The 55,416-nt window shown below is 66.7% G+C and carries 56 protein-coding genes and 1 riboswitch (2 of these 57 cut by a window edge); of the genes, 40 read left to right on the plus strand and 16 right to left on the minus strand.

The genetic code is table 11. From position 1 onward, the window contains the following. Nucleotides 1-66, minus strand: the 5' end (the start) of a protein-coding gene (locus AC5RVB_RS02550; RefSeq protein WP_227903165.1) for a GTP pyrophosphokinase. Its footprint begins 1,050 nt before the window's first position; 66 of the gene's 1,116 nt are visible here — the first part of the coding sequence; the start codon lies at nt 64-66; its stop codon lies beyond the left edge, outside the window. Nucleotides 67-181: 115 nt separating this feature from the next. Here AC5RVB_RS02550 and AC5RVB_RS02555 point away from each other — a divergent pair, with 115 nt between their 5' ends. The 4 genes from AC5RVB_RS02555 to AC5RVB_RS02570 all read left to right on the plus strand — a co-directional run bounded on the left by AC5RVB_RS02555 (nt 182) and on the right by AC5RVB_RS02570 (nt 3,460). After that, nucleotides 182-940 (plus strand): alpha/beta hydrolase family protein, encoded by a 759-nt coding sequence (locus AC5RVB_RS02555; RefSeq protein WP_494141868.1) that lies wholly within the window; start codon nt 182-184, stop codon nt 938-940. 34 nt (nt 941-974) lie between these two features. Next, entirely contained in the window at nt 975-1,889 is a 915-nt protein-coding gene (locus AC5RVB_RS02560) for a carbohydrate kinase family protein (protein WP_227903167.1), read from the plus strand. 89 nt (nt 1,890-1,978) lie between these two features. Next, nucleotides 1,979-2,530, plus strand: coding sequence for a YbhB/YbcL family Raf kinase inhibitor-like protein (locus AC5RVB_RS02565; RefSeq protein ID WP_494141869.1), 552 nt, complete (start codon nt 1,979-1,981; stop codon nt 2,528-2,530). Between the two features lie 78 nt (nt 2,531-2,608). Beyond that, nucleotides 2,609-3,460, plus strand: a complete 852-nt coding sequence (locus tag AC5RVB_RS02570) for an HAD-IIB family hydrolase (protein ID WP_494141870.1) — start codon at nt 2,609-2,611, stop codon at nt 3,458-3,460. Here the strand turns inward: AC5RVB_RS02570 and AC5RVB_RS02575 are convergent. From AC5RVB_RS02575 to AC5RVB_RS02585, 3 genes are read right to left on the minus strand one after another with little or no spacing between them, the layout of a single operon-like run. Further along, nucleotides 3,381-4,166, minus strand: a complete 786-nt coding sequence (locus AC5RVB_RS02575) for a phosphatase PAP2 family protein (RefSeq protein WP_494141871.1) — start codon at nt 4,164-4,166, stop codon at nt 3,381-3,383. The two genes, AC5RVB_RS02570 and AC5RVB_RS02575, sit on opposite strands and share 80 nt — an antisense overlap. After that, nucleotides 4,163-5,455 carry an alpha/beta hydrolase gene (locus AC5RVB_RS02580; RefSeq protein WP_494141872.1) on the minus strand — a complete coding sequence of 431 codons (1,293 nt, stop codon included), beginning with the start codon at nt 5,453-5,455 and terminating at the stop codon, nt 4,163-4,165. The genes AC5RVB_RS02575 and AC5RVB_RS02580 overlap by 4 nt, the downstream gene beginning before the upstream one ends. A 2-nt stretch (nt 5,456-5,457) precedes the next feature. Then, entirely contained in the window at nt 5,458-8,013 is a 2,556-nt protein-coding gene (locus AC5RVB_RS02585; RefSeq protein WP_494141873.1) for a bifunctional lysylphosphatidylglycerol flippase/synthetase MprF, read from the minus strand. 120 nt (nt 8,014-8,133) lie between these two features. Here AC5RVB_RS02585 and AC5RVB_RS02590 point away from each other — a divergent pair, with 120 nt between their 5' ends. Together AC5RVB_RS02590 and AC5RVB_RS02595 are read left to right on the plus strand one after the other, a co-directional pair. Further along, a complete protein-coding gene (locus tag AC5RVB_RS02590) occupies nt 8,134-8,931 on the plus strand; it encodes a glycerophosphodiester phosphodiesterase family protein (protein WP_494141874.1) in 798 nt (265 codons plus the stop codon). A gap of 45 nt (nt 8,932-8,976) precedes the next feature. Next, nucleotides 8,977-10,086, plus strand: a complete 1,110-nt coding sequence (locus AC5RVB_RS02595; protein WP_494141875.1) for a glycerate kinase — start codon at nt 8,977-8,979, stop codon at nt 10,084-10,086. A 36-nt stretch (nt 10,087-10,122) separates the two neighbouring features. Here the strand turns inward: AC5RVB_RS02595 and AC5RVB_RS02600 are convergent, their stop codons facing one another. Beyond that, nucleotides 10,123-11,436: a uracil-xanthine permease family protein gene (locus AC5RVB_RS02600; RefSeq protein WP_494141876.1), complete on the minus strand. Its 1,314-nt coding sequence runs from the start codon at nt 11,434-11,436 to the stop codon at nt 10,123-10,125. A 138-nt stretch (nt 11,437-11,574) separates the two neighbouring features. On the opposite strand from AC5RVB_RS02600, the gene AC5RVB_RS02605 reads away from it, so the two are divergent. Together AC5RVB_RS02605 and AC5RVB_RS02610 are read left to right on the plus strand one after the other, a co-directional pair. Then, complete coding sequence (locus AC5RVB_RS02605) at nt 11,575-12,447, plus strand: SDR family NAD(P)-dependent oxidoreductase (protein WP_227903176.1); 873 nt, start codon at nt 11,575-11,577, stop codon at nt 12,445-12,447. Then, the gene (locus tag AC5RVB_RS02610) at nt 12,444-13,877 is read left to right on the plus strand and encodes an aldehyde dehydrogenase family protein (protein ID WP_494141877.1); all 1,434 of its coding nucleotides are present in this window, start codon (nt 12,444-12,446) and stop codon (nt 13,875-13,877) included. Before AC5RVB_RS02605 ends, AC5RVB_RS02610 begins: the two co-directional genes overlap by 4 nt. 79 nt (nt 13,878-13,956) lie before the next feature. Here AC5RVB_RS02610 and pgm read toward each other — a convergent pair whose 3' ends face one another. Next, entirely contained in the window at nt 13,957-15,588 is a 1,632-nt protein-coding gene (gene pgm, locus AC5RVB_RS02615) for a phosphoglucomutase (alpha-D-glucose-1,6-bisphosphate-dependent) (RefSeq protein ID WP_227903178.1), read from the minus strand. Nucleotides 15,589-15,709: 121 nt separating this feature from the next. On the opposite strand from pgm, the gene AC5RVB_RS02620 reads away from it, so the two are divergent. After that, nucleotides 15,710-16,069, plus strand: a complete 360-nt coding sequence (locus AC5RVB_RS02620; protein ID WP_494141878.1) for a hypothetical protein — start codon at nt 15,710-15,712, stop codon at nt 16,067-16,069. 82 nt (nt 16,070-16,151) lie between these two features. On the opposite strand, the gene AC5RVB_RS02625 is transcribed toward AC5RVB_RS02620, so the two are convergent. The 3 genes from AC5RVB_RS02625 to AC5RVB_RS02635 form a co-directional block, all read right to left on the minus strand. Beyond that, nucleotides 16,152-16,364: a hypothetical protein gene (locus AC5RVB_RS02625; protein ID WP_494141879.1), complete on the minus strand. Its 213-nt coding sequence runs from the start codon at nt 16,362-16,364 to the stop codon at nt 16,152-16,154. Nucleotides 16,365-16,415: 51 nt separating this feature from the next. After that, nucleotides 16,416-17,621, minus strand: a complete 1,206-nt coding sequence (locus tag AC5RVB_RS02630) for a cobalamin-independent methionine synthase II family protein (protein ID WP_494141880.1) — start codon at nt 17,619-17,621, stop codon at nt 16,416-16,418. Nucleotides 17,622-17,637: 16 nt separating this feature from the next. Beyond that, nucleotides 17,638-17,762, minus strand: a riboswitch (SAM riboswitch). Nucleotides 17,763-17,885: 123 nt separating this feature from the next. Continuing rightward, on the minus strand, nt 17,886-19,289 hold the full coding sequence (locus tag AC5RVB_RS02635) for a peptide MFS transporter (RefSeq protein ID WP_494141881.1): 1,404 nt from the start codon (nt 19,287-19,289) through the stop codon (nt 17,886-17,888). Between the two features lie 296 nt (nt 19,290-19,585). Between AC5RVB_RS02635 and AC5RVB_RS02640 the strand changes: the two genes are divergently transcribed. Continuing rightward, complete coding sequence (locus AC5RVB_RS02640) at nt 19,586-20,569, plus strand: MsnO8 family LLM class oxidoreductase (protein WP_494141882.1); 984 nt, start codon at nt 19,586-19,588, stop codon at nt 20,567-20,569. Between the two features lie 74 nt (nt 20,570-20,643). Here AC5RVB_RS02640 and AC5RVB_RS02645 read toward each other — a convergent pair whose 3' ends face one another. Then, complete coding sequence (locus AC5RVB_RS02645; protein WP_494141883.1) at nt 20,644-22,026, minus strand: amidase; 1,383 nt, start codon at nt 22,024-22,026, stop codon at nt 20,644-20,646. Between the two features lie 159 nt (nt 22,027-22,185). On the opposite strand from AC5RVB_RS02645, the gene AC5RVB_RS02650 reads away from it, so the two are divergent. Genes AC5RVB_RS02650 through AC5RVB_RS02665 form a run of 4 tightly spaced genes read left to right on the plus strand, consistent with a single transcriptional unit; the run spans nt 22,186 to nt 24,874 of the window. Continuing rightward, nucleotides 22,186-22,512, plus strand: coding sequence for a rhodanese-like domain-containing protein (locus tag AC5RVB_RS02650; RefSeq protein ID WP_227903185.1), 327 nt, complete (start codon nt 22,186-22,188; stop codon nt 22,510-22,512). Next, nucleotides 22,509-23,489 (plus strand): prephenate dehydratase, encoded by a 981-nt coding sequence (gene pheA / locus AC5RVB_RS02655; RefSeq protein WP_290243339.1) that lies wholly within the window; start codon nt 22,509-22,511, stop codon nt 23,487-23,489. Before AC5RVB_RS02650 ends, pheA begins: the two co-directional genes overlap by 4 nt. A gap of 48 nt (nt 23,490-23,537) precedes the next feature. Continuing rightward, entirely contained in the window at nt 23,538-24,512 is a 975-nt protein-coding gene (locus tag AC5RVB_RS02660; RefSeq protein WP_494141884.1) for a DNA topoisomerase IB, read from the plus strand. A gap of 35 nt (nt 24,513-24,547) precedes the next feature. Beyond that, nucleotides 24,548-24,874 (plus strand): hypothetical protein, encoded by a 327-nt coding sequence (locus AC5RVB_RS02665; RefSeq protein WP_227903188.1) that lies wholly within the window; start codon nt 24,548-24,550, stop codon nt 24,872-24,874. A 54-nt stretch (nt 24,875-24,928) separates the two neighbouring features. On the opposite strand, the gene AC5RVB_RS02670 is transcribed toward AC5RVB_RS02665, so the two are convergent. Further along, complete coding sequence (locus AC5RVB_RS02670; RefSeq protein WP_227929666.1) at nt 24,929-26,002, minus strand: diacylglycerol/lipid kinase family protein; 1,074 nt, start codon at nt 26,000-26,002, stop codon at nt 24,929-24,931. A 67-nt stretch (nt 26,003-26,069) separates the two neighbouring features. On the opposite strand from AC5RVB_RS02670, the gene serS reads away from it, so the two are divergent. Both serS and AC5RVB_RS02680 read left to right on the plus strand, forming a co-directional pair. After that, nucleotides 26,070-27,344, plus strand: coding sequence for a serine--tRNA ligase (gene serS, locus AC5RVB_RS02675; RefSeq protein WP_227903190.1), 1,275 nt, complete (start codon nt 26,070-26,072; stop codon nt 27,342-27,344). A 126-nt stretch (nt 27,345-27,470) separates the two neighbouring features. Beyond that, nucleotides 27,471-28,310: an HAD family hydrolase gene (locus AC5RVB_RS02680; protein ID WP_227903191.1), complete on the plus strand. Its 840-nt coding sequence runs from the start codon at nt 27,471-27,473 to the stop codon at nt 28,308-28,310. Nucleotides 28,311-28,383: 73 nt separating this feature from the next. Here AC5RVB_RS02680 and AC5RVB_RS02685 read toward each other — a convergent pair whose 3' ends face one another. Continuing rightward, complete coding sequence (locus AC5RVB_RS02685) at nt 28,384-29,019, minus strand: hypothetical protein (RefSeq protein WP_227903192.1); 636 nt, start codon at nt 29,017-29,019, stop codon at nt 28,384-28,386. A 141-nt stretch (nt 29,020-29,160) separates the two neighbouring features. Here AC5RVB_RS02685 and AC5RVB_RS02690 point away from each other — a divergent pair, with 141 nt between their 5' ends. After that, nucleotides 29,161-29,373, plus strand: a complete 213-nt coding sequence (locus AC5RVB_RS02690; RefSeq protein WP_227903193.1) for a hypothetical protein — start codon at nt 29,161-29,163, stop codon at nt 29,371-29,373. A gap of 86 nt (nt 29,374-29,459) precedes the next feature. Here the strand turns inward: AC5RVB_RS02690 and AC5RVB_RS02695 are convergent, their stop codons facing one another. Continuing rightward, nucleotides 29,460-30,005 carry an inorganic diphosphatase gene (locus tag AC5RVB_RS02695; protein WP_227903194.1) on the minus strand — a complete coding sequence of 182 codons (546 nt, stop codon included), beginning with the start codon at nt 30,003-30,005 and terminating at the stop codon, nt 29,460-29,462. A 217-nt stretch (nt 30,006-30,222) separates the two neighbouring features. Here AC5RVB_RS02695 and dacB point away from each other — a divergent pair, with 217 nt between their 5' ends. The 22 genes from dacB to dhaM all read left to right on the plus strand — a co-directional run bounded on the left by dacB (nt 30,223) and on the right by dhaM (nt 52,283). After that, a complete protein-coding gene (gene dacB / locus AC5RVB_RS02700) occupies nt 30,223-31,644 on the plus strand; it encodes a D-alanyl-D-alanine carboxypeptidase/D-alanyl-D-alanine endopeptidase (protein ID WP_494141885.1) in 1,422 nt (473 codons plus the stop codon). A 67-nt stretch (nt 31,645-31,711) separates the two neighbouring features. Further along, nucleotides 31,712-32,884 carry a zinc-dependent metalloprotease gene (locus AC5RVB_RS02705; RefSeq protein WP_227903196.1) on the plus strand — a complete coding sequence of 391 codons (1,173 nt, stop codon included), beginning with the start codon at nt 31,712-31,714 and terminating at the stop codon, nt 32,882-32,884. A 9-nt stretch (nt 32,885-32,893) separates the two neighbouring features. After that, nucleotides 32,894-34,015 carry a tRNA lysidine(34) synthetase TilS gene (gene tilS, locus AC5RVB_RS02710; RefSeq protein WP_494141886.1) on the plus strand — a complete coding sequence of 374 codons (1,122 nt, stop codon included), beginning with the start codon at nt 32,894-32,896 and terminating at the stop codon, nt 34,013-34,015. Between the two features lie 38 nt (nt 34,016-34,053). Beyond that, nucleotides 34,054-34,605 (plus strand): hypoxanthine phosphoribosyltransferase, encoded by a 552-nt coding sequence (gene hpt / locus AC5RVB_RS02715; RefSeq protein ID WP_227903198.1) that lies wholly within the window; start codon nt 34,054-34,056, stop codon nt 34,603-34,605. Nucleotides 34,606-34,782: 177 nt separating this feature from the next. Then, a complete protein-coding gene (gene ftsH / locus AC5RVB_RS02720) occupies nt 34,783-36,873 on the plus strand; it encodes an ATP-dependent zinc metalloprotease FtsH (protein ID WP_494141887.1) in 2,091 nt (696 codons plus the stop codon). 77 nt (nt 36,874-36,950) lie between these two features. Next, the gene (gene folE, locus AC5RVB_RS02725) at nt 36,951-37,571 is read left to right on the plus strand and encodes a GTP cyclohydrolase I FolE (protein WP_227903200.1); all 621 of its coding nucleotides are present in this window, start codon (nt 36,951-36,953) and stop codon (nt 37,569-37,571) included. A gap of 8 nt (nt 37,572-37,579) precedes the next feature. Beyond that, nucleotides 37,580-38,485: a dihydropteroate synthase gene (gene folP / locus AC5RVB_RS02730; RefSeq protein ID WP_227903201.1), complete on the plus strand. Its 906-nt coding sequence runs from the start codon at nt 37,580-37,582 to the stop codon at nt 38,483-38,485. A gap of 2 nt (nt 38,486-38,487) precedes the next feature. Continuing rightward, entirely contained in the window at nt 38,488-38,892 is a 405-nt protein-coding gene (gene folB, locus AC5RVB_RS02735) for a dihydroneopterin aldolase (RefSeq protein ID WP_227903202.1), read from the plus strand. Continuing rightward, nucleotides 38,889-39,380: a 2-amino-4-hydroxy-6-hydroxymethyldihydropteridine diphosphokinase gene (gene folK / locus AC5RVB_RS02740; RefSeq protein ID WP_227903203.1), complete on the plus strand. Its 492-nt coding sequence runs from the start codon at nt 38,889-38,891 to the stop codon at nt 39,378-39,380. The genes folB and folK overlap by 4 nt, the downstream gene beginning before the upstream one ends. 4 nt (nt 39,381-39,384) lie before the next feature. Then, on the plus strand, nt 39,385-39,879 hold the full coding sequence (locus AC5RVB_RS02745) for a DUF3180 domain-containing protein (RefSeq protein WP_494141888.1): 495 nt from the start codon (nt 39,385-39,387) through the stop codon (nt 39,877-39,879). Continuing rightward, nucleotides 39,872-40,384, plus strand: coding sequence for a PH domain-containing protein (locus AC5RVB_RS02750; protein ID WP_227903205.1), 513 nt, complete (start codon nt 39,872-39,874; stop codon nt 40,382-40,384). Before AC5RVB_RS02745 ends, AC5RVB_RS02750 begins: the two co-directional genes overlap by 8 nt. Next, a complete protein-coding gene (locus AC5RVB_RS02755; RefSeq protein ID WP_494141889.1) occupies nt 40,381-42,030 on the plus strand; it encodes a PH domain-containing protein in 1,650 nt (549 codons plus the stop codon). Before AC5RVB_RS02750 ends, AC5RVB_RS02755 begins: the two co-directional genes overlap by 4 nt. Next, nucleotides 42,017-42,973: a Rossmann-like and DUF2520 domain-containing protein gene (locus AC5RVB_RS02760; protein WP_290243312.1), complete on the plus strand. Its 957-nt coding sequence runs from the start codon at nt 42,017-42,019 to the stop codon at nt 42,971-42,973. The genes AC5RVB_RS02755 and AC5RVB_RS02760 overlap by 14 nt, the downstream gene beginning before the upstream one ends. Further along, nucleotides 42,970-43,863: a pantoate--beta-alanine ligase gene (gene panC / locus AC5RVB_RS02765; RefSeq protein ID WP_494141890.1), complete on the plus strand. Its 894-nt coding sequence runs from the start codon at nt 42,970-42,972 to the stop codon at nt 43,861-43,863. Before AC5RVB_RS02760 ends, panC begins: the two co-directional genes overlap by 4 nt. A gap of 132 nt (nt 43,864-43,995) precedes the next feature. Beyond that, nucleotides 43,996-45,450 carry a lysine--tRNA ligase gene (lysS, locus tag AC5RVB_RS02770; RefSeq protein ID WP_494141899.1) on the plus strand — a complete coding sequence of 485 codons (1,455 nt, stop codon included), beginning with the start codon at nt 43,996-43,998 and terminating at the stop codon, nt 45,448-45,450. Between the two features lie 274 nt (nt 45,451-45,724). Next, entirely contained in the window at nt 45,725-46,051 is a 327-nt protein-coding gene (locus tag AC5RVB_RS02775) for a histone-like nucleoid-structuring protein Lsr2 (RefSeq protein ID WP_227903210.1), read from the plus strand. A gap of 94 nt (nt 46,052-46,145) precedes the next feature. Further along, entirely contained in the window at nt 46,146-48,653 is a 2,508-nt protein-coding gene (locus tag AC5RVB_RS02780) for an ATP-dependent Clp protease ATP-binding subunit (RefSeq protein ID WP_227903211.1), read from the plus strand. Nucleotides 48,654-48,812: 159 nt separating this feature from the next. Continuing rightward, entirely contained in the window at nt 48,813-49,328 is a 516-nt protein-coding gene (locus AC5RVB_RS02785; RefSeq protein ID WP_227903212.1) for an amino-acid N-acetyltransferase, read from the plus strand. A 224-nt stretch (nt 49,329-49,552) separates the two neighbouring features. After that, nucleotides 49,553-49,729: a CsbD family protein gene (locus AC5RVB_RS02790; protein ID WP_227903213.1), complete on the plus strand. Its 177-nt coding sequence runs from the start codon at nt 49,553-49,555 to the stop codon at nt 49,727-49,729. Between the two features lie 183 nt (nt 49,730-49,912). Next, nucleotides 49,913-50,914: a dihydroxyacetone kinase subunit DhaK gene (gene dhaK / locus AC5RVB_RS02795; RefSeq protein ID WP_494141891.1), complete on the plus strand. Its 1,002-nt coding sequence runs from the start codon at nt 49,913-49,915 to the stop codon at nt 50,912-50,914. Nucleotides 50,915-50,916: 2 nt separating this feature from the next. Beyond that, a complete protein-coding gene (dhaL, locus tag AC5RVB_RS02800) occupies nt 50,917-51,558 on the plus strand; it encodes a dihydroxyacetone kinase subunit DhaL (RefSeq protein ID WP_227903215.1) in 642 nt (213 codons plus the stop codon). Beyond that, nucleotides 51,555-52,283, plus strand: a complete 729-nt coding sequence (gene dhaM, locus AC5RVB_RS02805; RefSeq protein WP_290243303.1) for a dihydroxyacetone kinase phosphoryl donor subunit DhaM — start codon at nt 51,555-51,557, stop codon at nt 52,281-52,283. Before dhaL ends, dhaM begins: the two co-directional genes overlap by 4 nt. On the opposite strand, the gene AC5RVB_RS02810 is transcribed toward dhaM, so the two are convergent. After that, nucleotides 52,280-53,218, minus strand: coding sequence for an HhH-GPD family protein (locus AC5RVB_RS02810; protein ID WP_494141892.1), 939 nt, complete (start codon nt 53,216-53,218; stop codon nt 52,280-52,282). The two genes, dhaM and AC5RVB_RS02810, sit on opposite strands and share 4 nt — an antisense overlap. Nucleotides 53,219-53,305: 87 nt before the next feature. Between AC5RVB_RS02810 and AC5RVB_RS02815 the strand changes: the two genes are divergently transcribed. Next, nucleotides 53,306-53,998 carry a hypothetical protein gene (locus tag AC5RVB_RS02815; protein WP_227903218.1) on the plus strand — a complete coding sequence of 231 codons (693 nt, stop codon included), beginning with the start codon at nt 53,306-53,308 and terminating at the stop codon, nt 53,996-53,998. Nucleotides 53,999-54,003: 5 nt separating this feature from the next. Here AC5RVB_RS02815 and disA read toward each other — a convergent pair whose 3' ends face one another. Together disA and radA are read right to left on the minus strand one after the other, a co-directional pair. Further along, on the minus strand, nt 54,004-55,080 hold the full coding sequence (gene disA, locus AC5RVB_RS02820; RefSeq protein ID WP_227903219.1) for a DNA integrity scanning diadenylate cyclase DisA: 1,077 nt from the start codon (nt 55,078-55,080) through the stop codon (nt 54,004-54,006). A gap of 168 nt (nt 55,081-55,248) precedes the next feature. Next, nucleotides 55,249-55,416, minus strand: the end of a protein-coding gene (gene radA / locus AC5RVB_RS02825) for a DNA repair protein RadA (RefSeq protein WP_227929679.1). It continues 1,200 nt past the right edge of the window; the window shows 168 of its 1,368 coding nt (coding positions 1,201-1,368); its start codon lies beyond the right edge, outside the window; it ends in the stop codon at nt 55,249-55,251.

The raw sequence follows: 55,416 nt of genomic DNA on the forward strand, positions 1-55,416 counted from the left end.
ATATTCGTCAGTACTTGCCTGGACCACCGGCCGCAGCCGCTCATCCAATGTGTCCCACGCGCTCAAAACGAAATCCCTTTCCCCTGCCTGCCACCAGCCTATGGCACGGCCCTGACCAAACCGCCGGGGATACCTGGCGGTAGGCTCCCTATCAGATTAAGCCCCCGCCGGAAGGATCCCCATGTCAGCACCGCCCCGTCGGATTGCCTACGGCCCCGGCCCGGAGCAGTACGCCGAGCTGACGTTGCCGTCCGGCGGCTCACCCTCCCGGGGCACCGTGGTCATCATCCACGGCGGATACTGGCGGGCGCCGTACACCGCCGAGCTGGGCAGGCCGCTGGCCCGGGACCTGGCTGACCGCGGTTTTGCCTGCTGGAACCTGGAATACCGGCGGGCGGGAAACGGCGGCGGATGGCCGGTTACCTTCTCCGATATCCGTGCAGGCATCGACGCGCTGGCTGACGCGGCCGGCAGCTTCGACATTGACCTGTCCACGATCACCCTCCTGGGCCATTCCGCCGGCGGCCATCTGGCCGTACTCGCGGCCGCGCGGGCGGGCTCCCGCGTTGCCGTCAGCGGCGTCGTCAGCCAGTCCGGTGTGCTGAACCTGGCCGAAGCACATGAGCTGGGCCTGAGCGAGGGTGCCGTGCAGAACTTCCTTGGCTGCAGCCCGGAGGAGGATCCGCAGCGCTACCGCGAGGCCGACCCGATGTTTGCGCTGTCCCTGCGCGTACCGGCATGGGTGCTGCACGGGGAGGATGACACCACGGTGCCGTTCACCCAGTCCGCCGGCTGGGCCGAGGCCGCCGCGGCGGCCGGCGGCCGGGTCCACCTGCGCCGCATTCCCGGCGACCATTTCGCCATGATCACACCCGGCACACCGGCCTGGGACGCCGTCGTCCGCGCGGTCGGCGAGGCTGCCGGAATCACCGGCACATAAGGCAACCCGGGAGCTGCTCTGTTAGGTTGAAAGTGTGCTTACAGTCATAGGTGAAGCCCTTGTTGATGAGGTGGTCAGCGATACCGCGCCGCGCCGCTCCCACCCCGGCGGCAGTCCGCTGAACGTTGCCGTGGGCGTGGCCCGGCTGGGGCGCCCGGTGCAGTTTGTGGGCCGCTTCGGTTCCGACGCCAACGGCGCCCTGATTGCCGAACACCTGCGGGCGAATTCGGTCCTGACCGCATTCGCTGCAGATGATCTGCCCACCAGCGTGGCCACCGCCGTCCTGGACCCGGCCGGCGGTGCCCGCTACACCTTTGACCTTGAGTGGCAGCTGCCGGACCTGGCCGCGAACCTGCCGGCGCTGCTGGACGGGACCACCATGCTGCATACCGGGTCCATCGCCGCCATGCTCGCGCCCGGAGCCGGGCACGTCTTCCGTGCCGTGGAACGTGCCCGCGCCTCGGCAACCATCAGCTACGACCCGAACTGCCGGCCGTCCATCATCACTGACGTGTCCTATGCCCGGGAACAGGCCGAGAAGTTCGTGGCGCTGGCCGACGTCGTCAAGGCCTCCGACGAAGACCTGCAGTGGCTCTACCCGGACGAATCCCCGGAAAGCTCGGCTCGGCGCTGGCTTGCGGCGGGACCGTCCCTGGTGGTGGTAACCCGGGGGTCGCGCGGCCCGTGGGCGGTAGCCGCTGCGGGTGACTGCGCCGTCGCGGCACCGACCGTAACAGTCACGGACACCGTGGGGGCAGGCGACTCCTTTATGTCCGCCCTGCTGGTGGGGCTGATGGACCGCGAACTGGACGGCGGCGCCCGGCGCAGCAACCTGGCCCGCATCGGCCTCCGTGACCTGGAAGAGCTGCTTTTCTTCGCTGCGCGTGCCGCCGCCATCACAGTCTCCCGCGCCGGAGCCAACCCGCCGTACCGCAGCGAACTTTCCTAGACCGCGCCGACGCGCCATCGCGCCGAGGCGTCCCCAGGCCCTGCCCTGCAGCGGCCGTCCGTATCCGCCCCGAAGAACCAGGAGAAACAGTGGAAAACAGAGACCCATACGCGAACCTGCCACAGGTGCCGGAGTTCACCGTCGACAGTGAGGAAGTGACCGACGGCGGCACACTTGCGCCGGCACAGTACAGCGGCAGGATGGGGGTTCCCGGGGGCAAGGACGCCTCACCGCAGCTCACCTGGTCCGGGTTCCCGGAGGGGACCCGCAGCTTCGCGGTGACCATGTACGATCCGGATGCGCCGACAGCCAGCGGTTTCTGGCACTGGGCCGCCTTTAACATTCCCGCCTCGGTCACGGGACTTGCAGCGGACGCGGCCAACTCGGCACTGATGCCCGAAGGCACCGTGCAACTGGTCAACGACGCCGGTTTTGCCGGCTTTGTCGGTGCCGCCCCGCCACCCGGCCACGGCCGGCACCGCTACTTTGTAGTGGTCCACGCCGTGGACACCGAAAAGCTGGACGTTGCCCCTGATGCCAGTCCGGCCGCCCTGGGCTTTGCCCTGTTCACGCACACCCTGGGCCGCGGCAGGATTGTTGCCGGGGCCGAGATCCCGGCGGCCGAAGCCCCGGAGGCCTGAGCCCCGGAAAGCCGTCGCGGCACGGCAGCACCCGGCCCGGACCGTGCCCGGGCCGGGTCCGCCAGTAAGCTGGATGGCATGCAGGAACGGACGGGGCCGGTACGGCTGGTAGCGAGCGACATGGACGGCACCATTGTGGGTGCGGACAACAGCATCAGCGACCGCACCGTGCGGGCCTTTCGCGCCTGCCTGGCTGCGGGCATCGACGTGGTGTTCGTGACCGGACGCCCGCCGCGCTGGCTGGATCCGCTCCGTGAACGGATAGGCCATGAGGGAACCGTGATCTGCTCCAACGGCGCCATTACCTATGACCTGGCACAGGACCGGGTGCTCTCCACCTCGCTGCTGCCCCTTGAGCAGATGTTCTCCGCAGCGGAAGTGATCCGCGGGCTTTTCCCGGCGGTGCGTTTCGCCGCTGAAACAGTGGACGGAATCCACCTGGAACCCGGATTCGCCGACACCGGCTCGGCCGAGATCCTCGGTTCCATAGTGCCCCGCCCGCTGCAGGATTCCCTGGCCGGCCAGACCGGAGTGGCCAAGTTCCTGGCCCGTACCCATGACGTTTCCCCCGACGAGTTTCTGCACCGGGTAGCTCCCGCAGTGGCGGACCTGGTCACCACCACCCACTCCGCGCCCTCAGCGCCGCTGCTGGAAATGTCCCGGCCCGGGCTGAACAAGGCCGTCACCCTGGCCGGGTATGCGGCCGCCAGGGGTATTGCGGCGGCGGAGTCCGTGGCATTCGGGGATATGCCCAATGACATCCAGATGCTCAACTGGGCCGGCCGCGGATACGCCATGGCCTCCGGACATCCGGCCGCCCGTGCCGCCGCGGACTACACCGCACCCGCGTTCAGGGACGACGGGGTTGCGGTGGTTCTTGAACGGCTGCTCGACGCCCGGCCAGCAGCCTCAGAAGCTGGTGCGCGGTAATCACCACTGCCAGCCACGCAGCACCCAGGGTCCAGGCCACCAGGACATCCGTCAGCCAGTGATGGCCCAGATAGACGCGGCTCAGGCCGACGGCGAGGGTGAAGGCAGCGGCTGCCGTGACGGCCGCAACCTTGGCCGCGCGGCTCCGCGCATACAGGATCACCAGATAGGCAAGAATCCCGGCAATAACTATTGAGTTCAGGGTATGCCCGCTCGGAAATGACGCCGAGGACTCATACGGCGGCACCGCGTCGGCCAGGTCCGGGCGGGTCCGCCCGATCAGTGCCTTGCCGGCAACGGTCATCAGCAGGGACCCCGCTGCAGCTGCGGCGGTAAGGACCAGCGGCGTCCAGGACCGCCAGAGCCGGCACATCACCAGGACGGCGAGTCCTGCCAGGACCGGCATCCCCACGGTGCCGGCCAGGTTGGTGAAGCCGGTGACGGCCGCATCCACCCCGGGGGAACGCAGCTGCAAAGCCAGTTCCAGCGCCGGTTTATCCAGCCCCGCCACGCCGTCCGCATCGGTCACCGATTCGTAGACCTCGGCCGAGGCGAGGGTCAGTGCCAGGGCGGGAAGCAAACCCACGGCCAGCACCAGCAGAAGTGCCACATGGGGAGAGGAGGCACTGCTGATCCAATGCAGCAGCCGGCCCACCCGGTCCAGGACCCCGGTACCGTCGGAACGCTGTGCAGGCTCGGGTGTCATGGCTCCAGTATGCCAAGCCGGGTACACACCCAGTCCAGATTCTGCTGCAATCCGGCCTTCCACACCTGCCACGAATGCCCGCCCGGCAGCTGCTGGAGCTGGACGTCGGCACCGGCGGCCCTGGCGGCGTCGTACACCGTCCGGCCCTCGGGCGCGTAGACCTTATCGTCGCGGCCGACGACGATAATCCCCGCGGTATCCGGGTACCGGGCGGCCTTAAACCGGTCCACGGCGTTCTGCTCCCGGAACGAGTCTTCATTCCCGTCGAAATAGATATCGAGCAGGTCCTCATGCCCGCTGGCGACGGTGGGCTCATTCTCTCCGGCGATATCCAGGAACGTGGGGTAAACCTGCGGATAGTTGGCCGCGAGCTGGACGGCGCAGGTTCCACCGAAGGAATAACCGCCCACTGCCCACTGCTGCGGCCCTGCCGTGCCGGCCCCCAGCTCCTGCTGCACCCAGGCTGGCAGGTCCTTGGCGAGATAGGTGGCCGAGTTGCTGACTGTGGTGTCCATGCACAGCGGCCAGTTGCTGTTCCCGGCGTTGCTGAGGTCCGGCATCACCACCACGGGTGCCAGTCCCTGGTGCCGGGCGGCAAACGAGTTCATCATCTCCGTCAGCCCGCCGCTGATCAGCCAGTCCGCCGGGGCGCCGGGCTGTCCGTGGATCAGCACAAGGACCGGCAGGTTCACCGCCCCGGGATCCGCGAGGTACGCGGGCGGCAGGTAGATCAGGGCCGGGTTGGAGGCATACCCGGACACCGGCCCGGGGATCTGCTGGCGGTAGACCTTGCCCTGCGACGGCATGTCCGGCGGGGGCGTCCAGTTCTGCTCCGATGCTGCCGGCAGGTCGCTCCGGGGAGCGGATGGAAGGGGCAGCGGGTCATCTTCCGGGGACGGCGGACTGAACAGCGAGGCGAGCGTTGGGTATTGGGCGTAGGCAATGTTCACTGTGCAGGCCAGTGCGAGCACCACCACCAGTGCCGCGACCACGCCGGCTGCCCGCCGGTGCACCCGGGTGCCGGAGGTGGTCACCTGGGGCAGGGCGAGCTGCACTCCGAGGATCGCCAGGGCGCAGAAAAGGTAGAGCAACCGGGGCAGGGACGCGTTCCACCAGTGGAACACCATTTCAGCCAGCAGGTAGAGCAGCCCGGTCAGCAGGCATGAGACCACAACAGAGACCAGGAACCGGCTCCAGCCCAGTTTCCGGCTGGCGAAGCCGAGCCAGGCCAGTGCCAGCACCCCGGCAATCAGGACAGCCGCGGGCAGCACTCCGGCGATCAGGGACATAGTCAGGTCCGGTCCACAATCCGCCGGGCGAGGACCAGCCCCTGACCGAGGGAAAGGTCCGGGACGTAGGCCCTGGTCACGGCGTTGGCGATGGCAGGCAGCGCGGCCGGATCGGGGTAGGTCATGTACAGCGGCACATACTCCGGGGCGAACTTGGCTTTGAACGCCAGCAGGGAGCGGAACCCGTAGACCGGTTCCAGGGTGGCGCCCAACCGGTCCAGCAGCCGGTCCATCACCGGCGAGCCTGCATCGTCTCCGCCGTTCCCGCCGTCGTCGCCGTGTCTGGCGTCGGAACGGGCCAGCGGTGCGCCCGAAAGGCTCAGGAAAGCGCACCCTTCCTCCTGCAGGGACAGGGCAGCGGAGGCGATAAGGAAGTCCATGCCCAGCCGGAAGCCGGTGCCCCGCCTGCGCATAAAGTCCAGGGTCCAGCCGATCACCCGTCCGTCCCGGTACACCGGCAGCCAGGAGGTCACCGCGTGCACAGTGCCGTCGGCGTCGACGGCCAGCAGGCAGCGCACTTCCGGGTCTTCGAGCTGCTCCAGCCCGCCCAGGGTGAATCCCATTTCCGGCATCCGCTTATCCGCCACCCACTCCTCGGAGATGGCCCGGATCTGGTCCGTGAGTGCCAGCGGCGCGGTGGGGAAACTGATCCAGCGGGCCTGGATGCCCTGTTTGCGGGCAGCATTGAATGCGGTGCGGATGTCCTGGAATTTTTTGCCCTTGAAAGCCAGCGACCCCAGCGGCAGCACGGTCTCCTCGGCCACCTGAAGAGAGAAAAAACCCAGCTCCGCACAAATGCTGCGCACCCGTTCATCCACGGAGTAAAAACAGGCGGTGGTCCCGTTGGCGGTGCAGAAGGCGGCAAATCCCGCCACGGTCCGGGGCATTTCGGCAGCCGGTCCCACGGGTTCGCCCACCGTAAGGGCAACCCCGCTGTCCGCCCGGTAGGCAACATATGAGTTGCCGCTGGGGGAAAACCAATAGGTGTTCCCGGCCCAGAGCGTCATCCATGCCATGGTGCTTCCGCCGTGGGCCTTCAACAGTTCCCGTGCCCGTTCCTCATCGGCGATGGCCGGAGTGCGGGGCGGGATCAAAAAGGAGCGCAGCAGCAGGACACAGGCCAAAAGCCAGAACACCAGGCCCACCCCTTCATAGGCGAGGACCGCGGGCAGGCTCACCGGAACCAGGACGGGGCCACGGCTGGTCACCTCCAAAATGGGCAGGAACCTGTCCGGCAGGTCAGCCACAGCCAGCGCCGGAGTTGCCTGCGGGGAGAACCCGTCGCGGTCCAGCAGGGCCACGCCCAGATAGACCGCTGCCAGGATGAGCGCGGCCGCAGCAACCGTGAGGGCCAGCCGCCGGTAGGTTCCAACGGGTGCGCGCACGGGGAACAGCCCGCGTGTGATGAGCAGCAGGGCAAACACCGCCAGGGGAACCACCATGGGCAGAACCAGTTTGACGGAGCTGCCCGCCCCGGGAGGCAGCAGCCGGGCCTGGTCACCGGTGAGTACCACTCCAATCCGGACGGCGGCGAGCAGGGTCATGGTCCCCTGCAGCAGCACGGCGGCCAGCCAGGCGAAACGCCTTCCGCGGCGCAGGCCGTCGGAGAACGTTGCCAGCAGGACCTGGGGCAGGACGGCGAGGAAGAATGCGGCCGGCCCGGCACGGAGCTGGAGGCGGGCCACGGCGCATTCACGGGCGGAGGCGCCGCCGTTGCACAGTTCGGCCAGCTCTGCGGGAGTGGTCACGTCAGCGCTGGTGAAGAGGTAGCGCAGCACAGCAAGGGGGCCCACGGCGGCGTCGCTGAGTGCGGCAATAACCGGTCCCGCCGCTGAGGCCAGCACCACCAGCGCCACCAGGACACGCGCCTCGCGGCGGCTGGTCACCAGGCGGTGGGGGAGGCGCGGGCGCCGTCCGTCCAGGAGGGGCCCGGCAAAGGCGCCCGCCGCGGCGGCGCCCAGCAGCATCAGGTCGGATAAGCTCCCGGCGTACAGGGCAAGCAGGACCAGGAGGGTGAACAGGGTAAGCCGCAGCCGCCGGCGCCACAGGGTGGACATCCGGGCGCTGGCCGCCGCTGCCACCGCAGCAAGGAACGCCATCGGACCCACATAGGATTCGCTGACCAGGGCACGTGACCAGTCGCCGATCGAGGCACTGGTGAGGAAGGCGAAACCTATGGCCAGCAATGCCCCGGCCACCTGGCCGGTAAAGCCCGCCAGCAGGAACCTGCCGGAACCCAGCAGCCGCTCACAGGGGAGACCGAGAAGGAGCACCGCCAGCGTCCCGCCCACATATCCACCGGGGCCGCTGGCCCAAAAGCTGCAAAGGAGCAGGGCTGCGGGGTTGGTGCCCAGGCTGTCTGCGGAGACCGCCACCTGGTTCAGCAGCTCCCCCTCCGGCCCGGTGGTGAGAGAGGAAGTGAGCGCGCCCAGCAGCCAGAAAACGGCAATATAGGTCAGCGTGGCAGGCGACTTCCGGGCGCTGCCCCGCAGGAACGCGACCGGCCGGAAAAGGGAGCGTCCAAAGCGGTACAGCGCATTGGGGGGTGGGTCGGGCACGGTTACCTCCACGATCCTGCGGGATGCTGCCGGTCGGGGTCCTGCCATTCTAGGCGCGCAGTATCGTGAACCGCCCGCTCCGGAACGCAGACCGGCGCGATGGTTGGGTAAAGTACGAGCGTGACGCCAACATATCCGTACTTCCTGGCTCCTGGGGACGCCCCTTCCCATTCGCCGCTGCCCATCGCATTGGCGCACCGGGGGTTCTCGCCCGACGGATACGAAAACACGCTCTCCGCCTTTCGTGCCGCCGTGGACCTTGGGATGACCCACCTGGAAACGGATGTACGCACCAGCAGCGACGGCGTGCTGATGGCCTTCCATGATGAAACCGTGGACCGGATCTCCGGGGGAACAGCAGGGAAGATCGGCGGGCTCACCCGCGCCCAGCTGAAGGACGTGCTGGTGGGAGGAAAGGAGCAGATCCCCACCTTCGAGGAGCTGCTCACCCAATGGCCCGAAATCCGCCTCAATGTGGATGTGAAGGACGCAGCCGGCGCTGCCCTCCTGGCTCAGCTGGTCAATAAGCACCAGGCCCATGACCGGGTGCTGGTGGCGTCCTTCTCCGATATCCGGCGGCTGCGCACACTCCGGCGCCTGGACCGGCCCGCCGCGAGTTCAGCCGGCAGCACCCTGACGGCGGCACTGCGCCTGCTGGCACCCCTGCGGGTGGCGCGGATACTTTCCCGCCTGGGCAGGTTCCAGTGCGTCCAGGTGCCGGTAAGTTTCGGCCGATTCCCGGTGGTCACGCCGGCCTTTGTCCGCAGCTGCCACCGTGCCGGGCTGCAGGTGCACGTCTGGACAGTCAATGACGCAGACACCATGAACCGGCTGCTGGACCTGGGCGTGGACGGCATTGTCTCGGACCGCGCCGACATCCTGAAGGATGTCCTCAAGGGCCGGGGGCAGTGGCGCTGAAGCGTTACGCTGCCGGATGTCGGCGGCAGCTGACAGGATGAAGGCATGCGTGTAGTTATTGCTCCGGATAAATTCAAGGGATCACTTTCCGCGGCGGAGGCCGCAGCTGCCATGGCGGAGGGGGTCCTGGCCGTGTACCCGGATGCCGAAGTGGTTTCCGTTCCGGTAGCTGACGGAGGTGAAGGCACCCTCGATGCCGCCCTCGCAGCCGGCGCCGAAGCCCGCACAGCCCGCGTCCGCGGGCCGTTGGGCCGGGACGTCACGGCAGTGTGGGCCCTGAACGGGGACACCGCCCTGATAGAAACTGCACGGGCTTCGGGACTGACCCTGCTGGAGCCTTCCCCCGACACGGCCCTGGCGGCCACCAGCTACGGCAGCGGCCAGCTGATCGCTGAGGCACTGGACGCCGGAGCCAAAACCATCATCCTGGGCATAGGCGGTTCAGCCATGACGGACGGCGGGTCAGGCGCACTGGCTGCCCTGGGCCTGCGGATCCTGGACGACGGCGGCGCCCCCGTGCCGCCCGGCGGTGCCGGGCTGCTGCAGGCCGCGGCTGTGGACGCAGCAGAACTGGATCCCCGGTTGGCCGGGGTCCGGCTGCGGATTGCCGCCGATGTCCGCAACCCGCTGCTGGGATACGAAGGCACGGCAGCGATCTTCAGCGAACAAAAAGGCGCTGATCCGGCGGCCCGGGACCGGCTCGAAGAAGCCATGGGCATCTGGACGCGCCTGCTGAAGGAAGCCACCGGCGTCGACGTCGATGTTCCCGGGGCGGGCGCGGCAGGCGGTTTCCCGTCCGGTTTCCTGGCATACACCGGCGCCACCCTGCACCCGGGCTTTGAACTGCTGTCCTCATTCACCGGACTGCAGGCGGCACTGACCCGCTGCGATTTGGTGCTCACCGGGGAAGGGTCGCTGGACGAGCAGTCCCGCTACGGAAAGGCCCCGCTGGAAGTGGCGCTGCTTGCCCGGGACGCCGGCATCCCGGTAGTTGCCGTGGCAGGGCAAATCACCCTCACCCCGGACCAGCTCGAGGCCTACGGGATTGTTGCCGCCGTCAGCCTGCTGGACGTGGTGCAGCGGCCGCAGGATGCCATGGCCCAGGCGGAGAAGTACGTTGCCTGGGCCACCCGTCAGGTCCTCGAAGGAGCCTGACGACGGCGGGGACGGCCCAGCCGCCAGCCGGCCGAGTCAGCCCAGCCGGCTCGGAGTGGCCCCGGCGTCCTCACTCGGCTCGTCCGGGTCGGTGCCCCGCCAGCGCGCGATGGCCTGCATGCCGTGGTAGGCGATCAGGGCTGCTCCGGTGCCCAGGGCAATACCGCCGAAGGTCAGGTCGCCGATCACCCAGGTGAAGTCGGCGATTGCAACAATCAGGCCCAGCCCGGCGGCGGAAAGGTTGATCGGGTTGGAGAAGTTCACCCGGTTATCCACCCAGATCCGCACGCCCAGAATGCCGATCATGCCGTAGAGGACGACGCCGGCACCGCCCAGAACACCGGGCGGAACGGTGGCGATCAGCGCACCGAACTTCGGGAACAGGCTCAGCAGGATGGCGACGATACCCGCGACCCAGTACGCCGCCGTGGAGTACACCCGGGATGCGGCCATCACGCCGATGTTCTCGGCATAGGTGGTGGTGGCCGAACCGCCGCCGGAACCGGCCAGCATGGTGGCCAGTCCGTCCGCCATCAGGGCACGGCCGGCGTACGGGTCCAGGTCACGGCCTGTCATGGCCGCCACGGACTTCACGTGGCCGATATTCTCCGCCACGAGCACCAGCACCACCGGTACGAAAAGCCCGATCACATTGAAGTGGAAGGTGGGGGATTGGAATTCGGGCAGCCCGAACCAGGGGGCGGCGCTGATGGCGGCGAAGTCCACTTCGCCCCGCAGCATTGCCACCCCGTAGCCGGCCAGCACGCCGATGAGGATGGAAAGCCTGCCGATGAAGCCGCGGAACAGGACGGTGGCCAGGAGGATCACCGCTACCGTCACCGCTGCGGTCACGGGGCCCTGCTCAAAGTTAGTCCGGGCGGAGCCGGCCAGGTTCAGGCCAATCAGCGCCACAATGGTGCCGGTGACCACGGGCGGCATCAGGACCTGGATCCAGCGGGTGCCGGCCAGCTGCGCGGCGAGGCCGATCAGGAACAGGGCAAAGCCGGCCATGATGATGCCGCCCAGCGCGCCGCCCGGCCCGTGCTGGTTGGTCGCAGCCATGATCGGGGCGATGAAGGCGAAGGAAGAGCCCAGGTAACTGGGAACTTTGCCGGCGGTGATGATCAGGAACAGGATGGTGCCGATACCGGAGAACAGCAGGGTGGTGGCTGGCGGGAAACCGGTCAGCAGCGGAACCAGGAATGTGGCGCCGAACATGGCAACCACATGCTGGGAGCCGATGCCAATGGTCCGTGGCCAGCTTAGGCGTTCCTCGGGAGCTACGTAGGAACCCGGTTTGATGGTTTTGCCGTCTCCGTGGAGTGTCCAGGCTGTACCGAATCTGGTCATGGTGGTGCCTTCCGAAGACAGGGGGTTTTAATCAAGATTCTAACTCTCCCCGATTGCGGGGATGTTACGTTGCATAAGCGTGCAGTGCGCGCAGCGGTACAGGCCTTTCACAATAGACCGATCGGACAATGGAGCAGCATGAGCATTTCAGTTTCAGGACGCGTAGTTCTCATTACTGGCGCAGCAATGGGCATGGGCCGGCTGTACGCCGAACGTGCCGTCCGCGAAGGCGCCGGGGCAGTGGTGCTGTGGGACCTCAATGCCGACGCCTTGGAGAAGACCGCCGCAGAGCTGCGGGAAATGGGCGCGTCCGCCATCTACCCCTACGCGGTGGATGTGAGCTCGCTGCCGGACATTGAAACCACGGCGGAACAGGTGATCCATGAGGCAGGAGTGCCGGACATCCTGATCAACAACGCGGGAATCGTGCGCGGAAAGTACTTCTGGGAGCACGCCCCGGAAGCGGACATTGACGCCGTGATGCAGGTGAACACCCTGGCTCCCATGCAGGTCACCCGTGCTTTCCTGCCGGGCATGATCGAACGCCGCACCCCGGCACGCATCCTCAACGTGGCCTCTGCCTCGGGGACCCTCTCCGTCCCGAAAATGAGTGTGTACACGGCCTCCAAGTGGGCCGTGATCGGGTGGAGCGACTCAATGCGCCTGGAACTGAACGAATCCGGCAACGGGCACGTGGCAGTCACCACGCTGATCCCGAGTTACATCAAGACCGGAATGTTCGAAGGTGCACGGGGTCCCCTGATGACGCCGTTGATGGAACCGCAGTACGTGGTGGACAAGGCCTGGGCAGCACTGCTGGCGGGCAAGGCGCGGATCCAGCTGCCCTGGACCGTTGCGCTGGGCAGTGCCCTGCGCAATGTGCTGCCGCAGCCGGCCTGGGACGTAGTGGCCGGACGTGTTTTCAAGGTCTACCAGTCCATGGACCACTTCACCGGGCGGAAACCGGCAGCCGGTAGCGCCGGCGAACGGAAGGAAACGAGCAGGGCATGAGTGAACTCGTATCCGCTTTCACTGACCCATCCGCCGCGGGGTCCCCGGCGGACGGTACACCTGCCGCCGTGCCGCCGGTCCTGGACCGGCTGCGGAAAACCCACGCGTCCGGGCGCACCCGGCCGCTCGAGTGGCGGCGGGAGCAGCTCGAGGGGCTCGTGCGCCTGTTGCGTGAACGTGAGCAGGAGTTCGCTGCCGCCCTGTCCTCGGACCTGGGCAAAAACCCGCTGGAAAGCTACGTGACGGAACTGTCACTGGTCCGCGCCGAGGCAGAGCACGCGCTGAAGCACCTTGAGCAATGGACCTGCAGCCGCCGGGTTCCGGTGCCGCTCGGCCTGGCCCCCGCGTCGGCACGGACCCAGCCGCAGCCGCTGGGCGTGGTACTGATCATCGGGCCGTGGAACTATCCCGTGCAGCTGGTGCTGGCACCCCTGGTGGGCGCACTGGCTGCCGGCAACGCTGCCGTGCTCAAGCCCAGCGAACTGGCCCCGGCAACGTCCGCCATGCTGGCTGACCTGGTGCCGCACTACCTGGATTCCGACGCCGTTGCGGTGGTCCAGGGCGGCCCCGATGTGAGCACCGCTCTGCTGAAGGAACGCTTTGACTCCATCTTCTTCACCGGCGGGGAACGTGTGGGGCGCATTGTCCTGCAGGCCGCGGCCGAGCACCTGACACCGGTCACCCTGGAGCTGGGCGGCAAATCCCCTGCCGTGGTGCTGGACGGGAACTGGGCCGCCGTCGCCCGCAGGCTGGTCTTCGGCAAGCTCCTCAATGCCGGACAGACCTGCGTGGCGCCGGACTATGTGCTGGTTACGGAAGAGGGCGCGCCGGTGCTGCAGAAACACCTGGTGAAGGCCGTGGCCGAACTGTTCGGCAAGGATCCCGCCAAGAGCCGCGACTACGGCCGGATAGTCAATGAACAGCACTGGGAACGGCTGGTCGGACTCCTGGACAGCGGTACGGTGCTGACCGGCGGGCGGAGCGATCGGGACACCCGGTACCTGGAACCGACCATCCTTACGGACGTGGATCCGGAGTCACCGGTGATGCAGGAGGAAATCTTCGGGCCAATCCTGCCGGTGCTGACGGTGAAAAACCTGGCCGAAGCCATGGAATTCATCAATGCCCGTCCGGTGCCGCTCTCGGCCTACCTGTACACCGAATCGGCGGCCGCCCGCACCGAATTCGAGGAAGGCGTGCGGGCAGGCAGCATCAACCACAACGCCAGCACCGTGCAGCTGGCCGTACCCGGACTGCCCTTCGGTGGCGCCGGGGCCAGCGGTACCGGCGCGTACCACGGCAAGTACTCCTTCGACACGTTCAGCCAGCTGCGCCCGGTCTTCACCAAGGGCACCCTCCTGGACACGCTGCGCTTCGCGTACCCGCCCTACACGGGGCTGAAGAAACGGATCCTGCGCCGGCTGCTCTAAGCCCGGGGCGTTAAGCAGGGAAGGGGTGCACCCGCAGGTGCACCCCTTCCCTGTTTACGCACGCACGGCGCGGGAACAGCTAGGAAATCACGCCGTCCACAATGGCCTTGGCCTCGGCCTGCACCTGGTGCAGGTGTTCCTCGCCCTTAAAGGATTCGGCGTAGATCTTGTAGACATCTTCGGTACCGGAGGGACGCGCGGCAAACCAGGCGTTCTCAGTGGTCACCTTCAACCCGCCGATGGGTGCACCGTTGCCGGGGGCCTCGGTCAGCCGGGCAGTGATGTCCTCGCCCGCCAGGGTGGTGGCGGTGACGTCCGACGGCGAGAGTTTGGCCAGCGCCGCCTTCTGTTCCCGTGTGGCGGGGGCATCGACGCGTGCGTACTCCGGATCCCCGAACCTGCTCGTCAGCTCGCGGTAGCGCTGGGACGGGGTCTTGCCGGTGACGGCCGTCATTTCCGAGGCCAGCAGGGCCAAAAGGATGCCGTCCTTGTCCGTGCTCCAGGGGCTGCCGTCCAGGCGGAGGAAGGACGCGCCGGCGGATTCCTCGCCGCCGAAGGCCGTCTCACCGGAGAGCAGGCCGGGCACAAACCACTTGAAGCCCACCGGTACCTCCATCAGGACCCGGCCCAGGTCAGCCGTGACGCGGTCGATCATGGAGGAGGACACCAGGGTTTTACCCACCATGGCATCGCTGCTCCAGCCGGAGCGGTTGCGGTACAGGTAATCAATGGCCGTGGCGAGGTAGTGGTTGGGGTTCATCAGCCCGCCGTCGGGGGTCACAATCCCGTGCCTGTCGGCGTCGGCGTCGTTGCCGGTGGCAATGTCGTACTGGTCCGCACGGGCAATCAGGGACGCCATGGCGTAGGGGGAGGAGCAGTCCATGCGGATCTTCTCGTCCCAGTCCAGGGTCATAAACGCCCACTGCGGATCCACATTGGGATTAACCACGCTCAGGTTCAGCTGGTGCGCTTCGGCAATGGCGCCCCAGTAATCCACTGACGCACCGCCCAGGGGGTCGGCACCGATATGCAGCCCGGCACTGCGGATGGCATCCAGGTTCAGCACCGAGGGGAGGTCCTGGACGTAGTTCTGCAGGAAGTCGTAGGTCCCTACGGAGTCGGCCAGACGGGCCTCGCCCAGCGGAATGCGCTTCACGCCCTCCAGACCGGCCTCAAGCAGCTGGTTGGCACGGTCCGCCACCCAGTTGGTGATGTCCGATCCGGCAGGACCGCCCGTGGGCGGGTTGTACTTGAAACCGCCGTCTGCAGGCGGATTGTGGGACGGCGTGACCACAATGCCGTCCGCCTGGTCGGTCCGCGAAGCGTTGTACTTCAGGATGGCGTGGCTGACGGCCGGGGTGGGAGTGAAGCCGTTCCGTGCATCAATAAGCACGTTCACGCCGTTGGCGGCGAGGACTTCCAGGGCGGTGTTCTGTGCCGGCTCGGAGAGGGCATGGGTGTCCTTGCCCATAAACAGCGGCCCGGTGATGCCTGCCGAGGTGCGGTACTCCACAATCGCCTGCGTGATGGCAGCAATGTGCCGTTCATTAAAAGCACCGTTCAGGGAGGAACCCCGGTGGCCGGAGGTACCAAACGCCACCCGCTGGGCGATGTTCGATGGGTCCGGCGCGACGTCGTAATAGGCGTCCAACAGCGCGGTGAGGTCTACAAGGTCGGAAGGTTCGGCACGGTTGCCTGCACGATTAGACATACCCCTAAGCATGCCAAAGAAACACCGGGGGCGGCAGACGGGCTGCTACGCGTGTATCGCCCGCCGCCGCCGTATGCTCTTATCCACACAGCGGCGGGACCGGTGGGGAAGGCGGACAGGCATGAGCATGCAGGGCAGTGCAGCCCCCGGACGCGTCCGCGCCCGTGCCGTGCGCCGCGGCACCGTCGCGGGCGCAGTTTTCCTCAACGCGGCGTACGTCTGTGCAATGCCGGTGTTCTGGTTCTGCTGGACCCAGCGGAACGCATTTGCCCTGCCGGGCTGGGCCTCGGACACCGCCGGGATTGCCGGCGGCGTCCTGCCCGTCCTGGGTTTTGCGGCAGGATGGGCCGCCGCCGCCGTCCTGGTTGCCCGCGGTCGGCGGCAGGAGGGCTGGACGGTGTTCAATACCGTCTGCGCGCTGGGTCTCCTGTCCGCTGCCGCCGGAATGCTGACCCTGACCAGCGCCGGTCTGGACAGCTAGGGCGCGCATTTGGACAGGCTTTAAGCAACGGACTGCGGTACGCGGAGCGCTGCCCCGCGTACCGCAGTCGGACGAACCGGTGCTAGCGGTCCTTGTGTTTCGCCGTGAAATTCGCGTTATCGGCGTTCAGGCCCTGGGCCAGGTTCGAATGGACCTCGGTGCGCGGATCGGACCGGTCCTGGCTGCCGCTGCCGTCCGGCACCTCTTCGCCCAGGTTCTGCATGAGGTTGTCGGCGGCGTTCTCGATTGGATTGGTCGGCTCGGGTCCGGGATCCTTCGCGTTCGTATCAGCCATGATGCCCTCCTCTGACTTCGACTATCAGCAACCTTACAATTGCTACTTTAGTTACCAGAGACGGCTGCTGGCCAGCCGTGCACCTTCCCCGAGCGCCTCAAGCTTGGCCTGGGCAATCTGCGGATGAACCCGCCCGCCCAGGCCGCAGTCCGTGGAAGCAATAACGTTCTCCCGGCCCACCAGCCGCGCAAAGCGCTCAATCCGGTCCGCCACCAGCTCCGGGTGTTCCACCACGTTGGTGGCGTGGGAAACGACGCCGGGGATGATCACCTTGCCCGCCGGCAGCTTGGTGTCTTCCCAGACCCGCCATTCATGTTCGTGCCGCACATTGCCCGCCTCGAAGCTGTAACCCCCGGCATTGATCGTCAGCAGCGTGTCCACCAGGTGCCGGAACTCAATGTCCGTGGTGTGCGGTCCGTGCCAGGAACCCCAGCACAGGTGGAAGCGGATCCGGTCCTCCGGCAGGCCCCGCAGCGCATAGTTCAGCGCCTCCACCCGGATCTGGGTGAAGCGCAGGTAGTCCTGGACGGAGGGCTCCGGGTTGATCTGGTCCCAGTTCTCCGCAATGGACGGATCATCAATCTGGACAATCAGCCCGGCGTCGATAATCGCCTTGTACTCTTCCCGCATGGCATCCGCACACGCGTAGATGAACTCCTCCTCCGTGGCGTAGTACTCGTTGGCAATCCGGGAACAGGAACCGGGGGAGAGGGAGGCCAGGAATCCTTCCGTCAGACCTGCCGCGGCCAGGCCGGCCTTCAGATTCGCGATGTCCCCTGCCACGGCGTCGTGCCCGGTGTACTTCACCGGACCCGTGACCTTCGGGAAGATCTTCTGCGCCCCGGTGGTGATCCCCGATGACGGGTCGGTGTAGGCCGCAGCGAAGCGCTGCCGGTCGCGGCGGTCCCCGAAGCTTGTCAGGACAACGTTGCCCGGCGAGGAGCGGACGGGTTCCATCTCCCAGATGCCCGTCTCGGCCACGCTGAGACCGCTGAGCCTGGCGAAGGAATAGGACCACCAGGCGCCGTAATCCACGGCCGAGGACATGGCATGCCCGTACTCGCCGTCGTTGGGGATGTCGATGCCTGCCTGCTGCTGGCGGCGCACCAGATCCGCCACGGCGGCCTGCAGGAGTTCCGCGTAGCCCCCGGTATCCGCGGGATTCGCTTCCCGGGCGGCATTGGCGGCCAGCAGCTCCGGCGTGCGCGGCAGGGAACCGGCATGGGTGGTCAGAATACGGTCAGTGCTTTTACGCATGGGAATCCTCTGGGATTTCGTGCTCTTGCCCGCACCGGATGCCTGTAAAGGCGGAGCGGGCCGCTTCGTCATCCGAACCACCCGTGAAGCATGGGGTTGGTGCACGGCCAAGTCGGAGCTTGGCGGCCGTGTCTCCTGAAGCTGGTGCCATCCTAACCATGCCGTGCCGCCGGCACCAAGCACATGACAAAAAGCAAAAGGACGGCGGCTCCGGGAAGTCCCGGTGCCGCCGTCCATGAGGAGGCGCTGGTGCTGCAGTGCTTGCTAGCGCACGCCGCTCATCAGCTTCTTGATGGCCGGGGTCGCCGCTGCCAGGGCGATGCCCAGGACAATGGCGGTTCCGCCGCTGAACAGGAAGTAGCTGACCTCGGTCTCGGGGTTGTAGAACTGTGCCAGCCAGCCCGCGAGGGTGGTGCCCAGGGAAACCGAGAGGAAGAACAGGGCAACCATCTGGGTCCGGAAGACCTCCGGGGCCAGTTTGGTGGCCACGGACAGGCCGATCGGGGAGATGAAGAGTTCCGCGAAGGTGAACAGCAGCAGGATGCCGACCAGTGCCAGCAGCGGGGTGCTGTTGGCGCCGCCGCCGGAGAACGGGATGAAGGCGAGGAATGCCAGGCCCATGACGGCAAGGCCCAGGGCGAACTTCAGCGGCGAGGACGGCTGCCGGTCGCCCAGCTTGGTCCAGACCGCAGCGAAGACGGCTGCGAAGATGATGATGAAGATCGGGTTGATCGACTGCACCCAGCTCGGCGGCATGGTCCAGCCGAAGATGGTCCGGTTCAGGGACGTGTCGGCGTACAGCGCCACCACGGTGAACTGCTGCTGGAACAGGGCCCAGAAGGCGGCGCTGGCGATAAACAGCGGCATAAAGGAGTACACCCGGCGCCGTTCCAGCTTGTTGACCTTTTTGCTGCCCAGGATGATGACGAAGTAGGCAACCGCGGCCAGGATGGCCACAACGGCCATCACCACGGCCAGGTTGCCGGCGCTCAGGATGCCGAACACCACGGCCAGGACAATCACGACGACGGCGGCCGCCGCGTAGATCCCTACCTTGAGGTACTGCTGCCGAGGCAGCGGATTGGCCACTTCGTGGGCGGTCTCGGGCAGGTACTTGCGGGTCAGGCCGTACTGGACCAGGCCGATGGCCATGCCGATGGCGGCGAGGCCAAAGCCGTAGTGGAAGCCGAGTTCCACCTGGGCCAGGCCGGTCAGGAGGGGGCCCACCAGGGCGCCCAGGTTGATGCCCATGTAGAAGATGGAGAACCCGGCGTCACGCCGTTCATCCTTTTCTGCGTACAGGGTGCCCACCAGGGAGGTGGCATTGGCTTTGACGCCGCCGGAACCGAGGGCAATCATGATCAGGCCCGCTGCCAGCCCGGGTGTGCCCGGCAGGACGGCCAGGGCAATGTGGCCGAGCATAACGACGGCGGCAGAGTAGAAGAGCACGCGCTCGGACCCGAGGACGCGGTCCGCCAGCCAGGCAGCAAGAATGGTGGAGAGGTAGACACCGCCGCCGTAGGCGCCGACCAGAGAGGTTGCAACAGCAATATCGATGCCGAGGCCGCCGTCAGTGACCGAGTAGTACATGTAGTACAGCAGGATGCCCTGCATGCCGTAGAACGAGAATCGTTCCCACAGCTCGACACTGAAGAGATTGGCCAACATCCGGGGATGGCCGAAGAAGGTTTTACGCGCTTCTTGGACGCCTGGGTTACTGGGGGTATGGCTCACCCGTTAATGGTCCCACTCCCGAAGCGGGTGAGCGCCCCCCAATCCCGGGGAATCCGCCCGGGGCCGGGGAGGTTCTCTGCGAAGGTGTGCGAAAGCTCACCCGTTTTCGGCTCGATTTTGGCGAGATTACGTGCTTACCTCCCCCCGTTACGCCCGGATTTGGTGTCCGGACACTGATTTGCCTACAAGCGTGCCGGAATTCCCCGGCCGGGCCCGGGGTTGGCACCGGTATGGCTTCCCTGAATATCCCCGTCTCCATCCTTGACCGGGCCAACTCCCGGGAGGGAGACACCGAGGCCGAAGCACTGCAGGCGGTGGCAGAACGGGCCGAGTCGGCCGAGAAACTGGGGTTCCGCCGCTTCTGGGTGGCTGAACACCATGCCGTGGCCGGTATTGCCGGCTCGGCGCCTGCCGTCCTGATGGCAGCCCTGGCTGCCCGCACGCGAAGCATCCGCATCGGATCCGGTGGCATGATGCTGCCCAACCACCAACCGCTGGTGGTGGCGGAACAGGCCGCAACCCTCAATGCCCTCTATTCGGGCCGCATTGACCTGGGTGTGGGACGCTCGGTCGGTTTCACGTCGGCCGTTCGCCGGGCGCTGCATGCGGGGAAAGCCGAAGCCGAACAGTTCGAGGAACATCTGGCCGAATTGCTGGCCTACCTGGACGGGACAGCCGCAATTACCGCCAGGCCGCAGGACCATGGCCAGACGCCCGTATTTGTGCTGGCCACCGGTACCGGCGCCGATATAGCGGCACGGGCCGGGCTCGGGCTGGTTTTGGGCGGGCCGGCACTGTTCCGCAGCTCCCCGGAATCCGCGCTGAAACGGTACCGGAAAGGGTTCCGGCCTTCCCGCCGGTTCCCGCGGCCCTACGTGCTGGCAGCGGTGAACGTGGCGGTTGCCGCCACCGGGAGTGCCGCAACCCGCCTGCTGCTGCCCGAAGCCAATGCCCTGGCGGATTCCCGGACCCGGGGTGTGTTTCCAGCGCTGGCCGCAACCGACGGGACCGTGACGGGCCCGGAACGCCGGCAGGAACTGGTCCGCGGTTTCCTGGCGGATGCAATCTGCGGCACCCCGCCCGAGGTGCGCCACCGCCTGGCGGAGCTGCTGGACGCAACCGGCGCCGACGAGGTGCTGGCCACCGGCGGAGCCTACGACATTAGCGGCCAGCGCGAATCCGACCGGCTGCTCGCGGAGCTGGCCGCATCCTGAGCCGGCAGCACGCCGTGCCGGGAAGCGGGGTCGCGTCGTCGGATGCCTTTCGGACCGGCCCGACGTCCGCGGGCCTAATGCCCGAGCTGGGCGGCGACGGCCAGCAGATCGGCTTCCGCCCCCGGCCGGCCGATCAGCTGGATGCCCATCGGCAGCCCGTCCTGCGTGTCCAGGGCCGGAATGGAGATGGCGGGAAGCCCGCAGACATTAACCATCGAGGTGAAGGGCGAGTACCTGCACTGACGCGCGTAGTCCTCGTCTGCACCGGCGTCGGTGTACCAGCCGACCGGCCGCGGCGTCATGCCCAGGGCAGGGGTCAGGATCATGTCATAGGCGCTGTACTGGCGGATGGTGTCGGTTTCGAAGGTGCGCAGGACGTCGATGGCGGACACCAGGTCCGCGGCACTGCGGGAAAGCGCCCGTCGGCGCATGGTGGCGGCCAGCTCCGTCAATTCAGCCTCGCGGCCGGGAGCCAGCCGGGCCGTGGCCAGCGACGCCGTCCAAACCACTTCGAACGCATCCGGATACCGCTCGTCGTAATGCAGGTCCGTTTCCACCAGATCGTGACCGGCCGCAGTCAGTGCCGCCACACCGGCGTCGAGCGCCTGCAGCGCTTCGTCATCCAGGCTGATGTCCAGCCGGGATTCGAACGGTGAACGGGTGCTAACGCCAATCCGGAAGCTGCCCTCGGCACGCAGGGCAGCGGCGAGAAAAGGGTTCGCGGACGGGGCGGCACTCGTGGCGCGGTGGTTGGGTTCGCCGACCATGGCATCCAGGAGCAGGCCTGCGTCCGCAGCCGTACGGGCGATTGGGCCGGCCACGACAAACTGGCCCAGGTCCTGCTGGCCCGAACCCGACGGGATCCTTCCGCGGTTCGGCTTCAGGCCCACGAGGCCGGTGGCGGCTGCCGGAATACGCACCGATCCGCCGCCGTCGGTTCCGGGCGCGAAGGGAATCAGCCCGGCGGCCACCGCCGCGGCACTGCCGCCCGATGAGCCGCCGGGGCTGAGCCGGAGGTCCCGCGGGTTGCGGGCAGGGGGCCCCACCCGGTTCTCGCTGTAGCTGCTCAACCCGAACTCGGGAACCTGGGTTTTGCCCAGGCTGATGGCGCCTGCACGACGCAGGACCGCGGGCAGCGGCGCGTCTGCCTCGGCGACCCACGGGGTAAGGGCGGCGCTGCCCATGGTGGTGCGCACCCCCGCGACGTCGGTCAGGTCCTTATGCGCCAGCGGCATGCCGTGCAGCATCGGCAGTGTGCCGCCGCGGGCGCGCAACGTGTCAGCGGCCCGGGCCTCGGTGAGGGCAAGCTCCGGGGTTGGGGTCAGGAAGGCGCCCAGCGCCGGATTCAGCTCCTCAATGCGCCTCAGGAAGTGCGAAGTTACCTCCTCGGCACCGAGCTCCCCGGAGGCCAGGGCGTTCCGCAGGTCGACGGCGGTCAGGTCGTGGGGAGCGGGCATTGCAAACCTCCGGTGCGTGCTGATCTGGTCTTTGTTCTCTCGGACCGCGTCCCACTATAGGCTGGAGAAAACCGCCCGCTGCGGGCAGCCGTGGTTTATCCGGCTTTCACAGCGGCGACGGCCGGTACCGGTCCGGGAGAATCGAGAGTTAGGACAGCAATGAGCGAAATGCAGAGCGTATCCGTAGACAGCATCCCCGAGGGCGCGAAGATCCTTGACGTCCGCGAAGACTACGAATGGGAAGCCGGGCACGTTGACGGTGCCCTCCACATTCCGCTGGACCGGCTGCCCGACAGCCTCGAGGACCTTGACCCGGACCAGGACCTGGCCGTCATCTGCCGCACCGGCGGCCGCAGCGCCCGCGCGACCGCGTGGCTGGACGCGCACGGCTACTCCGCCGTCAACGTCAACGGCGGCATGGGGGCCTGGCTCGAAGCCGGCAAGCCCATGGTTTCGGACAACGGGCAGGAACCGACCGTTAAATGACGCACGCTGCTGACACTGCGGCCGCCCCGCACCATTCGGGTCCGCAGGGGGAAACGGTGGTCTACACCTACCTGGGACCGGAGGGGACGTTCACCGAAGCGGCGCTGCTGCGGATTCCCGGTGCATCGGATGCGGTGCGGATCCCCGCACCCAGCGTGAACTCCGCGCTGGAAATGGTGCGCTCCGGCCAGGCCAATGCGGCCGTGGTGCCCATCGAGAATTCCGTGGAAGGCGGCGTCAGCGCCACCCTCGACGCCCTGTCCGCCGGAACCTCGCTGCGGATCCTGCATGAGATCCTCGTGCCGATCACCTTTGTGCTGGCCGTGCGTCCCGGTATCGGCCTGGCGGATATCCGCACCGTGTCCACGCATACCCATGCCTGGGCACAGTGCCGGGAATGGGCGGCAGCGAATATTCCGTCTGCGGAATATCTTCCTGCTTCCTCCACGGCGGCTGCCGCGGTGGAGCTGGCCCGGGAGGAGCCGGCTTTTGACGCGGCCATCTGCGCCCCGCTGGTGGCCGAGCGGCTTGGGTTGGAGGTGCTGCGTGAGGATATCGGTGATGTCCGCGATGCGGTGACGCGATTCGTGATGATCAGCCTGCCCGGTCTGCTTCCGGAACCGACTGGGGCGGATAAAACCACCCTGGTAATACCGCTGCCTGAAGACCATCCGGGTGCGCTGATGGACATCCTGGAACAGTTCTCCACCCGCGGGGTCAACCTGAGCCGGATTGAGTCCCGGCCCACGGGGATGTTCCTGGGTGACTACTTCTTCAGCATCGATGCGGACGGCCACGTGGCAGACGCCCGAATGGCCGATGCCCTGAAGGGCCTGCACCGGATCAGCCCCGGCCTGCGGTTCCTGGGTTCCTACCCCCGGGCGGACCGGCGCGAGCCTGAAGTGTCGCGGCACACCAGTGACGAAGCGTTCCGGGACGCCGACATTTGGCTCCAATCCCTGCTGAACGGATACTAAAGCCAAACAAGCGCGGCGCTCCAGCCGCCTCAGGGAGGGGGATGCGCCATGGCCAGGCTGCGTCGAAGCAACTGCGAACATCCCGGGTACTCCCGCAGGCGGTGGGGCAAGGGGTTCAGCTACCGGGATCTCCGCGGCGAAACCATCACGGACCGGCAGGTTCTTGCGCGGATCCGGAACCTCGCCATTCCGCCGGCCTGGACGGACGTCTGGATCAGTCCCTATCCCAACGGGCACATTCAGGCCACCGGGACGGATGGTGCCGGCCGCAAGCAGTACATTTACCACCCGCACTGGCGCGAGATGAAGGACCGGGAAAAGTTTGACCGTGCCCTGGCCTTTGCCCAGTCACTGCCGCCCGCCCGCCGGCTGATCACCAAGCATCTGAGGGCCGGAGGCAGCGGGGCGGAACGGGCCCTGGCGGCAGCGCTGCGCATTGTCGATGCGGGAGCGCTGCGCGTGGGCGGCGCCAGGTACGCCGAGGCCAACGGCTCCTACGGCACCACCACCCTGCGTATTGAGCACGTCCGCCTGGACGGGGATCAGGTGCGGTTCGATTTCCCGGGCAAGAGCGGCCAGGAATGGCATACCTCCATCCGGGACGCCGACCTGGCGGCAGCGCTGGAACCGATGCTGCGGCGCCCGGACGCGGACACGGCGCTGGCCTATATCGGAGCGGACGGTGCATGGCACAGCGTGGATGCCGCCCAGCTGAACGCGTTCCTCAAGGAAGTGACCGGCGGGGATTTCACTGCCAAGGATTTCCGCACCTGGCAGGCTACCGTCGTGGCTGCCATGTCCCTGGCCCGGCTGGCACCGGACGCCGGCACCAAGCGCGCCCGGCAGCAGGCGGTGGCCGCCACTGCCCGCGACGTTGCCGACCATCTGGGCAATACCCCGGCCATCGCCCGGAAGTCGTATATCGACCCACGCGTGGTGGACCGGTTTTTCGACGGTGAGGTGATCCCGGTTGCCGGGTTCTCAGCGTCGGAGACAGCCGTCCGCCTGATGCTCGAGGAGTAGCCGGGTTTCCGTCTCCGGTGGCAGTAAGTATGCTGATGGAAGGCGCGCGCAGTATTGGCGCACTGGACAACCACCCCAAGAAGGAAGGTGCCGGCATGAGCGAGTACCCCAAAGAAGAAGAACAGCTCAAGGACCCGAAGCCCAGCGGTGTATCCACGAATGACGACAACTACCGCGGCGACGTGGGAGACCAGGGGAACGACATCCGGTTCGCCGAGGAGGAAGCGCTGATCCGCGAGCAGTCCTCCAAGTCCTCCCTGCCCGATGACGAGGGCAAGTACACCGACGCTGACGGTGCCCGGACGGACAGGGACCGCGAAGGCGGCTACACCGACTCCGAGGGCACCCAGGACGGCAAGTAGGTCCTTCCCTCAAACGGCGCTGCACCCGAGGGTGCAGCGCCGTTTTGTATTTTCCTACCGTCTCGCGGGTTGTACCGGCGACGGCGGTACCCGCACCGGCAGGGCACCTGGATCCACCTGGAACGTGACCGAGGTGGCGGTGCCGGTAAGGTCGCCGTCCAGCTGTGTCTGTGTGGGTTCACCCACCGTGACCGTCACCTTGCGGGCCCGGTGATGACGGATGACCGGCAGGTCCTTGGGATAACGGGTCATCACCTTCCCTGCCACCCAGGCCCAGCCCAGCACGCTTCGCGGACTCATGATGATGATGTCCAGCAGCCCGTCATCCACCACTGCGTCCGGAATGAAATCAATCCCGGCGGGGAGCCTGCCGGTGTTCGCCACCAGGACGCTGTGTACCTTCAGGGATTCGGCCGGAGCGTCATCAATGCTGACGGCCATCCGGGTCCGCCGCCCGGGCAGCAGCCGGACGCCGGCCTCGCTGTACGCCAGCCAGCCCACGCGTTTTTTCAACTCGTCCCGGGTGGCGGCAATGACCTCGGCGTCCAGGCCGATTCCACCCATGACCAGGAAGGCATTACGGGAGGATTCGCCGGTGGTTACATCTGCCAGCCGGATGGTGGCCATGTCGATCCGGCGCACGTCCCCGTGCAGGGCATTGCGGATATTCCCGCTGAGGTCCGCCACGGAGATGTCCAGGTTCCGGGCGAGGAGGTTGCCGGTGCCCAGGGGGATCAGGCCCAGCGACGCCCCCGAGTGCGCCACGGCCCGGGCAACTTCCCGCACCGTCCCGTCGCCGCCGGCAGCCAGCACCACATCGGCGCCGGACTGCAGCGCCTGTACGGCCTGCAGGTAACCGGGCGAGTCAACGGTGGTTTCCAGAATGAGGGGCGGGTCCCAGCCGGCCAGGTCGCACGCTGACTCCAGCAGGGACCGGGCCTCGGGAGCCAGCGTCTTTACCGGATTAATGACCATGGCAACTCGCTGGTGCGCAGGACCCCGCGGGGCAAAGATCGCCGTGTCCCTTGCTGTCCGGCGCCTGATCCTGACGCCCACAATTATCCAGGTTGCCGCCGAGGCCAGCAGGGCGGCGGCAAGGACCAGGAGCAGGGTGATTTCTATGGGCATGGTGCTTCCCAGAATAGCCGCCGCCCGCGGAACCAATGCCCGGACGTGTTTTCGGTACTCTTGAGACGTGATCGATGTAAATGAGCTCCGCGAAAACCCTGAAAAATTCCGAGCCTCGCAGCGCGCCCGGCTGGCCGACGAGAGCATTGTGGACGCGATCATCTCCGCTGACGCCGCCCGCCGCGATGCCCGGACCCGTTACGAGACCCTCCGTGCCGAGCAGAATGCCTTCGGCAAGCGGGTGGCACAGGCCAAGGGCGAGGAAAAGCAGGCCCTGCTGGCCGAGGTCAAGGAACTGGCCGCCGCGGTCAAGGCCGCCGGCGCCGAAGCCGACGCCATCCAGGCTGAATCCGACGCACTGCTGCGCCGGATCCCCAACCTGGTCTCCGACGGCGTCCCCGTGGGCGGTGAGGATGACTTTGAGGTCGTGAAGACCGTCGGAACCCCCCGCGACTTCGAAGCCGAGGGATTCACCCCCCGCGATCACCTGGAACTGGGTGAGATGCTCGGCGCCATTGACATGGAGCGTGGTGCCAAGGTTTCCGGTTCGCGCTTCTACTTCCTGCGCGGCGTCGGCGCCCGGCTGGAACTGGCCCTGCTGAACATGGCCATGGATCAGGCCGTGAAGGCCGGCTTTGTTCCCATGATCACCCCCACCCTGGTCCGTCCGGAGACGATGCAGGGCACCGGCTTCGATGTGGCCCACGACGCCGAGATCTACCGCCTGGCCGAGGACGACCTCTACCTGGTGGGCACCTCCGAGGTACCGCTGGCCGGTTACCACGCCGATGAGATCCTCGAGCTCGACGGCGGCCCGGTCCGCTACGCCGGCTGGTCCTCCTGCTACCGCCGCGAAGCCGGATCCCACGGCAAGGACACCCGAGGCATCATCCGCGTCCACCAGTTCAACAAAGTGGAAATGTTCGTCTACACCCGCCCCGAGGACGCCGCTGAGGAACACCGGCGCCTGCTGGCATGGGAAGAGGAAATGCTGGCCAAGGTTGAACTGCCCTACCGGGTCATTGATACCGCTGCGGGTGACCTGGGCATGTCCGCGGCACGGAAGTTCGACTGTGAAGCCTGGGTTCCCACCCAGAACGCCTACCGCGAACTGACGTCCACTTCCAACTGCACCACCTTCCAGGCCCGCCGGCTGAACATCCGCGAACGCCAGGGCGAAGGCAAGGGCACCCGTGCCGTGGCCACCCTGAACGGCACCCTCGCCACCACCCGCTGGATTGTCGCCATCCTGGAACACCACCAGAACCCCGACGGCTCCGTCAACGTGCCGGCTGCCCTGCAGCCGTACCTGGGCGGCCTGGAAGTGCTTCCGGTTCTCTAGTCCGGCCGCACCCGCAGCAGGGGGATCCCGGGACGCCCGGGGTCCCTCTCCTGCGTTGTGTCGTCCGCGCCTTTGTGCGTGACGGTGCTCCTACCCCGTTGCCAACCGATCTGTTTAGATAAAACGATGACAACTTTGAGTACAGCTGGCATCGAAGACCAGCAGACGACGGATAAAAGACACTTAGTAGCCCTGGACGTGGACGGCACCCTGGTGGACCACGACGGGCATATGTCCCCGGGGGTCCGCGAAGCTGCCCGGGCGGCAGCCGACGCCGGACATCATCTGGTCATTGCCACCGGCCGTTCCTATGGGGCGGCCCTGCCCATCCTCCAGCTGCTGGGGCTGACCGAGGGGTACTGTGTGTGCTCCAACGGCGCGGTCACGCTCCGGCTGGACCCGTCACTGGCGGACGGTTACGAAGTGATGGACCGGGTGGTTTTCGATCCCAAGCCGGCTCTGGCAGCCCTGCGGCAGAAGCTGCCCACCGCCAAGTTTGCCCTTGAGGACAGCTCCGGCCGGTTCCTTTCCACTGAACGTTTCCAGGATGCCAGCTTCGGTGCCGAGGCCCATGCGGTGGGATTCGATGAACTGCTCGACGCCGAGGCGGTGCGGGTGGTGGTTTTCAGCACCGACAGCACGGCAGAGGAGTTCGGCTCAGCAGTAAAGTCCATCGGCCTGCACGGGGTCACCTACTCCGTGGGCTGGACGGCGTGGCTGGACATCGCAGCCGCCGGAGTGACCAAGGCCAGCGCGCTGGAGCAGGTCCGGGGACACCTGAATGTTGATCCCGCGCTTACCGTGGCGCTGGGAGACGGCCGGAATGACATTGAAATGCTGTCCTGGGCAGGACGCGGCGTGGCCATGGGCCAGGCACCTGATGAAGTGCTCGCCGTGGTCTCCGAGGTGACCGGAACGGTGTACGAGGACGGCGCTGCGAGCGTACTGGGCAGCCTGCTCCACTGACCGCCTGGGCGGCCGGCCCAAGGCAACGCGTCGGTGCCCCGAGGCTGTGCCCGAAGACGGTGCCCGAGACGGCTCAGACGCCGTAGGGCAGGGCTGCCGGAGGCAGGGACGCCGGGCCGTACACCAGACCCAGCAGTCTGGCGGCGGCCGGCCGGGTGGCCCATTCCTCGGTCCAATGCGAGCGGACTACCGCCTTACTGACCGCCTGGGCAGTGATTCCCAGTTCCTGGGCAACGAATTTCTGCTGCCCGCGGGCACCGGGAGTCATCAGGTCCAGCACCTTCCATTCGGCACCGGTGCGCGCGGCCACAATCAGTCCGAGCAGCCGCAGGACCGCCTCCGCCTCGCTCGCCAGCTCTGCGTCCGGGCCCTCGACCGCCAGCGGAATCCGGTCACCGCTGCGCTGGGCTCGTTCCACGGCCCTGCGCGAATAGACCAGCCCGAAGCCCCTCGCGTCACGGATATCAGCGGGCAACGGCACCGCCAGCTCGCCTACCCCGATACCCACGTGCCAGCGGCGTTCCCGCACGGCAGTGAGGGCAGCGTCAACAGCCGTGGCCGCGTCGGTCAGCACCCCCTGGGCTTCATCGCCCACGGTGCGTTGGAACGGAACCGCTGCCGGCAAGTGCCGCAGCGTGCGGATCAGGTCCGGGACCAGGTCCCCGACGTCGCGCGAGTCCCGCTGGTTGATGGTGAGCACAAAATGCATGGCATCAGCATGTCAGACCACGCCGCCAAACAACCGAATCCGGTTGCGGCGCGCCTGCCGGCGGGGTCCTGCGGCCAAGCGAACCACCGGCACCATCTGTTCCCGGGCGGGACATCCTGCCCGGGGTAGTAGGGTCGGCGCATGACAACCACACCGCCGTCCGAACCCGGGCGAACCTCGCGGGTACCCCTGCTCTTTGCCGGCGGGGTGATCCTGCTTGGCCTCTGGGCGGCATGGCTCACCTCCAGCTGGGTGGTCCTGGCCGCCGCAGTGGCAGTGGCGCTTGTACCCTCGCGGACCTACGCCTCCGATGTACGTGCCTGGGCACGCCGGCAGGACCGGCGGCGCGGATAACGGGTGAAGGCGTTAAACGCCGACGGCGGCCGCCCCCGGGAAGGGGACAGCCGCCGTCGTACCGGCAGGGCCGGTGCGCCGAAACGCTAGTTGTTGATCGGGTCAGCGTCGACGTCGCGGCCCTGGGCCTCGTCTTCTTCGCTGGCTTCGCCAAGCGCCTCGAAACGGGCGAGGGAGGCGGTGACCTCGGCTTCGGCGGCTTCACGGCCGGCCCAGTCGGCAGCTTCCACCCACTTGCCCGGCTCCAGGTCCTTGTACTTGGTGAAGAAGTGCTTGATCTCATCGAGCAGGAAGTCGGAAACGTCCGAGATGTCCTGGATGTGGTCAAAGCGCGGGTCCACCGGAACGCAGAGGACCTTGGCATCTCCGCCGCCGTCATCCACCATGTTGAACACGCCGATGGGGCGGGATTCCACCAGCACGCCGGGCATCAGGTCGAAGTCCTGCAGCATCACCAGGGCGTCCAGCGGATCGCCGTCCTCGCCCAGGGTGTTCTCGAAGAACCCGTAGTGGGTGGGGTAGGCCATGGACGTGAACAGAACCCGGTCCAGGCGCAGACGGTGGGTTTCGTGGTCAATTTCGTACTTGACCCGGGATCCCTTGGGGATCTCGATGGTTACGTCGAGCTTCATTGCGACTCCTCACTGGCGTGGCCCGCGGAGGAACCACTGGAAAGACTTTGATAACTGATCATGCACCGGCGCGCCCCGCGGAAGCTTCCGCGCTGACGGAAGGTCGGGACGGGCGCCGGCGTCGGTCTAGTCTTAAAGATATATGTCCCGCGCACGGAACTGTGCACGGATGAGGAAAGGCCGGGATAACCGGCGGAGCGAAGGAGTCGGTGAGGGCATGTCTCGGATGTTCTCCGGCACGCTTCTGGCGCTTGCCTTCGCGGTGCTGCTGGTCCCGCTGGCCTTCTACGCGCTCCCGCCAATCACCCAGTCGCTGGCCGGCGGAGGTGCGCAGCGCGCCGAAGTGGTGCCCGAGCACCTGCAACCCCCTGAGGTCCTGACCGGCAGCGGACCGGTCACCGCCCCTCAGGCGGCGGATCCGCTCCCCAACCCGGAACAGCTGGGCCGGCTCCTCGATGCCGAACTTGCGATCGAGGGCAGCGGATCATTCCACGCGGTGGTTGAGGACGCGCTGACCGGCACCGTGCTGTATGACCGCGGCGGGGCAGCCGGTCTGGCCCCCGCATCCACCTTGAAAATCCTTACAGCCGCCGCCGCCATGTCTGCCATGGGAGCAGAGACCACCTTCCCGACCTCTGTCCTGGAAGGGGACGATCCCGGAACGGTCATCCTGCGCGGCGGCGGTGACGTGCTGCTCACGGCAGGCCCTTCGGACCCTGATTCCGTTGCCGGCCGCGCCGGCCTGACCACCCTGGCGGAGCAGACAGCGGCCGCACTTCGGGACACCGGGACGGCCGGCCCTGTCACCGTGCAGGTGGATGATTCCCTGTTCACCGGCCCCGCTCTCTCCGATGCCTGGGGGGAGGCGGATATCGAGGCCGGGGAAATCGCCCCGGTCCATGCCCTCGCCGTCAGCTCGGCGTGGCAGGTGGAGGGCAGCGGCCCCGGACCGCGGGTCGAGGACCCGGCACTGTCCGCAGGCGAGGCCTACCGCGCGGCACTGGAGGAAGCCCTGGACGGCGTCGAGGTCCGGACCACGGTGGAACGCGGCACTGCGCCCGGGGATGCCCGCACCCTGGCCGAGGTCCGCTCCGCCCCGCTGGCCGACCAGGTCGATTACATGCTGCTGACCTCGGACAACTACCTGGCCGAGGTTTTGGGCCGGCTCACGGCCGAGGCAACGGACCGCGAACCCTCCTTCTCGGGAGGCATCGAGGCGGTCCGGGCCGAGGTAGGTGCCCTCGGCGTGGATACCGGTTCCCTGGTGCTGGGGGACACCAACGGCCTCTCCGCGGAAACTTCCGTTTCCGCCCAGCAGCTGACCGAGCTGATGCGGATCCTGCTCACCTCACCGGACCCGGACCTGCGCTCGGTCACCGGCGGACTGCCGGTGGCGGCGCTGAGCGGAACGCTTGCCGGACGCTTTGATGAGGCTGCAGATGCAGGCGCAGCCGGAATTGTGCGTGCCAAGACCGGCACGCTGTTCGCCGTCACTGCACTGACCGGCTACGCCACGGACGCGGACGGGCGGGTACTCGCCTTCACCTTCGTAGAGGACGGCCTGGACGGAAACACCGCAGCCGCCAGGGAGGCCGTGGATTCCGCCGCGGCGGTCCTCGCCGGCTGCGGCTGCCGCTGAGCCTGCCTGCCGTCCGGGATCGGGGCCGGGTGGTGTCCCTCATTGGGCAATGTGGTCGAATGGAGCAATGGAGCGCAACGAACGAAACCGTCTGAGCCATGACCGCAAGCCGTCTACCGAAAAGTCTCCCTCCCCGGACGCACCGGCACTGGTGAACTGGGATCTGGCCGCCTCCACTGCGGCGGCCATGGTGGCGCCGGGACCGAAGATGTCCGCCCGGGAGATCCGCGAAGCCGTGGCGGACCTGCGTGCCGCAGCGGATACCTCCGTGGCCCACGTGCACCGCATCACCGGCCTCGAAGCTGCGCGTGACCTGCGGGACTCCGACGTACTCGTGGTGGACCGTGCCTCCTGGGCCCGCGCCAACTCGCAGAGCTTCTCCGTGCTGATGGGCCCGGCGCTGCAGCACCTGGCGGAAACCCGTCCCGAGCAGCTCGAAGCAGCCAACACCGCCCTTGGCGGAACCATGACCGGCGCACAGCTGGGCGCCGTGCTGGCCTTCCTCTCCAGCAAGGTCCTGGGCCAGTATGATCCCTTTGCCGCCCTGGGCGGGGTGGGAAAACCCGGTGGGCGGCTGCTGCTGGTGGCGCCGAACATCATCACCCTTGAACGCGAGCTCAACGTGGAACCGGCCGACTTCCGGCTCTGGGTCTGCCTGCATGAGCAGACCCACCGTGTGCAGTTTGCAGCGGCACCGTGGCTGCGGGAGCACATGCTGGAACAGATCAGCCAGCTCTCCAACGGCATGATGGACAAGGCGCAGACCCTTTCCGAGCGCCTGGGTTCCGCCGTGAAGGCGTTGACTGCCAACTCCGCAGGGACGGGCGAGAAGGACAACGACGGCGTGCCGCGCAAGCCGGCAGACCTCCTGTCGCTGCTGCAGGATCCCCAGGACAAGGAACGCCTCTCCCACCTGACGGCCGTGATGTCCCTGCTGGAAGGCCACGCCAACGTGGTGATGGACGCTGTGGACGCAAGCATTGTGCCCAGCGTGAAGACCATCCGGCAGCGGTTCAACAACCGGGGTGCCAAACGCGGCTGGATTGACCGTTTCTTCCGGCAGATCATGGGCCTGGACGCCAAGATGCGCCAGTACAGTGACGGTGCCCGTTTTGTCCGTGCCGTGACCGGCCGCGTGGGGATGGAAGGTTTCAACCGGGTCTGGGAAAAGGCCGAAAACCTTCCCACCGAAGCGGAAATCCACTCAGCTGACCTCTGGATCGCCAGGATGGGACTGTAACCGAACGTGATGCACGAAAACCCCGGTATTTCCGGCACCGCTGCCGTCCGCCCCGCACCACGGGTCCGCAAACGGCTCCTGCCCACCCTTGGGGATGCCCGCAACAGCATCCGGGACGCCCTCCGGGACGCCGGCCTGGCACCGGGCGGGGACCAGCCGCCGCTGATCCTGGTCGCGTGCAGCGGCGGACCGGATTCCCTGGCCCTGGCCGAGGCCGCCTCCTTCTTTTCCCGCCGCGGGGACTACCGGGTGGGTGCGGTGGTAGTGGACCACGGACTGCAGGAAGGCAGCGCCGCGGTGGCGGAACGGACCCGGCAGAAACTGGAGGCCATGGGGCTGGCGCCCGTCCTTGTCCGGCAGGTCACCGTGCCCACGTCCGGTATGGGGCCCGAAGCCGCGGCACGGACCGTCCGCTACGCCGCCCTGGATGCCGCGGTGGAGGAACTCCATGCCGACGCCGTACTGCTAGGCCACACGCTGGATGACCAGGCCGAACAGGTGCTGCTGGGACTGATGCGCGGCTCCGGCACCCGGTCGCTGGCCGGGATGCCGGCGGTACGCGGGAAGTATCTGCGCCCGTTCCTGGGGCTGCGCCGCGAGGCCACCCTGGAAATCTGCGAGCATGCCGGCCTGGATCCCTGGCACGATCCCAGCAACCGGGATTCCGCCTATGCCCGCTCCCGCGTCCGCACCGAGGTGCTGCCGTTCCTCGAGGAGAAACTCGGTCCGGGAATAGCCGAGGCACTGTTCCGTTCCTCACGTATCCTCTATGCAGACGCCGACTATCTGGATGAAAAGGCCGCCCGCACCTTCGAGAAGCTGCGCCTGGATCCTCCCGCGGGGTCCGGTGCCGAAGGAGCGGAACTGCTGCTGCCCGAAGCGCCGCTAAGGGACCTCCCTGCGGCCCTCCGCCAGCGTGTGCTGGCCCTCGCGGCGCTGGCCCTGGGTGGGGCCCAGCCGAGCTACGAACGCCTGGCAGCGGTTGAATCGCTGCTGCGCCGCACCGGCTCCGCCGGACCCGTCCAGCTGGTCGGCAAAGTCAGCGTGTACCGGCAGCCGCGCGGCAAAGCGGTTCACCACGGCGGCTCAAGCTATGGCAATCTTGTTTTTAGGAAAAAGAGCAGCACCTAACATCCAAAGCTGCAACACTTCGCACCCGGGAGTCATTCGTGGATTCACACGACGTCCAGTCAGATCTCAAGCACGTTCTCTACACCAAGGAACAGATCCAAAACCGGGTCAATGAACTGGCGGCCGAAATTGACCGCGACTACGCCGGCCGCGACGTCCTCCTCGTCGGCGTCCTCAAGGGTGCCGTCATGGTGATGGCTGACCTGTCCCGCGCCCTGCACAGCCACGTCACCATGGACTGGATGGCAGTGTCCTCCTACGGGTCCGGCACCCAGTCCTCCGGCGTCGTCCGGATCCTGAAGGATCTGGAAACCGACCTGCTCGGCAAGCACGTGCTGATTGTCGAAGACATTATCGATTCCGGATTGACCCTGTCCTGGCTTCGCACCAACCTGGAGTCCCGCGGCCCGGCCAGCGTGGAAATCTGCACCCTGCTGCGCAAGCCGGATGCCGCCAAGGTGGAAATCGACGTGAAGTATGTCGGCTACGAGATCCCCAACGAATTTGTTGTCGGCTACGGTCTCGACTTTGCCGAGAGGTACCGCAACCTGGACTTCATCGGCACCCTCGCCCCGCACGTGTACGAATAAGCCCTGCGGCCTTCGCCCCGTTCCGCGCGATCACCATCACGCCAGAGCGCTACGCCCTGAGGGAACTAAACCCCAACGCCGGCCGTGTTCTTTTGGGGACGGTGTATAGCTAGTAGGTAAATTCCGCGCACACCAGCGTTGTTGATCAGGAGGGACGGGGCTTAGCCCTGACGACGAATGAAATCCAAGAACTTCTTCAAGGGGCCGGTCATATGGATCGCGCTGGCATTGGCCGCTCTTTTGATCATCCTGCCCAGCCTTTCCGGCACCGGCGCTTCCCAAGTGGACACCAAAGAAGGCCTTGAACTTCTTAATGGCGACAAAGTGTCGCAGGCAAAGATTTACGACGGCGACCAGCGCGTTGACCTGACACTGAAGGACCCGCTCGGTGACAAGGGCACCAATGTGCAGTTCTTCTTCAGCTCCGCGCGAGGCGAGGAAGTTGTCGACGCGGTGAATGATTCCGGAGCGAACTTCACCGACCAGCCGGTGCAGACCAACTGGTTCACCAGCTTCCTCGGACTGCTGCTGCCCTTCATCATCATTGGTGTGATCTTCTGGTTCCTGATGAGCCGGATGCAGGGTGGCGGGTCCCAGGTCATGAAGTTCGGCAAGTCCCGGGCCAAGCTGACCAACAAGGACATGCCGCAGGTCACCTTTGACGACGTCGCCGGGGCAGACGAAGCAGTGGAGGAACTGCACGAGATCAAGGAGTTCCTCCAGGATCCGGCCAAGTTCCAGGCCGTGGGCGCCAAGATCCCCAAGGGTGTGCTGCTGTACGGCCCTCCGGGTACCGGTAAGACCCTGCTTGCCCGCGCGGTTGCCGGCGAGGCCGGTGTCCCGTTCTACTCGATTTCCGGTTCCGACTTCGTGGAAATGTTCGTCGGCGTGGGCGCCTCCCGTGTCCGCGACCTGTTCGAGCAGGCGAAGACCAACGCTCCGGCCATCATCTTCGTGGACGAGATTGACGCCGTCGGCCGCCACCGTGGTGCCGGCGTGGGCGGCGGCAATGACGAACGTGAGCAGACGCTGAACCAGCTGCTGGTGGAGATGGACGGCTTTGATGCCAACGCCAACGTCATTCTGATCGCGGCCACCAACCGCCCCGATGTCCTGGACCCCGCGTTGCTGCGTCCGGGCCGCTTCGACCGCCAGATTGGCGTGGAAGCCCCCGATATGCAGGGCCGGCTGCGGATCCTGCAGGTCCATTCCAAGGGCAAGCCGATGGCTGACGGCGTGGACCTTGAGACCGTGGCCCGCAAGACTCCGGGTTTCACCGGCGCCGATCTGGCCAACGTCCTCAACGAGGCGGCACTGCTGACCGCCCGCTCCAACGCGGACCTGATTGATGACCGCGCCCTGGACGAGGCCATTGACCGCGTGATCGCCGGCCCGCAGAAGCGCAGCCGCGTGATGAAGGAACTTGAGCGCAAGATCACCGCCTACCATGAGGGCGGACACGCGCTGGTGGCAGCGGCGCTGCGCAATACCGATCCGGTTACCAAGGTGACCATCCTGCCGCGTGGCCGGGCACTGGGTTACACCATGGTCCTGCCCCAGGATGATAAGTACTCGGTAACCCGCAACGAACTGCTGGACCAGCTCGCCTACGCCATGGGCGGCCGGGTGGCTGAGGAAATCGTCTTCCACGATCCGTCCACCGGCGCATCCAACGACATCGAGAAGGCCACGTCCACGGCCCGCAAGATGGTCACCCAGTACGGCATGAGCGAGCGGATCGGTTCCGTGAAGCTCGGCTCCGGCGGCGGGGAACCCTTCCTGGGCCGGGATATGAGCCAGGAGCGCAACTACTCCGACCAGGTTGCCTACGTGGTGGATGAAGAAGTGCGGCGGCTGCTCGACAACGCGCATGACGAGGCGTACCAGATCCTGACGGAGAACCGCGATGTGCTGGACCGGCTGGCCCTGGAGCTGCTGGAACGCGAGACGCTGAACCAGAAGGAAATCGCGGAGATCTTCTCCGATGTCCGCCAGCGTGATGTCCGGGAGGTCTGGCTTTCCAAGCCCACCCGCCCGGTGCACAGCATTCCGCCCGTGGTCTCGCCGCGCGAACGCCGGGAGGCAAAGGAAATCGGTGCGCCGGACCCCGCTTCGGTGGCCCCGCAGGACCAGATTGCCGACGCCGACCTGCCGCAGGACTTTGATGTGTCCTCCAACGGCCTGCCCCAGCCGGAAAACAGCGGGCAGGGCGGGCACTCCGGGCACGGCGGCAGCTCCGGGAGCGGCCAGGCCGGCCAGGAGGCCTAGGCCCGGGGTCAGTCGGGGGACGTCAGCGGGGGATGAACAGCGTCGGGCCTAAACGCCCGGCACGGTAAGATCGACCAGTGACGGATTTCGATGATGACCTGCTGGCCGCTGACGACACTGCAGCTGCGGCGTCCCCGGTGGACCGGCCAAGGATTGAACGTGCGGTCCGGGAAATCCTCCTCGCCATCGGGGAGGACCCGGACCGTGACGGTTTAAAGGACACTCCCCAAAGGGTGGCCAAGTCCTATACGGAGATCTTTTCCGGACTGCATCAGAATCCCACTGATCTGTTGGCCACAACCTTCGACCTGGACCACGAGGAGATGGTGCTGGTCAAGGACATCGCGTTCTATTCCACCTGCGAACACCACCTCGTGCCCTTCCACGGCACGGCGCACGTGGGGTACATCCCCTCGCACGACGGCAAGGTCACGGGACTGTCCAAACTGGCCAGGCTCGTTGAGGTCTACGCCCGGCGCCCGCAGGTGCAGGAGCGCCTGACCACGCAGATCGTGGATGCCCTGATGACCAATCTTGAACCCCGCGGTGCCATAGTGGTTATTGAATGTGAGCACCTGTGCATGTCCATGCGCGGGGTACGCAAGCCGGGCGCGAAGACAGTAACGTCCGCGGTCCGCGGACAGCTGCGCGAAACCGCGACCCGCGCTGAAGCAATGAGCCTGATACTCGGACGATAAGGACCACCATGGATTCACTCGCCGCCGCACCCGGTACCGGACCGGCAACGACGCCGCTGCCGGTGGTGCGCCCCGCACGCGCTGCCCGCACATTCGACGACCTCCCCGCTGACCGCACCCTGGTGATGGGCATCCTGAATGTCACCCCGGATTCCTTCAGCGACGGCGGCCGCTTCGCGGATACCGACGCCGCCATCCGCGCCGGCCTGAAGATGCACTACGACGGTGCGGACATCATCGACGTCGGCGGTGAGTCCACCCGCCCCGATTCCGTCCGCATTTCCGCTGAGGAAGAGCAGGAACGTGTCCTGCCGGTGATCGAGGCCCTGGTCCGGGCCGGTGCCCTGGTCAGTGTGGACACCATGAATGCCTCCACCGCGGAGAAGGCCATCGGCGCCGGTGCGCTGATCATCAACGATGTTTCCGGGACGGAAACCGATCCGGAGATGGCACCCCTGGTGGCGCGTACGGGCGTTTCCTACATCCTGATGCACAGCCGCGGCAGCGTACGCAGCAATGATCCCAACGCGACCTACGACGACGTCGTCAACGACGTCGTGGAAGAACTCACCAAGGTCCGGGACCGTTTTTATGCCGCAGGCGTGACGCCGGAGCAGATAATTCTTGACCCCGGACTGGGGTTCACCAAGACGGCCGAGCATGACTGGGCGCTGCTGCGCGGCATCGACCGGATAGGTGCACTGGGCCACCGGGTACTGATTGGCGCCTCCCGCAAGCGGTTCCTCGGCTCCCTGCTCACCAGCTTCGGCAAGGCGGCTCCTCCGCTTGAACGCGACAACGCCACTGCCGCAGTGAGCGCACTGGCCGCCGCTTCGGGCGTCTGGGCAGTGCGGGTACACAACGTGCAGGCCAGCCTCGACGCCGTCAAGGCCGCTGCGGCCTGGAAGGGATAGGCATGCCCGGAACCGCCGGCACCGACCGGCGCGGAACCACGGCACCGGACCGGATCACCCTGACCGGGATATCCGCCACGGGCTACCACGGTGTTTTTCCCGAGGAGCGCCGCGACGGACAGCCCTTCATTGTGGATCTGGTGCTGTTCACCGACCTCGGCCCGGCAGCGGCCACTGATGACCTGACGCTGACGGCACACTACGGTGAGGTGGCCGAGTGCGCAGTGAAGGTCATCACCGGCGAGCCGCTGAACCTGATCGAGGCGCTTGCCGGCCGGATCGCCGACACGGTGCTGGCCGCCTTCCCGGTGCTGGCTGCCGTGGAAGTGACCGTGCACAAACCGAAGGCACCCATCGCCGTTACGTTCGGCGATGTAGCGGTCACAATCCTCCGGGAGCGCGAATGAGCACCGTGCATGCCATCCTTGCCCTGGGCAGCAATCTCGGCGAAAGCCGGGACACCCTGTCAGCGGCGGTGGCAGACCTCGCCGACCACCCGGACATGCGGCTGGCCGCTGTGTCCCCGGTGGTGCGGACCCGGCCCGTGGGCGGCCCGGAGCAGCCCGACTACCTGAACCTGGTGGTGGCGGTGGAAACCGGTTTGGAGCCCCATGCCCTGCTGGCACACTGCCAGGCCGTTGAGGCCCGGCACCACCGCAAACGTGAGGTCCGCTGGGGGCCGCGGACACTCGACGTCGACATCATCACCTACGGTGACCTGCATCTGGATGAACCCGATCTGACCATTCCGCACCCGCGTGCCGCCGGCAGGGCCTTTGTCCTGCAGCCCTGGGCGTGGATGGAACCGGATGCCCGGCTGGACTCGGTACCCGTGGCCGAGCTGGCCGCCCGCGCCGAGGATCTTCCCGGGCTCGAAATCTTCGAAGGAGACTGAGTCCGTGAGTACCATCCGCTACCGCTGGCTGGCCGTGATCGCCGTGGCCGCCGGCGTCGTCGGCTGGGCCGTGAACTCCTTCCTGTCCGAAAACGGCTATCCGGCTCCCGTGCTGAGCCCCGCGGCCCTGCTGGCCATTGTTGTGGTGGTGGCAGTGACCCTGGTGCTCGGACTGCGGGTGCGCCGCTGGCGCAACGGAAGCCGGGACCGGACGCTGAACCCCATTGCCGCCGCACGGACGGTGGTCCTGGCCCAGGCCATTACCTACGCCGGGTCCATGCTGCTGGGCTGGCATGTTGCCGTTTTCCTGGCGCTGCTGCCGCTGTTGTCCCTGCGGCCCGGTCATGCACCCACGTGGACTGCGCTGGCGGTAGGTATCGGGGGAATGGTTATGATCGCTGCGGGACTGACCGTGGAGCGGTTCTGCAAGCTGCCGCCGGATGACAAGGACGGAACCGGGTCCGCGCCCGGGACCGAAGACGGGGAAGAATATGCCTAGCCAAGCGATTGACCCGCCCGCCGTGGACTGGCAGCACGTCTCGCCCAAGTACCTGCGGGTGCGGCTGCTGGGCTGGGCTGTTGAAACCGTCATCACCATTGCGCTGACCGGCATTCCGCTGGTGCTGCTGCTGACCGGTGTATGGCCCGGCTATCCGGCCTGGCTGGCCTGGGGGCTGCCCGCGTTCTTCGCCGTCACCCTGCTGTGGCGGGGACTTCTGCTTCCCCGCCAGGTCCGCGCCATTGGATACGCCGAACGCAACGAGGACCTGCTGCTGCGCCGCGGCATCTTTTTCCAGCGCACCCTGGTGGTCCCCTACGGGCGGATGCAGTACGTGGACGTGGCAGTGGGACCCCTGGAACGGGCCTTCGGCCTCTGCACCCTGAAGCTCCACACCGCAGCCCCGGGAACCAATGCAGCCATCGCAGGGCTGCCCGCCGAAGAAGGCGCCCGCCTGCGCGAACACCTGTCGGCGCGCGGCGAAGCGCAGCTGGCCGGACTGTGAGCGGCACCGTCCCCGGGCCGGGCCGGGAGCCGGAACCTTCAACGGTGGATGACACCGTTGCCACGGCCAAACAGCAACCGGAGTGGCAGCGGGTGCACCCGGTCTCCCCGATGGTCAGGGGCTGGCTGGCACTGGCGGCACTGGCCTACTTCGTGGGACGTGACCAGCTTGAAGCGGTTTTCGCCGGTGACGGGACACGGCTGCCCGAAGGCCAGGCGCTGTTATGGTCACTGCTCGCAATCGGCGCGGTACTGCTGGTCATTGCCGTTTCCTTCTTCCTTTCCTGGTGGTTCACCCGGTACCAGCTCACCGGCGAACACATCCGCGTGCACTCGGGGGTCCTGTTCCGCCAGCAGCGGCAGGCACGGCTGGACCGGGTCCAGGCCATCGACATTGTCCAGCCTTTGCTGGCCCGCATTTTCGGGCTCGCAGAACTGCGTTTTGAAGTGGCCGACGCCGGGGAGTCCGCCGTGCGGCTGGCCTACCTGCGCCTGGCGGATGCCCAGCAGCTGCGCCAGCGGATCCTGGCCGGCGCGTCGGGTGCAGGCGATGCGCAGCCGGGCAGTACCGACCCCGCCAAGCCGGGCGCCTCCGACACCGTGCCTGGCGAACGGCAGATCCTGGCCCTGTCAGCCGGCCGTGTCATTGCCTCCGCGCTCCTCTCCGGCACCACGGTTTTCCTTGTCCTGGCCATTGCCGGGGTCATTGTGCTGACCGCCGTCACCGGAGAACCGGCGTCCTTCGCGGCCATGGTGCCGATTATTTTCGGGTTCGGCAGTGCGTACTGGCAGATGTTCAGCTCCTCCTTCAACTTCCGCGCCTCGGTTTCACGCGACGGCATCCGGATCCATTCCGGGCTGCTGGACACCCGGGCTCAGTCCGTGCCGCCGGGACGCATCCAGGCACTGGCCGTCCGGCAGTCCCCGCTGTGGCGGATCACCGGGTGGTACTCGGTATCCGTCAACGTGGCCGGCTACGGCGTGGCTGCGGGCGGGGACGGAGCGGCGCGCACCCGTGTGCTGCCCGTGGGTACTGCGCAGGAAGTGTTCCAGATGCTGGCCCTGATCCTGCCGGACCCGGGAACCGGGGATCCGGTCACGGTCTTCACCGCGGGCATGACCGGTAGCGGCACCGATGCAGGGTTCACCGTCTCACCCCGCCGCGCACGCTGGCGCTCACCATTCGCGTGGCGCCGGAACGGCTATCTGGTAACGGAGACGGCCCTGCTGTCCCGGCACGGTTTCTTCTGGCGGGCGCTGGACGTGGTTCCGCACAGCCGGACCCAGTCCCTGGCGCTGGAGCAGGGTCCGGTGCAGCGGTTGCAGCGGCTCGCGGACCTGGTGCTGCACTCCACGCCGGGGCCGGTTTCTCCCAAAGTGGTGGAAATGGATGCCGACGTCGCCGGCCGGCTGCTGGATGACCAGGCACTTCGCGCCCGCTCCGCCCGTCGGCGGGACCTGCCCGAACAATGGCTCCGCCCCGCAGCCTCTCCTCCTGAGCCCGCACCAGAACCCGTCCCGCAGCCCCTACCCGCCCCGCAGCCGGAACCCGCACCCGAACCCGTGCCCGCACCAGAACCCGTCCCGCAGCCGGAGCCCAGCCCCGCCCCCGTCCCACAGGAGAACCCGCCCCATGAACACCGCTGATTCCGCCGAAGAACGTCGCCGCCGCGGCCGCCTGGGGGTCGGCGTCATCGGCGCCGGCCGGGTCGGTGCTGTCCTGGGCGCTGCCCTGCGCGCAGCTGAACACGCGATCGTCGGTGTTTCCGCAGTTTCCGAGGCCAGCCGCGAGCGGGCGGAAAACCTCCTTCCCGGGGTCCCCGTCCTTGAGATCCCGGACATTGTTGAACGTTCCGAACTGGTGTTACTGGCCGTCCCGGACGATGCCCTGGGCCCGCTGGTCTCCGGGCTGGCGAAGACCGGTGCCTGGCAGGCCGGACAGCTTGTGGCACATACCTCCGGCCGGTTCGGGACCGAGATCCTCGCCCCGGCGCGTGCTGCCGGAGCCATTCCACTGGCCCTGCACCCGGCCATGACATTCACCGGCATGAGCCTGGACCTGACCCGTCTGACGGACGCCTCGTTCGGGGTCACCGCCCCTGCCGCGGTTTTGCCCATCGCCCAGGCGCTGGTGGTGGAGATGGGTGCCGAACCGGTGGTCATCAATGAAGCGGACCGGGTGCTCTATCACGCAGCACTGGCCCATGCCTCCAACCACCTGGTCACGCTCGCCTCGCAATCCACCCAGCTGCTGGCCGGCATCGGCGTCGAGCACCCGGACCGCCTGCTGGGACCGCTGATGCGCGCCTCCCTGGAAAACGCGCTGGCCTCCGGGGAAGGTGCCCTGACGGGGCCGGTGGCACGCGGCGACGTCGGGACCGTATCCGCCCACACGGACGCGCTGGCCGTCGCCGGCACCGAAGATCTCCGCTCCGCCTATCAGGCGCTCTCCGCCGCCACCGCGGTCCGGGCCGTGGCCCGCGGACTGCTCACCGCCGAACAGGGTGAGGCCATCCTCAAGGTGCTGCAGCCGGACCGGGACACCACTTCCACCAATGACACAGATACAGATACAGAAGGACAGCGTTGAACACCCCCCGCCTCGTCACCACAGCCGCCGAACTGCGTTCGGCCACCGAAGAACTGCTGCAGAAGGCGGCGGCCGCCGATCCCGCCCGGCAGCCTTCCCTCGCCCTGGTCCCCACCATGGGTGCACTGCATGAGGGGCACGCCGCCCTGATGGCCGCCGCCCGGGCGGAGAACGACGTCGTCACCGCCTCGGTGTTCGTGAACCCGCTGCAGTTTGATGACCCGGCGGATCTGGAGCGCTACCCCCGCACCCTGGATGCGGATCTGGAACTGCTCGGACGTGCCGGCGTGGACCTGGTCTTCGCCCCCGCCGAAGAAGAGGTGTACCCCGGCGGCGCTCCGCTGGTGCGTTTGAGCGCCGGCACCATGGGCACCCGGTGGGAAGGGGCCTCCCGGCCCGGGCACTTCGACGGGGTGCTGACGGTGGTCGGCAAGCTCTTCCACTATGCTGCCCCGCCCGTCCCGGCACGTTTCCGTGCCTACTTCGGGCAGAAGGACGCCCAGCAGGTGGCGCTGATCCGCCGGATGGTCGCGGACCTGAACTTCCCGGTGGAAATCACCGCGGTGCCGATAGTGCGCGCGGCGGACGGCCTGGCCGAATCCAGCCGCAACCGCTTCCTCGACGCCGGCCAGCGGCAGGCCGCCCTCGTCCTGTCAACGGCGCTGCGGCAGCTCAGGGAACGGGCCGATGCCGGGCAGCCGCTGGACGTGGCAGCCGCCGTCGAACTGGTCAGGTCACAGCCGGGCGTGGACCTGGACTACTTCGAGGTAGTGGACCCCCGGACCCTTGAACCGCTCGAGACCTCCGCACCGCTGGAGGGTGAAGCCCTCGCCCTGCTGGCTGCACGGGTTGGCCCGGTTCGGCTGATCGACAACGAGGTACTGCGCTAGTACTTCCCTTCCCCGGCCCGTGCCCGCCGCCGGGCACACCGCCGGGGACCGGGAGCGCCGCTATGCTCTGTAAACTTAATAACCGTGACCACATCTAACTCCGTTCCCGAAGCCGCAGACACCTCCGAACAGATGCGCATCCGCGCCGAGAAGAGGTCGCGGCTGCTCGACCGCGGAGACGAGGCCTACCCGGTAGGCGTGGAGCGCACCGCCTCCCTGAAGGAAGTACGCGACAAGTTCGGCCACCTCGAGGCGGACCAGGCCAGCGGCGAAATTGTGGGCGTTACCGGACGCGTCGTTTTTATCCGCAACACCGGAAAGCTCTGCTTCGCCACCCTGCAGGAAGGCGATGGCACCCGGCTCCAGGCCATGCTCAGCCTCGGCGTCGTGGGCGAGGAATCCCTGGCGGACTGGAAGTCCCTCGTGGACCTGGGCGACATTGTCTTTATCCGCGGCGAAGTCATCTCTTCGCGCCGCGGCGAACTTTCCGTGATGGCACAGTCCTGGTCCATGGCCTCCAAGGCGCTGCGCCCGCTGCCGGTCCTGCACGCCGGACTGAATGAGGAAACCCGGGTGCGCCAGCGCTACGTGGACCTGATGGTGCGCGAGGAAGCCCGGGACATGGTCTACAAGCGTGCAGCAGTGATCCGCGGCGTCCGCGACACCCTGCACAGCCACGGCTACGTGGAGGTGGAAACACCCATGCTGCAGCTGGTCCACGGCGGGGCAGCCGCCCGGCCGTTCGAAACGCACCTGAATGCCTTCGACCAGAAAATGACCCTGCGCATTGCCACCGAGCTCTACCTTAAGCGCGCCGTCGTCGGCGGAATCGAGCGGGTCTTCGAGATCGGCCGGATCTTCCGCAACGAGGGTGTGGACTCCACCCATTCCCCCGAGTTCACCACGCTGGAATGCTACGAGGCCTACGCCGACCAGTACGTGATGGCGGAGCGGATGAAGGAAATCATCCTGCACTGCGCCGATCTGCTGGGCAGCCGGCAGATTGAAACAGCCGCCGGAACCATCGACCTGGACGGCGAGTGGCGGTGGCTGAGTGTCTACCCGGGCCTCTCCGAAGCCGTCGGCACCGAGATCACCCCGGATACCGACGCGGATACCCTGCGCACCATTGCCGAACGGCACAACGTGAAGGTGGACCCGAAGTGGGATGCGGAAAAGCTGGTGATCGAACTCTTCGGCGAAATTGTGGAGCCGACCCTGCTGCAGCCCACCTTTGTCTACGACTACCCGCCCTCCGCCCAGCCGCTCGCTCGGCCGAACCGGAATGACCCGCGGCTCATCGAAGCCTGGGACCTGATTATCGGCGGCATGGAGCGCGGAACCGCGTTCTCCGAGCTGATTGACCCGGTGATCCAGCGCGAACGGCTCACTGCCCAGTCCCTTCTCGCGGCCGACGGCGACGACGAGGCCATGGCCCTCGATGAAGACTTCCTGCGGGCGCTGGAATACGGCGCACCCCCCATGGGCGGCATCGGTCTCGGAATAGACCGCCTTGTGATGCTTTTCACGAATGCAGGAATCAGGGAAACAATTTTGTTTCCGCTCCTAAAGCCGGAATTGGGTTAGACATGGAATATGTAGAAGTACTCTTGCCATCCGTATGTGTTGCGGCTCTCTTTTATTTCGTGATGAAGGCCCTGCTTAACTCGGATCGGTCGGAGCGCCAGGCCCTTGCCGAGGCCGAACGAGAAGCGGAACAGAGTGTACTCGAGAAAGATCGGGAAAAACCGGGAGAAGAACAAAATAAATAGCCGGGTACTTTGACGGGGCTTTACCAATTGCGTCATACTCTAAGTGGTCTCATAAAATCTTCCCGTTTATAGCTGCTTAGGAGCCTGTCATGGCGCAAAAGGTAAAAATTATTCTGGTTGACGACCTGGACGGCGGAAGTGCGGATGAGACCGTGCGGTTCGCCCTGGATGGGTCACAGTACGAGATTGATCTGTCAAAGGACAATGCGAAAAACCTGCGTGATGCCCTTAAGGCATACGTAGACGCCGGCCGGAAGGTTGGCGGCCGCACGGGCCGTCCGCGCAGCTCCGGCTCAAACCGCAGCAACGAAGCAGCGCAGATCCGTGAATGGGCCCGCAAGAACGGCTACACCGTCTCCGAACGGGGCCGCGTCAACAGCGAGATCATCGACGCCTACCGCGCCGCGCAAGGCTAGAACCGCCCGGGCTCTCACGCCGACGGCGAACAAGCCCCAAATGCACCCTTCAGGCACGTAGCATCGAATTACGCGTTAGCTAGGAGTGTGCCTCATGTTTGAAAGATTTACCGACCGTGCCCGTCGCGTTGTCGTGCTTGCCCAAGAAGAGGCCCGCATGCTCAACCACAACTACATCGGCACCGAGCACATTTTGCTTGGGCTCATTCATGAGGGTGAAGGTGTCGCAGCTAAGGCCCTTGAATCCCTGGGCATCTCGCTTGGTGCTGTCCGCGAGCAGGTGCAGGAGATCATCGGTCAGGGCCAGCAGGCCCCGACCGGTCATATCCCCTTCACCCCGCGGGCCAAGAAGGTGCTGGAGCTTTCACTCCGTGAAGCCCTGCAGCTCGGCCATAACTACATCGGCACCGAACACATTCTGCTCGGCCTGATCCGTGAAGGTGAAGGTGTGGCCGCACAGGTCCTGGTCAAGCTTGGTGCTGACCTGAACCGTGTGCGCCAGCAGGTCATCCAGCTGCTTTCGGGCTACCAGGGCAAGGAGCCCGTCTCCACCGGTGGCCAGCAGCAGGAAGGCCAGCCGGCCGGATCCGTGGTGCTGGACCAGTTTGGCCGCAACCTCACGCAGGCCGCGCGCGAAGCCAAGCTCGACCCCGTCATTGGGCGCGAGCATGAAATGGAACGCGTGATGCAGGTGCTGTCGCGGCGGACCAAGAACAACCCCGTCCTCATCGGCGAACCCGGCGTTGGCAAGACCGCAGTTGTCGAGGGCCTGGCCCAGGCGATCGTCCGCGGCGACGTCCCGGAGACGCTGAAGGACAAGCAGCTTTACACCCTTGACCTTGGGTCCCTCGTTGCCGGTTCCCGGTACCGCGGCGACTTCGAGGAGCGGCTGAAGAAGGTCCTCAAGGAAATCCGCACCCGCGGCGACATCATCCTGTTCATCGACGAAATCCACACTCTCGTTGGTGCAGGTGCCGCCGAAGGCGCCATTGATGCTGCCTCGATCCTGAAGCCGATGCTGGCCCGGGGCGAGCTGCAGACCATCGGTGCCACCACGCTGGATGAGTACCGGAAGCACATCGAGAAGGATGCTGCCCTGGAACGCCGCTTCCAGCCGATCCAGGTTGCCGAGCCGTCGGTGGCGCACGCCATTGAGATCCTCAAGGGCCTGCGTGACCGCTACGAAGCACACCACCGGGTGTCCATCACTGATGCCGCACTGGCCTCCGCCGCAACCCTCGCGGAGCGCTACATCAGCGACCGGTTCCTCCCGGACAAGGCTATTGACCTGATCGACGAAGCCGGCGCACGCCTGCGGATCCGCCGGATGACGGCCCCGCCGGAGCTGAAGGAAATCGACGAGCGGATCTCCGCACTGAAGATGGAGAAGGAGTCGGCCATCGACTCCCAGGACTTCGAAGGTGCGGCCTCCCTGCGCGATAAGGAGCAGAAGCTCCAGGATCAGCGTGCGGAGAAGGAACGCCAGTGGAAGTCCGGCGGCCTGGATGACATTGCCGAGGTGGATGAGGAACTCATCGCCGAAGTGCTCGCCAACTCCACCGGCATCCCCGTGGTGAAGCTGAACGAGGAAGAATCCACCCGCCTGCTGCGGATGGAAGACGAACTGCACAAGCGCGTGATCGGCCAGGATCAGGCCATCAAGTCCATCTCGCAGGCCATGCGCCGTACGCGTGCCGGACTGAAGGACCCGAAGCGTCCGGGCGGCTCGTTCATCTTCGCCGGCCCCACCGGCGTCGGCAAGACCGAACTGGCCAAGGCCCTCGCCGAGTTCCTGTTCGGCGACGAGGATGCCCTGATCACCCTGGACATGTCCGAGTACGCCGAGAAGCACACGGTCTCGCGCCTGTTCGGTGCTCCCCCCGGATACGTGGGCTACGAAGAGGGCGGCCAGCTGACCGAAAAGGTCCGCCGGAAGCCGTTCTCCGTGGTGCTGTTCGACGAGGTGGAGAAGGCCCACTCGGACCTCTTCAACTCGCTCCTGCAGATCCTCGAAGACGGACGCCTGACGGATGCGCAGGGCCGGATGGTGGACTTCAAGAACACCATCATCATCATGACGACCAACCTTGGTACCAAGGACATCTCCAAGGGTGTTATGACCGGCTTCCAGTCCGGCACGGACACCAAGACCGGCTACGACCGGATGCGGGCCCGGGTCACGGAGGAGCTGCGCCAGCACTTCCGCCCCGAGTTCCTCAACCGTGTTGATGACACCGTGGTCTTCCCGCAGCTGACCCAGGAAGAGATTGTCCAGATTGTGGACCTGTTCCTGGACCGCCTGGGCAAGCGCCTGGCAGACAAGGGCATGACCCTGGAGCTCACGCCGGCTGCCAAGGTGCTGCTGGCGACCCGCGGCTACGATCCCGCCATGGGTGCCCGGCCGCTGCGCCGGACCATCCAGCGCGAAATCGAGGACCAGCTCTCCGAGAAGATCCTCTTTGGAGAGATCAAGCCCGGCGAGCTCATCTCGGTGGATGTGGAAGGGGAGGGTGACGAAGCAAAGTTCACCTTCCACGGCCACGGCGTGCCGAAGGCCATCGAAGAGGCCAATCCGGCCATTGAAGCCGGAGTCGGCGAGTAAGCGCAGGCATCCCGCATAAAAGAAGGAGCCCCGGATTTTCCGGGGCTCCTTTTTGTCTGCCCGTCCGGAAGCTGTGCCGCGGGTCCGGGCCCGCCGTCGGGCTTTCCCCGTGTTACGGACTCCCTGAGCCGGGCAGGCGGGAAGGCCTAGACTGGACCGATGATGTCCGCGTCCCAGATCACCGTCCGCCGTGCCCGAACCGCCGATGTCCATGACATCCGCCGGCTGGTGGCCCCGCTGGCGCGGGAGCGGGTCCTGATTGCCAAGGAAGCGGTGGCCTACTACGAGGGGCTGCAGGAATTCCGGATTGCTGAAGACGGTGACGGCGCCGTGATTGGCTGCGGTGCCCTGCACGTGATGTGGGAAGACCTGGCGGAGGTACGCACGCTGGCCACCGACCCGTCCTGGCGGGGCCGCGGAGTGGGGCATGCCCTGCTGGAAACCCTCCTGGGTGATGCGCTGGACATAGGCGTGGCCCGGGTTTTCTGCCTCACCTTTGAAGTGGATTTCTTCGAACGGCATGGCTTCAAGATCATGGAGAACCAGAATGCAGTGGATCCGGTGGTGTACTCGGAGCTGTTGCGTTCCCATGATGAAGGTGTCGCGGAGTTCCTGGACCTGGCCCGGGTGAAGCCGAATACGCTCGGCAATACCCGGATGATCCGCTGGCTCTAGGGCCTTTAGCGGCTCCTCCGGACTCTTCGGCAAGTCCTCCCGCGGTCCGGCCCCGGCCACCCGGACGGCGCGCTCGTTCCGCCCCAGGTGGCGGGCCCCGTCGCGGCACGATAAGCTAAGGATACTTAGCATCAAACGATGCCGACGGAACGGCCGGGCGGATGTCCGGTAGGCAGCCCGGTGGGTTGCACGGTCCGGAAGCCGATCAGAAAGCGAGTTCAGTAATGGGCGCAGATGACAAGATGCAGAACAAGGCCGAAAACCTTGGCGGCAAGGTGAAGGAAGGCCTCGGCAAGGCCACCGGCAACGAGCAGATGGAAGCCGAAGGTCACGGCGACCAGGCGAAGTCCAGCGTCAAGGACGCCGGCGAGAACATCAAGGACGCTTTCAAGGGCAAGTGACCCTCAAAGAGTGTGACGCGCCGTATCGGCGCCGGAAAGCGGGAGGGGTCACCCTCCCGCTTTTTTGTTGCCCGGATACCGGGCCGTCGCTGGACTGCCTCCCCTGTTGCGCGGCGCACCGCGCAGGTAGTGTCGAGACGGGGGACACGGGATTGTTCTGTGCAACGAAGGAGTTCCAGCGCCATGAAAAAACTCATCAATAATCCCCGATCCGTGGTGGCGGAATCACTGCAGGGATTCGAAATTGCCCACCGCGACCTGGTGAAGGTGCATCTGGATCCGGATTACGTGATCCGCCGCGATGCCCCGGTGCGGGGGAAGGTGGCGCTGGTATCCGGCGGCGGCAGCGGACATGAGCCGCTGCACAGCGGGTATGTCGGCGCGGGCATGCTGACCGCAGCCGTTCCAGGCGCGGTTTTCACCTCGCCCACGCCGGACCAGATCCTTCCGGCGATTGTCGAAAGCGATTCAGGCTCCGGTGTCCTGCTCATCGTCAAGAACTACACGGGCGACATCCTCAACTTTGAGACGGCCGCCGAACTTGCCGGGGTTGAGGGCATCGATATCCGCACGGTGGTGGTCAACGACGACGTCGCCGTGGAGGACTCGACCTACACAGCCGGGCGCCGTGGCGTGGCGGGCACCGTGCTGGTGGAAAAGATCGCCGGAGGCTCCGCGGAACGTGGGGACGACTTGGCCAAGGTGACGGAGGTCGCCGAGCGGGTGAACGCGAATGTGCGGTCCATGGGCGTGGCTCTGGCCCCCTGCACCGTTCCCCATGCCGGTGAGCCGAGCTTTACCCTCGCCGACGATGAGATTGAAATGGGTGTTGGCATCCACGGCGAGCCCGGGCGGCACCGGGTTCCCATGACCAACGCGGACTCCATCACTGACCAGCTGATGGAACCGGTGCTCAGCGATCTGGGGATCACCTCCTCGGACAAGGTGCTGCTGTTCGTCAACGGCATGGGCGGGACCCCGCTGAGTGAGCTCTACATTGTCTACCGGCGTGCAGCCCAGATCCTGGCGGAACGTGGTGTGAGCGTGGAGCGGTCCCTGGTGGGGAACTACATCACCGCCCTGGAAATGGAAGGCGCGTCGGTCACTGTGCTGCGCCTTGACGATGAACTGGCACAACTGTGGGACTCGCCGGTGAAGACACCGGCGCTGCGGTGGGGGGAGTAGGCATGGAACTGGATGCAGCATGGGCTGACCGGTGGATGCACGACAGTGCCAGGGTCATCGCTGAAAACCGGCAGCGCCTGACCACATTGGACCGTGAAATCGGCGATGCCGACCACGGCGAGAACATGGAACGCGGCTTTAGCGCCATCGTGGAGAAACTGGACACGGACGGCACGCCGGACACGCCCGGGGCCGTGTTCAAAACTGCGGCAATGACCCTGATGTCCAAGGTGGGCGGCGCTGCGGGTCCCCTGTACGGGACCGCTTTCCTGCGTGCCGCGACGGCGGCGGGAGATTCCGGGGCCCTGGGACCCGCGGAGCTGGTTGCCGTGCTCACTGCCGCCCGTGACGGGATTGTGGCACGCGGCAAGGCGGAGGTGGGGGATAAAACCATGATTGACGCGTGGACTCCGGCTGTGGACGCCGCGGCCACCGCGCAGGCCGCCGACTCCACCCCTGCCGGGATCCTGATTGCCGCCGCCAACGCTGCCGAGGCCGGTCTGGCGGGAACGGAACCGCTGGTGGCCCGCAAGGGCAGGGCCAGCTATCTGGGTGAGCGGAGCGCCGGCCACCTGGACCCCGGAGCTGCCTCCACCGCGCTGATCCTGCAGTCGGCAGTCCGGGCCGCGGAGGCAGCAGCATGAGCGTGGGGCTGGTGATTGTCTCGCACAGCGCGAAACTCGCTGAGGGAGTTTGTGAGCTGGCGGCGCAAATGGCTGCCGACGTGCGGCTGGCTGCGGCCGGAGGGACCGACGACGGCGGCATCGGTACCAGTCTTGAGAAAATCCAGGCCGGAATAGCCGAAACGGATCAGGGCGACGGCGCGGTGCTCCTCACGGACCTCGGATCCGCGGTGATGACCGCGGAAATGGCCATGGAGTTCCTGGACCCGGAGCAGCAGGAGCGGGTGCGGATGGCTAATGCGCCCCTGGTGGAAGGTGCAGTGGCCGCTGCGGTCTCCGCACAGACGGGCAAAAGCCTGGCGGAGGTGCTCTCAGCTGCAGAATCCGCCGGTGCATCCTACGCCGGCGGAGGCGCCCCCACAGAGGACAGGAGCGCCGCCGCCGGCGGGGCCGACGCCGGGACTGCATCCGGTGCTGCGGCTGCGACGGAGGAAGTCTCGGGCGCCTGGACACTGGTAAATCCGATGGGCCTGCATGCACGTCCCGCCGCCGCCGTCGCCCAGCTCCTGGCGGATCTGGATGCGGAAATCACGGTAAACGGTGTGGACGGCAAGTCCGTGATGATGCTGATGACCCTGGGACTCAAGCCGGGTGAGACGCTCAGCGCCACCGCTTCCGGGCCGGACGCTGCGCGTGCCATTGACCTGCTGGGGACCGAGGTCCGGAACGGCTTCGGCGAGATCTAGGGAAGCGAGACCCCGCGGGCGTCCTCGGCCGCCAGCCGGTCTGCGATCAGCCCTGCCAGGGCACGTTCCATCTGCTCCTGCGGAGCAGCCAGGCGGTGCAGGGCGGCCAGCGGGTCGAGTTCGCCGGCCGCGGGGGAGGGGGCCAGATCCACCGGAGGGTGCAGCAGCAGGGCCCGCTGCACCGGGGCCTGAGCGTTCCGCAGCACAGCCATCATGGCGCCGCGCACCTGCCGGTCGGTGCCCGCCCACGCCTGGCCTTTGGGAACGTAGTGCGGGTCCGGCCTGCCCGCGGACACCCAGGCACACTGCTCCAGCACGGGGCACTGGCTGCACTTGGGGTTCCGGGCCGTGCAGATCAGGGCGCCCAGCTCCATCACGGCAGCATTCCAGGCCACCGATTCGGACACGCCGTCGGGCATCAGTTCACGCGCCAGACGCATCTCCGCGGCGGTCAGGGCCGGTGAGGGAAGGGCATTGCCGGTGACTGCCCGGGCGTGGACCCTGCGGATGTTCGTGTCCACCACCGTTTCCCGCCGCCCGAAGGCAAAGGCTGCCACCGCCGCGGCGGTGTAGTCCCCGACGCCGGGCAGGCTGAGCAGGGCGGCGTGGGTGGAGGGGACCTCGCCGCCGAAGTCCTCCGTGATCGCTGCGGCGGCTGCGTGCAGCCGGAGCGCACGGCGGGGATAACCCAGCCTTCCCCAGGCACGGACCGCCTCACCGCTCGATTCGGAGGCCAGTGCCGCCGGTGAAGGCCAGCGGTGCATCCATTCCTGCCAAACGGGCAGGACACGGACTACCGGGGTCTGCTGCAGCATGATTTCGCTGACCAGCACACCCCAGGCTGTACAGTCGGGTTCCCGCCAGGGCAACTTGCGCGCATGCACGGCGAACCAGCCGGTGATGCTGGTGTGCAGCTCCCGCACCTGTTGATTCATGGGCACTCCCTCGCTTATGACCAGCAATACTCTACTGACCGGCGTGGTGTGCCCAGTAATCGTACGGAGAATACCTAGCCTTGAAACATGGATGGCAAGGGAAGACAGCAGCCGGCAGGATCGCGTCCCGGTGGTGCTCCCCGCAGGCCCAGTCCGGCCGTCTACCGGCGCCGGCGGCTAGTTGCCGGCGTCCTGGCGCTCCTGATCCTGGTGGGACTGGGATTCGCCGTGGCAGCCGGAGTCCGGGCTTTCTCCGGCGGGAAACAGGCCGCTTCCGCGGAATCCACGGTCCCGGTACCCATGCTCACCACCCCGGCAGCAGCGCCGGCCGGTGAGGCTCCGGCGCCTGGCAAGGAACAAAAGACCGGCGCAGCCGCGGAGGAAACCCCCGGATCCCTGTGTCCGGCTGAAAGCGTCAGGGTTGCCGCGGCCACCGATGCGGAGGTGTACCCCGCCGGAGCCACGCCTGTTCTGACGCTGACGGTCACCAATGCGGGGGAAACGGCCTGCGAAATCAACGTCGGCACCTCGCAGATGGAGTTCCTGGTGACCAGCGGATCAGACCGCATCTTCTCATCGGTGGACTGCCAGGACGGTGCAAAGGACCTGGTGAAAAAGGTGGAGCCCGGCGCCTCCGAAACAGCGAACTTCCCGTGGAACCGGAACCGGTCCGCCCCGGGGTGCGCCGCAGTGGCCTCCAACCCCAATCCGGGCTACTACATCTTCACCGCCCGGCTGGGGGAGAGCAGCAGCGAAAAGGCCGTTTTCCAGCTCGAGTAGGCGGGCTACATAAACCGGTCGAGCAGGCTGGTTTCCGCGATCCGGGACAGTCCCTCACGCACGGTCCGGGCACGTTGTTCGCCGATGCCGTCAACGGTCATCAGGTCATCGATGTTCGCAGCCATCAGGTTCTGCAGACCGCCGAAGTGGTCCACCAGCCGGTTGGATACCGCCGGCGGAACGGATTTGATGTTGCTGAGCAGCCGGTAACCACGCGGCTGAACCACAGCCTCGAGGGAGTCCTGACCGGGCTGGAAGCCCACAACGGAGGCGATCTTGCCCAGGTCCACCATTTCCGAGGAGCTCATGTTCTGCAGCGTGGCGATCTGCTCCTCGAGGTTCCGCTGCCCGTCATTCAGGTCCGCGTAGTCCCGCAGGATCATTTCGCTGCCCGGGCCGAGCCCGGTGGTCAGTTCCTCAAGCTGCAGGGACAGCAGCCGGCCGTCGACGCCGAGTTCAAGGACGTACTGGGAGATTTCCTCCGAGATGCGGCGGACCATTTCCTGGCGCTGCAGGGTCACGGCAACATCGCGGACCGTCACCATGGCCTCGATTTCCAGGGCGGAGAGGGAGTTGGTGACCTGGTCCAGCCGGGCGCGGTAACGCTCAAGGGTGGCCAGTGCCTGGTTGGCGCGGGCCAGCACGGGTTCGGAACCCTCCAGCACGTGGCGCAGTCCGCCGATATACAGCTGGATGATCTGCATTGACTGGCTGACCGAAATCACCGGGAAGCCGGTCTGGATGGCGACGCGTTCGGCCGTCCGGTGGCGGGTGCCCGACTCATGGGTTTCGATGGTGTGGTCCGGGACCAGCTGCACGGCGGCGCGCAGGATGTTCCTGGCATCGCGGTCGCAGACAATGGCGCCGTCCATCTTCGCCAGCTCCCGCAGCCTGGTCGGGGAGAACTCAATGCCGATATCAAACCCGCCGGAACAGATGGAATCCACCGTCCGGTCGATACCAAGCACAATCAGGGCACCGGTGCGGCCGCGGAGGATGCGTTCGAGACCGTCGCGGAGTTCGGTTCCGGGAGCAACCCGGGCCAGAGTGGCCTTCAATGCGTCTTCCGGGCTGCGGGCCATGGTCACTTCCTTCCGGCCCGTGGGCCCTGAGCTTTCCGGGCAAGACTTGCCCGTCCCTATACTAGTGTGCGATTCCCGTACACTGCCCCCACGCCGGCCGCACCGGCACGTCCCTCCTGGCGGGGCGGGGCGTAAGAAGCAACCGCAGCAGCGCCGGAGGGGGCACGGTTAAAAGAGCAGCTCAAGCGCCTCTGCCAGGGTGGAGACCTCGCGGACCTTGAAACCGGACGGAATGTTCCCGGGCCCGCTGGGAGAGGCAGGCACCACTGCGTGCGTAAACCCGAGGCGTTCGGCCTCGTTGATGCGCCGCCCGATCCCCGGGACCGGGCGTACCTC

It is taken from the genome of Arthrobacter sp. Y3225209 (assembly GCF_059090685.1).

Excerpts from the sequence above, each read along its gene's own strand:
- AC5RVB_RS02650 (WP_227903185.1), top strand. The coding sequence starts at position 22,186 with ATGAGCGAAATGCAGAGCGTATCCGTAGACAGCATCCCCGAGGGCGCG.
- AC5RVB_RS02605 (WP_227903176.1), top strand. The coding sequence starts at position 11,575 with ATGAGCATTTCAGTTTCAGGACGCGTAGTTCTCATTACTGGCGCAGCA.
- AC5RVB_RS02575 (WP_494141871.1), bottom strand. The coding sequence starts at position 4,166 with ATGACACCCGAGCCTGCACAGCGTTCCGACGGTACCGGGGTCCTGGAC.
- AC5RVB_RS02690 (WP_227903193.1), top strand. The coding sequence starts at position 29,161 with ATGACAACCACACCGCCGTCCGAACCCGGGCGAACCTCGCGGGTACCC.
- AC5RVB_RS02775 (WP_227903210.1), top strand. The coding sequence starts at position 45,725 with ATGGCGCAAAAGGTAAAAATTATTCTGGTTGACGACCTGGACGGCGGA.
- AC5RVB_RS02705 (WP_227903196.1), top strand. The coding sequence starts at position 31,712 with ATGGAGCGCAACGAACGAAACCGTCTGAGCCATGACCGCAAGCCGTCT.
- AC5RVB_RS02595 (WP_494141875.1), top strand. The coding sequence starts at position 8,977 with ATGCGTGTAGTTATTGCTCCGGATAAATTCAAGGGATCACTTTCCGCG.
- AC5RVB_RS02695 (WP_227903194.1), bottom strand. The coding sequence starts at position 30,005 with ATGAAGCTCGACGTAACCATCGAGATCCCCAAGGGATCCCGGGTCAAG.
- folB (WP_227903202.1), top strand. The coding sequence starts at position 38,488 with ATGCCCGGAACCGCCGGCACCGACCGGCGCGGAACCACGGCACCGGAC.
- AC5RVB_RS02640 (WP_494141882.1), top strand. The coding sequence starts at position 19,586 with ATGGCTTCCCTGAATATCCCCGTCTCCATCCTTGACCGGGCCAACTCC.
- AC5RVB_RS02760 (WP_290243312.1), top strand. The coding sequence starts at position 42,017 with ATGAACACCGCTGATTCCGCCGAAGAACGTCGCCGCCGCGGCCGCCTG.
- AC5RVB_RS02810 (WP_494141892.1), bottom strand. The coding sequence starts at position 53,218 with ATGAATCAACAGGTGCGGGAGCTGCACACCAGCATCACCGGCTGGTTC.
- ftsH (WP_494141887.1), top strand. The coding sequence starts at position 34,783 with ATGAAATCCAAGAACTTCTTCAAGGGGCCGGTCATATGGATCGCGCTG.
- dacB (WP_494141885.1), top strand. The coding sequence starts at position 30,223 with ATGTCTCGGATGTTCTCCGGCACGCTTCTGGCGCTTGCCTTCGCGGTG.
- AC5RVB_RS02670 (WP_227929666.1), bottom strand. The coding sequence starts at position 26,002 with ATGCCCATAGAAATCACCCTGCTCCTGGTCCTTGCCGCCGCCCTGCTG.
- AC5RVB_RS02620 (WP_494141878.1), top strand. The coding sequence starts at position 15,710 with ATGAGCATGCAGGGCAGTGCAGCCCCCGGACGCGTCCGCGCCCGTGCC.
- AC5RVB_RS02570 (WP_494141870.1), top strand. The coding sequence starts at position 2,609 with ATGCAGGAACGGACGGGGCCGGTACGGCTGGTAGCGAGCGACATGGAC.
- AC5RVB_RS02815 (WP_227903218.1), top strand. The coding sequence starts at position 53,306 with ATGGATGGCAAGGGAAGACAGCAGCCGGCAGGATCGCGTCCCGGTGGT.
- AC5RVB_RS02580 (WP_494141872.1), bottom strand. The coding sequence starts at position 5,455 with ATGTCCCTGATCGCCGGAGTGCTGCCCGCGGCTGTCCTGATTGCCGGG.
- AC5RVB_RS02665 (WP_227903188.1), top strand. The coding sequence starts at position 24,548 with ATGGAAGGCGCGCGCAGTATTGGCGCACTGGACAACCACCCCAAGAAG.
- AC5RVB_RS02685 (WP_227903192.1), bottom strand. The coding sequence starts at position 29,019 with ATGCATTTTGTGCTCACCATCAACCAGCGGGACTCGCGCGACGTCGGG.
- pgm (WP_227903178.1), bottom strand. The coding sequence starts at position 15,588 with ATGTCTAATCGTGCAGGCAACCGTGCCGAACCTTCCGACCTTGTAGAC.
- AC5RVB_RS02645 (WP_494141883.1), bottom strand. The coding sequence starts at position 22,026 with ATGCCCGCTCCCCACGACCTGACCGCCGTCGACCTGCGGAACGCCCTG.
- AC5RVB_RS02660 (WP_494141884.1), top strand. The coding sequence starts at position 23,538 with ATGGCCAGGCTGCGTCGAAGCAACTGCGAACATCCCGGGTACTCCCGC.
- disA (WP_227903219.1), bottom strand. The coding sequence starts at position 55,080 with ATGGCCCGCAGCCCGGAAGACGCATTGAAGGCCACTCTGGCCCGGGTT.
- dhaL (WP_227903215.1), top strand. The coding sequence starts at position 50,917 with ATGGAACTGGATGCAGCATGGGCTGACCGGTGGATGCACGACAGTGCC.
- lysS (WP_494141899.1), top strand. The coding sequence starts at position 43,996 with ATGCGCATCCGCGCCGAGAAGAGGTCGCGGCTGCTCGACCGCGGAGAC.
- AC5RVB_RS02600 (WP_494141876.1), bottom strand. The coding sequence starts at position 11,436 with ATGACCAGATTCGGTACAGCCTGGACACTCCACGGAGACGGCAAAACC.
- dhaK (WP_494141891.1), top strand. The coding sequence starts at position 49,913 with ATGAAAAAACTCATCAATAATCCCCGATCCGTGGTGGCGGAATCACTG.
- AC5RVB_RS02555 (WP_494141868.1), top strand. The coding sequence starts at position 182 with ATGTCAGCACCGCCCCGTCGGATTGCCTACGGCCCCGGCCCGGAGCAG.
- AC5RVB_RS02610 (WP_494141877.1), top strand. The coding sequence starts at position 12,444 with ATGAGTGAACTCGTATCCGCTTTCACTGACCCATCCGCCGCGGGGTCC.
- AC5RVB_RS02680 (WP_227903191.1), top strand. The coding sequence starts at position 27,471 with ATGACAACTTTGAGTACAGCTGGCATCGAAGACCAGCAGACGACGGAT.
- folP (WP_227903201.1), top strand. The coding sequence starts at position 37,580 with ATGGATTCACTCGCCGCCGCACCCGGTACCGGACCGGCAACGACGCCG.
- AC5RVB_RS02790 (WP_227903213.1), top strand. The coding sequence starts at position 49,553 with ATGGGCGCAGATGACAAGATGCAGAACAAGGCCGAAAACCTTGGCGGC.
- AC5RVB_RS02785 (WP_227903212.1), top strand. The coding sequence starts at position 48,813 with ATGATGTCCGCGTCCCAGATCACCGTCCGCCGTGCCCGAACCGCCGAT.
- AC5RVB_RS02625 (WP_494141879.1), bottom strand. The coding sequence starts at position 16,364 with ATGGCTGATACGAACGCGAAGGATCCCGGACCCGAGCCGACCAATCCA.
- AC5RVB_RS02630 (WP_494141880.1), bottom strand. The coding sequence starts at position 17,621 with ATGCGTAAAAGCACTGACCGTATTCTGACCACCCATGCCGGTTCCCTG.
- tilS (WP_494141886.1), top strand. The coding sequence starts at position 32,894 with ATGCACGAAAACCCCGGTATTTCCGGCACCGCTGCCGTCCGCCCCGCA.
- dhaM (WP_290243303.1), top strand. The coding sequence starts at position 51,555 with ATGAGCGTGGGGCTGGTGATTGTCTCGCACAGCGCGAAACTCGCTGAG.
- AC5RVB_RS02635 (WP_494141881.1), bottom strand. The coding sequence starts at position 19,289 with ATGTTGGCCAATCTCTTCAGTGTCGAGCTGTGGGAACGATTCTCGTTC.
- AC5RVB_RS02780 (WP_227903211.1), top strand. The coding sequence starts at position 46,146 with ATGTTTGAAAGATTTACCGACCGTGCCCGTCGCGTTGTCGTGCTTGCC.
- AC5RVB_RS02750 (WP_227903205.1), top strand. The coding sequence starts at position 39,872 with ATGCCTAGCCAAGCGATTGACCCGCCCGCCGTGGACTGGCAGCACGTC.
- folK (WP_227903203.1), top strand. The coding sequence starts at position 38,889 with ATGAGCACCGTGCATGCCATCCTTGCCCTGGGCAGCAATCTCGGCGAA.
- pheA (WP_290243339.1), top strand. The coding sequence starts at position 22,509 with ATGACGCACGCTGCTGACACTGCGGCCGCCCCGCACCATTCGGGTCCG.